This window comes from Gymnodinialimonas mytili, assembly GCF_037544085.1.
Lineage (GTDB): Bacteria > Pseudomonadota > Alphaproteobacteria > Rhodobacterales > Rhodobacteraceae > Gymnodinialimonas > Gymnodinialimonas mytili.
Map to the genome: position 1 here is coordinate 1 of NZ_JBBIFW010000006.1, position 56,755 is coordinate 56,755.

General features: G+C 58.6%; 54 protein-coding genes, 1 tRNA gene and 1 pseudogene (1 of these 56 cut by a window edge). 35 read left to right on the forward strand and 21 right to left on the reverse strand.

The genetic code is table 11. From position 1 onward, the window contains the following. Nucleotides 1–427 precede the first annotated feature (427 nt). Entirely contained in the window at nt 428–1,285 is an 858-nt protein-coding gene (locus V8J82_RS19815; protein WP_339977952.1) for an alpha/beta fold hydrolase, read from the reverse strand. A gap of 778 nt (nt 1,286–2,063) precedes the next feature. On the opposite strand from V8J82_RS19815, the gene V8J82_RS19820 reads away from it, so the two are divergent. Together V8J82_RS19820 and V8J82_RS19825 are read left to right on the forward strand one after the other, a co-directional pair. Next, nucleotides 2,064–2,369: a hypothetical protein gene (locus tag V8J82_RS19820; RefSeq protein ID WP_339977954.1), complete on the forward strand. Its 306-nt coding sequence runs from the start codon at nt 2,064–2,066 to the stop codon at nt 2,367–2,369. Next, nucleotides 2,366–2,578, forward strand: coding sequence for a hypothetical protein (locus tag V8J82_RS19825; protein ID WP_339977956.1), 213 nt, complete (start codon nt 2,366–2,368; stop codon nt 2,576–2,578). Before V8J82_RS19820 ends, V8J82_RS19825 begins: the two co-directional genes overlap by 4 nt. Before the next feature lie 502 nt (nt 2,579–3,080). Here the strand turns inward: V8J82_RS19825 and V8J82_RS19830 are convergent. From V8J82_RS19830 to V8J82_RS19850, 5 genes are all read right to left on the reverse strand, one after another. Beyond that, a complete protein-coding gene (locus tag V8J82_RS19830; RefSeq protein ID WP_339977958.1) occupies nt 3,081–4,898 on the reverse strand; it encodes an acyltransferase family protein in 1,818 nt (605 codons plus the stop codon). A gap of 124 nt (nt 4,899–5,022) precedes the next feature. Then, on the reverse strand, nt 5,023–7,128 hold the full coding sequence (locus tag V8J82_RS19835) for a prolyl oligopeptidase family serine peptidase (protein ID WP_339977960.1): 2,106 nt from the start codon (nt 7,126–7,128) through the stop codon (nt 5,023–5,025). A gap of 878 nt (nt 7,129–8,006) precedes the next feature. Beyond that, entirely contained in the window at nt 8,007–8,705 is a 699-nt protein-coding gene (locus tag V8J82_RS19840) for an HAD family hydrolase (protein WP_339977962.1), read from the reverse strand. 8 nt (nt 8,706–8,713) lie between these two features. Further along, the gene (locus V8J82_RS19845; protein WP_339977964.1) at nt 8,714–11,860 is read right to left on the reverse strand and encodes an efflux RND transporter permease subunit; all 3,147 of its coding nucleotides are present in this window, start codon (nt 11,858–11,860) and stop codon (nt 8,714–8,716) included. A 3-nt stretch (nt 11,861–11,863) separates the two neighbouring features. Continuing rightward, nucleotides 11,864–12,943, reverse strand: a complete 1,080-nt coding sequence (locus V8J82_RS19850; protein WP_339977966.1) for an efflux RND transporter periplasmic adaptor subunit — start codon at nt 12,941–12,943, stop codon at nt 11,864–11,866. A gap of 92 nt (nt 12,944–13,035) precedes the next feature. Here V8J82_RS19850 and V8J82_RS19855 point away from each other — a divergent pair, with 92 nt between their 5' ends. Next, on the forward strand, nt 13,036–13,659 hold the full coding sequence (locus tag V8J82_RS19855; RefSeq protein WP_339977968.1) for a TetR/AcrR family transcriptional regulator: 624 nt from the start codon (nt 13,036–13,038) through the stop codon (nt 13,657–13,659). 120 nt (nt 13,660–13,779) lie between these two features. Here the strand turns inward: V8J82_RS19855 and gcvA are convergent, their stop codons facing one another. Then, the gene (gene gcvA / locus V8J82_RS19860) at nt 13,780–14,706 is read right to left on the reverse strand and encodes a transcriptional regulator GcvA (protein WP_339977970.1); all 927 of its coding nucleotides are present in this window, start codon (nt 14,704–14,706) and stop codon (nt 13,780–13,782) included. A gap of 133 nt (nt 14,707–14,839) precedes the next feature. On the opposite strand from gcvA, the gene V8J82_RS19865 reads away from it, so the two are divergent. Further along, entirely contained in the window at nt 14,840–15,721 is an 882-nt protein-coding gene (locus V8J82_RS19865) for a DMT family transporter (RefSeq protein ID WP_339977972.1), read from the forward strand. A gap of 432 nt (nt 15,722–16,153) precedes the next feature. Here the strand turns inward: V8J82_RS19865 and V8J82_RS19870 are convergent, their stop codons facing one another. Then, the gene (locus tag V8J82_RS19870) at nt 16,154–16,438 is read right to left on the reverse strand and encodes a hypothetical protein (RefSeq protein ID WP_339977974.1); all 285 of its coding nucleotides are present in this window, start codon (nt 16,436–16,438) and stop codon (nt 16,154–16,156) included. 94 nt (nt 16,439–16,532) lie between these two features. Here V8J82_RS19870 and V8J82_RS19875 point away from each other — a divergent pair, with 94 nt between their 5' ends. From V8J82_RS19875 to V8J82_RS19915, 9 genes are all read left to right on the forward strand, one after another. Continuing rightward, nucleotides 16,533–17,237, forward strand: coding sequence for a FadR/GntR family transcriptional regulator (locus V8J82_RS19875; RefSeq protein WP_339977976.1), 705 nt, complete (start codon nt 16,533–16,535; stop codon nt 17,235–17,237). Beyond that, nucleotides 17,237–18,247, forward strand: a complete 1,011-nt coding sequence (locus tag V8J82_RS19880) for an ABC transporter ATP-binding protein (protein ID WP_339977978.1) — start codon at nt 17,237–17,239, stop codon at nt 18,245–18,247. The genes V8J82_RS19875 and V8J82_RS19880 overlap by 1 nt, the downstream gene beginning before the upstream one ends. Beyond that, on the forward strand, nt 18,244–19,332 hold the full coding sequence (locus V8J82_RS19885; protein WP_339977980.1) for an ABC transporter ATP-binding protein: 1,089 nt from the start codon (nt 18,244–18,246) through the stop codon (nt 19,330–19,332). The genes V8J82_RS19880 and V8J82_RS19885 overlap by 4 nt, the downstream gene beginning before the upstream one ends. A gap of 36 nt (nt 19,333–19,368) precedes the next feature. Then, entirely contained in the window at nt 19,369–20,880 is a 1,512-nt protein-coding gene (locus tag V8J82_RS19890) for an ABC transporter substrate-binding protein (protein ID WP_339977982.1), read from the forward strand. A gap of 81 nt (nt 20,881–20,961) precedes the next feature. Beyond that, nucleotides 20,962–21,906 carry an ABC transporter permease gene (locus tag V8J82_RS19895; protein WP_339977984.1) on the forward strand — a complete coding sequence of 315 codons (945 nt, stop codon included), beginning with the start codon at nt 20,962–20,964 and terminating at the stop codon, nt 21,904–21,906. Continuing rightward, nucleotides 21,903–22,778, forward strand: coding sequence for an ABC transporter permease (locus V8J82_RS19900; RefSeq protein WP_339977986.1), 876 nt, complete (start codon nt 21,903–21,905; stop codon nt 22,776–22,778). The genes V8J82_RS19895 and V8J82_RS19900 overlap by 4 nt, the downstream gene beginning before the upstream one ends. Nucleotides 22,779–22,807: 29 nt before the next feature. Beyond that, nucleotides 22,808–24,595 carry a gamma-glutamyltransferase family protein gene (locus V8J82_RS19905; protein WP_339977988.1) on the forward strand — a complete coding sequence of 596 codons (1,788 nt, stop codon included), beginning with the start codon at nt 22,808–22,810 and terminating at the stop codon, nt 24,593–24,595. A 3-nt stretch (nt 24,596–24,598) separates the two neighbouring features. Continuing rightward, nucleotides 24,599–25,354, forward strand: coding sequence for a DUF1028 domain-containing protein (locus V8J82_RS19910; protein WP_339977990.1), 756 nt, complete (start codon nt 24,599–24,601; stop codon nt 25,352–25,354). Nucleotides 25,355–25,850: 496 nt separating this feature from the next. Next, the gene (locus V8J82_RS19915; protein ID WP_339977992.1) at nt 25,851–27,110 is read left to right on the forward strand and encodes a glycosyltransferase; all 1,260 of its coding nucleotides are present in this window, start codon (nt 25,851–25,853) and stop codon (nt 27,108–27,110) included. Nucleotides 27,111–27,340: 230 nt separating this feature from the next. Here V8J82_RS19915 and V8J82_RS19920 read toward each other — a convergent pair whose 3' ends face one another. The 3 genes from V8J82_RS19920 to V8J82_RS19930 all read right to left on the reverse strand — a co-directional run bounded on the left by V8J82_RS19920 (nt 27,341) and on the right by V8J82_RS19930 (nt 28,892). After that, complete coding sequence (locus V8J82_RS19920) at nt 27,341–27,649, reverse strand: hypothetical protein (protein ID WP_339977994.1); 309 nt, start codon at nt 27,647–27,649, stop codon at nt 27,341–27,343. A gap of 60 nt (nt 27,650–27,709) precedes the next feature. After that, nucleotides 27,710–28,075, reverse strand: a complete 366-nt coding sequence (locus V8J82_RS19925; RefSeq protein ID WP_500796449.1) for a serine hydrolase — start codon at nt 28,073–28,075, stop codon at nt 27,710–27,712. Nucleotides 28,076–28,634: 559 nt separating this feature from the next. After that, the gene (locus V8J82_RS19930) at nt 28,635–28,892 is read right to left on the reverse strand and encodes a hypothetical protein (protein ID WP_339977998.1); all 258 of its coding nucleotides are present in this window, start codon (nt 28,890–28,892) and stop codon (nt 28,635–28,637) included. A gap of 840 nt (nt 28,893–29,732) precedes the next feature. Between V8J82_RS19930 and V8J82_RS19935 the strand changes: the two genes are divergently transcribed. From V8J82_RS19935 to V8J82_RS19945, 3 genes are read left to right on the forward strand one after another with little or no spacing between them, the layout of a single operon-like run. Next, a complete protein-coding gene (locus tag V8J82_RS19935; protein WP_339978000.1) occupies nt 29,733–30,086 on the forward strand; it encodes a MerR family transcriptional regulator in 354 nt (117 codons plus the stop codon). Next, nucleotides 30,083–30,682, forward strand: a complete 600-nt coding sequence (locus tag V8J82_RS19940) for a short chain dehydrogenase (protein WP_339978002.1) — start codon at nt 30,083–30,085, stop codon at nt 30,680–30,682. The genes V8J82_RS19935 and V8J82_RS19940 overlap by 4 nt, the downstream gene beginning before the upstream one ends. Further along, on the forward strand, nt 30,679–31,389 hold the full coding sequence (locus V8J82_RS19945) for a transporter substrate-binding domain-containing protein (RefSeq protein ID WP_339978004.1): 711 nt from the start codon (nt 30,679–30,681) through the stop codon (nt 31,387–31,389). The genes V8J82_RS19940 and V8J82_RS19945 overlap by 4 nt, the downstream gene beginning before the upstream one ends. Before the next feature lie 55 nt (nt 31,390–31,444). On the opposite strand, the gene V8J82_RS19950 is transcribed toward V8J82_RS19945, so the two are convergent. Both V8J82_RS19950 and V8J82_RS19955 read right to left on the reverse strand, forming a co-directional pair. Continuing rightward, nucleotides 31,445–31,894 carry a VOC family protein gene (locus V8J82_RS19950; protein ID WP_339978006.1) on the reverse strand — a complete coding sequence of 150 codons (450 nt, stop codon included), beginning with the start codon at nt 31,892–31,894 and terminating at the stop codon, nt 31,445–31,447. 12 nt (nt 31,895–31,906) lie between these two features. Then, nucleotides 31,907–32,329 carry a RidA family protein gene (locus V8J82_RS19955; RefSeq protein ID WP_339978008.1) on the reverse strand — a complete coding sequence of 141 codons (423 nt, stop codon included), beginning with the start codon at nt 32,327–32,329 and terminating at the stop codon, nt 31,907–31,909. Nucleotides 32,330–32,456: 127 nt separating this feature from the next. Between V8J82_RS19955 and V8J82_RS19960 the strand changes: the two genes are divergently transcribed. Next, nucleotides 32,457–33,032: a LysR family transcriptional regulator gene (locus V8J82_RS19960; RefSeq protein WP_339978010.1), complete on the forward strand. Its 576-nt coding sequence runs from the start codon at nt 32,457–32,459 to the stop codon at nt 33,030–33,032. A 1,160-nt stretch (nt 33,033–34,192) separates the two neighbouring features. Here V8J82_RS19960 and V8J82_RS19965 read toward each other — a convergent pair. After that, the gene (locus tag V8J82_RS19965; RefSeq protein WP_339978012.1) at nt 34,193–34,516 is read right to left on the reverse strand and encodes a hypothetical protein; all 324 of its coding nucleotides are present in this window, start codon (nt 34,514–34,516) and stop codon (nt 34,193–34,195) included. Between the two features lie 333 nt (nt 34,517–34,849). Between V8J82_RS19965 and V8J82_RS19970 the strand changes: the two genes are divergently transcribed. The 5 genes and pseudogenes from V8J82_RS19970 to V8J82_RS19985 all read left to right on the forward strand — a co-directional run bounded on the left by V8J82_RS19970 (nt 34,850) and on the right by V8J82_RS19985 (nt 40,884). Then, nucleotides 34,850–35,497 (forward strand): hypothetical protein, encoded by a 648-nt coding sequence (locus tag V8J82_RS19970; RefSeq protein ID WP_339978014.1) that lies wholly within the window; start codon nt 34,850–34,852, stop codon nt 35,495–35,497. Beyond that, nucleotides 35,494–35,988, forward strand: a pseudogene (locus V8J82_RS23725) (winged helix-turn-helix domain-containing protein); the annotation flags it as partial. The gene V8J82_RS19970 and the pseudogene V8J82_RS23725, both read left to right, overlap by 4 nt. A gap of 144 nt (nt 35,989–36,132) precedes the next feature. After that, on the forward strand, nt 36,133–37,656 hold the full coding sequence (locus V8J82_RS19975; protein ID WP_339978016.1) for a tetratricopeptide repeat protein: 1,524 nt from the start codon (nt 36,133–36,135) through the stop codon (nt 37,654–37,656). Between the two features lie 33 nt (nt 37,657–37,689). Beyond that, the gene (locus tag V8J82_RS19980) at nt 37,690–38,865 is read left to right on the forward strand and encodes a phosphatase PAP2 family protein (protein WP_339978018.1); all 1,176 of its coding nucleotides are present in this window, start codon (nt 37,690–37,692) and stop codon (nt 38,863–38,865) included. 12 nt (nt 38,866–38,877) lie between these two features. After that, entirely contained in the window at nt 38,878–40,884 is a 2,007-nt protein-coding gene (locus tag V8J82_RS19985; protein ID WP_339978020.1) for a S8 family serine peptidase, read from the forward strand. A 579-nt stretch (nt 40,885–41,463) separates the two neighbouring features. Here V8J82_RS19985 and V8J82_RS19990 read toward each other — a convergent pair. From V8J82_RS19990 to V8J82_RS20005, 4 genes are all read right to left on the reverse strand, one after another. Next, a tRNA-Arg gene (locus tag V8J82_RS19990) sits at nt 41,464–41,540 on the reverse strand. Between the two features lie 46 nt (nt 41,541–41,586). Then, nucleotides 41,587–42,972 carry a sensor histidine kinase gene (locus tag V8J82_RS19995; RefSeq protein WP_339978022.1) on the reverse strand — a complete coding sequence of 462 codons (1,386 nt, stop codon included), beginning with the start codon at nt 42,970–42,972 and terminating at the stop codon, nt 41,587–41,589. Between the two features lie 61 nt (nt 42,973–43,033). Then, on the reverse strand, nt 43,034–44,452 hold the full coding sequence (locus V8J82_RS20000) for a dihydrolipoyl dehydrogenase family protein (protein WP_339978025.1): 1,419 nt from the start codon (nt 44,450–44,452) through the stop codon (nt 43,034–43,036). A 49-nt stretch (nt 44,453–44,501) separates the two neighbouring features. After that, nucleotides 44,502–45,236, reverse strand: a complete 735-nt coding sequence (locus V8J82_RS20005) for a TVP38/TMEM64 family protein (RefSeq protein ID WP_339978028.1) — start codon at nt 45,234–45,236, stop codon at nt 44,502–44,504. A 170-nt stretch (nt 45,237–45,406) separates the two neighbouring features. Here V8J82_RS20005 and V8J82_RS20010 point away from each other — a divergent pair, with 170 nt between their 5' ends. From V8J82_RS20010 to yidD, 4 genes are all read left to right on the forward strand, one after another. Then, nucleotides 45,407–45,910 (forward strand): 2-thiouracil desulfurase family protein, encoded by a 504-nt coding sequence (locus V8J82_RS20010; RefSeq protein WP_339978030.1) that lies wholly within the window; start codon nt 45,407–45,409, stop codon nt 45,908–45,910. A gap of 118 nt (nt 45,911–46,028) precedes the next feature. Beyond that, nucleotides 46,029–46,166, forward strand: coding sequence for a 50S ribosomal protein L34 (gene rpmH, locus V8J82_RS20015; protein ID WP_025311815.1), 138 nt, complete (start codon nt 46,029–46,031; stop codon nt 46,164–46,166). 11 nt (nt 46,167–46,177) lie between these two features. Continuing rightward, nucleotides 46,178–46,579, forward strand: coding sequence for a ribonuclease P protein component (rnpA, locus tag V8J82_RS20020; RefSeq protein WP_339978044.1), 402 nt, complete (start codon nt 46,178–46,180; stop codon nt 46,577–46,579). After that, nucleotides 46,576–46,797, forward strand: a complete 222-nt coding sequence (gene yidD / locus V8J82_RS20025) for a membrane protein insertion efficiency factor YidD (protein WP_339978046.1) — start codon at nt 46,576–46,578, stop codon at nt 46,795–46,797. The genes rnpA and yidD overlap by 4 nt, the downstream gene beginning before the upstream one ends. Here yidD and V8J82_RS20030 read toward each other — a convergent pair. After that, the gene (locus tag V8J82_RS20030) at nt 46,794–47,729 is read right to left on the reverse strand and encodes an alpha/beta fold hydrolase (protein WP_339978048.1); all 936 of its coding nucleotides are present in this window, start codon (nt 47,727–47,729) and stop codon (nt 46,794–46,796) included. The genes yidD and V8J82_RS20030 overlap by 4 nt on opposite strands. Before the next feature lie 163 nt (nt 47,730–47,892). Between V8J82_RS20030 and ttcA the strand changes: the two genes are divergently transcribed. Further along, entirely contained in the window at nt 47,893–48,732 is an 840-nt protein-coding gene (ttcA, locus tag V8J82_RS20035) for a tRNA 2-thiocytidine(32) synthetase TtcA (RefSeq protein WP_339978050.1), read from the forward strand. On the opposite strand, the gene V8J82_RS20040 is transcribed toward ttcA, so the two are convergent. Continuing rightward, nucleotides 48,726–49,211 carry a CIA30 family protein gene (locus V8J82_RS20040; protein WP_339978052.1) on the reverse strand — a complete coding sequence of 162 codons (486 nt, stop codon included), beginning with the start codon at nt 49,209–49,211 and terminating at the stop codon, nt 48,726–48,728. The genes ttcA and V8J82_RS20040 overlap by 7 nt on opposite strands. Nucleotides 49,212–49,403: 192 nt before the next feature. Here V8J82_RS20040 and yidC point away from each other — a divergent pair, with 192 nt between their 5' ends. From yidC to V8J82_RS20080, 8 genes are all read left to right on the forward strand, one after another. Then, nucleotides 49,404–51,287, forward strand: a complete 1,884-nt coding sequence (gene yidC / locus V8J82_RS20045) for a membrane protein insertase YidC (RefSeq protein ID WP_339978054.1) — start codon at nt 49,404–49,406, stop codon at nt 51,285–51,287. Beyond that, nucleotides 51,284–52,021, forward strand: a complete 738-nt coding sequence (locus V8J82_RS20050; protein ID WP_339978056.1) for an MOSC domain-containing protein — start codon at nt 51,284–51,286, stop codon at nt 52,019–52,021. Before yidC ends, V8J82_RS20050 begins: the two co-directional genes overlap by 4 nt. Next, nucleotides 52,021–52,659 carry a CatB-related O-acetyltransferase gene (locus V8J82_RS20055; protein ID WP_339978059.1) on the forward strand — a complete coding sequence of 213 codons (639 nt, stop codon included), beginning with the start codon at nt 52,021–52,023 and terminating at the stop codon, nt 52,657–52,659. Before V8J82_RS20050 ends, V8J82_RS20055 begins: the two co-directional genes overlap by 1 nt. Continuing rightward, a complete protein-coding gene (gene yihA, locus V8J82_RS20060) occupies nt 52,656–53,303 on the forward strand; it encodes a ribosome biogenesis GTP-binding protein YihA/YsxC (protein ID WP_339978061.1) in 648 nt (215 codons plus the stop codon). Before V8J82_RS20055 ends, yihA begins: the two co-directional genes overlap by 4 nt. Nucleotides 53,304–53,309: 6 nt before the next feature. After that, nucleotides 53,310–54,086 carry an ATP-grasp domain-containing protein gene (locus V8J82_RS20065; RefSeq protein WP_339978063.1) on the forward strand — a complete coding sequence of 259 codons (777 nt, stop codon included), beginning with the start codon at nt 53,310–53,312 and terminating at the stop codon, nt 54,084–54,086. Between the two features lie 140 nt (nt 54,087–54,226). Next, nucleotides 54,227–55,084: an acetylglutamate kinase gene (gene argB / locus V8J82_RS20070; RefSeq protein WP_339978065.1), complete on the forward strand. Its 858-nt coding sequence runs from the start codon at nt 54,227–54,229 to the stop codon at nt 55,082–55,084. Between the two features lie 3 nt (nt 55,085–55,087). Then, nucleotides 55,088–55,735: a ferredoxin gene (locus tag V8J82_RS20075; RefSeq protein WP_339978067.1), complete on the forward strand. Its 648-nt coding sequence runs from the start codon at nt 55,088–55,090 to the stop codon at nt 55,733–55,735. Further along, on the forward strand, nt 55,732–56,235 hold the full coding sequence (locus V8J82_RS20080) for a SixA phosphatase family protein (protein WP_339978069.1): 504 nt from the start codon (nt 55,732–55,734) through the stop codon (nt 56,233–56,235). Before V8J82_RS20075 ends, V8J82_RS20080 begins: the two co-directional genes overlap by 4 nt. Here V8J82_RS20080 and V8J82_RS20085 read toward each other — a convergent pair. After that, a protein-coding gene (locus V8J82_RS20085) for a DUF6985 domain-containing protein (protein WP_339978071.1) crosses the window boundary here: on the reverse strand, nt 56,232–56,755 show its 3' portion. It continues 487 nt past the right edge of the window; the window shows 524 of its 1,011 coding nt (coding positions 488–1,011); its start codon lies off the right edge, out of view; its stop codon occupies nt 56,232–56,234. The genes V8J82_RS20080 and V8J82_RS20085 overlap by 4 nt on opposite strands.

A 56,755-nucleotide genomic window follows, 5' to 3' on the forward strand; every position in this document is an offset into this window, starting at 1 on the left:
CAGATCCCATCAGGGCCAGCGGCCAGAGCCGCGCAAACAGGCCGGACACAAGACCGCTTCTGAATAGGTACACGCAATCCCATTTAAGTCTTGCTCTGCGGGCGCCATCCAAACAAGTCATTCGCGGCGCTCGCAAGATCGATGGAGCAGGACCTTTCGGACCTTCCCGACGGAAGCGCCAATGCCAACTTTGCATTGGCAAGAACGCTCCGCGCCTCGACGCCCGTAAGGGAGCTATTGATCAACCCAGGCAGCCATGTCGCACCATGATGGCGAGCCCGCGCTCCATGACTTTGCAGGAAGGATCTAGGTCGTCCGAAGCCTGCTTCTTCTGAATGGCATTGCCCACATTACTGTCTTCCGCCTGCTTTCGAAGATCGCTGGGTTTCGATCCGAGCGGACGCATGACCCTCAGTCGCGTGGCAGCTTATTGGCTGGCGGCACTTTTCAAAAAGCGATGTGCCAGCTTGTTAAACTCGTCGGGACGCTCCCGCATCGGCCAGTGTCCGGCGTCCATAATCTGAACGCGCGCGTTCGGCATAGAGCTTGCGGCGCGCTCCACAGAAGAAAGTGGGACGAGTGAGTCTTCTCGCCCATGAATGAATAGGGTTGGTTGGCGTATGTCTCGCATTTGGGTCGACAGATCCGTTCGGAGGCCCGTCGCGGTCATCTCACCTCGCTGAAAATTCGTAAACGCTTCTCCTGCTCCTGCGTTCGCGAGCACGCCAGCTACTTCGGAAAGAACTTCATCCGTAATCTGATTGGGATCAGCGAAGATAGAGGCAAGCGCGCGACGAAGCATCTTGGGACTACGGCGCATGAAACCGTAGGAAATGGCATTGAGTGGGAGCTTCGTCAGCAAAAACGACAAAAGATGATATGGCGCTTTCGACGCCACGCCGTAGGTTCCCACAGGTACAAGGGCCTTGACCCGATCCGGATGGTGGATCGCACACCACAACGAAGCCCCCGCGCCCATGGACACACCAATTATCGACGCGCTTTCAATCTTCATATGGTCTAGAAATTCGATTAGCCATGCGCCAATGTCATCAATCTTATAGGGTCTTCCGAATGGCGCGGTCTCACCATAGCCAGGCCAGTTCGGGGCAACGATACGATAATCCGAAACCAATTCAGGTATAAGGCGACGCCACGAGAGGCTTGCGCAGTCAAGGCCACCGCCATGAAGCAAAAGAACGACCTCGCCGCTTGCTGACCCGGCTTCCAAAAAGCTCGCTTCGCCGGAGGGCAGATCAATCAGTTTTGTCTTGGGAAATTGCATGGCTCTCACAGCAAAATCTGACGCTTGAGGCCAGAAGTCAAAGCTAAAGCTAGGACGTCTATGGCAGCTCAGCGGATAATGCTCTTACTCAACTCGATCTAAAGAACATGTGTTGGCTGTTCTTAGTCTCAACAAGATCGGTTTCGCCAATAGTGATGCTATGGGTAAGCGATGAAAGTCTCGAACCTGACGGCATCAAAGCTTTTAGTGCCGGAATGGGGGGCACAAGGTTGTTTTTGGCCAGCCTCACTTACAGCAACGGACAGTCACCGCCCGGGACTAAGTTGAATAACCAATAGGTCGAGGCCGCTAGCGGGACAAGGATCCCCGCGGACACAGCAGCTACGGATGCAGTAAAAGCGCTATGGTGCCGGTTCTCCTTACTTCCGGCACCGGCTCTCAAGATCTAGGTCTGCAGCGCGATTATTATGCGCACGAGAGCGCCCTCTTAGCGATTGGCGTTGGGCTCATCGAGGAACTGACGACCCTCCTTTAGCGTGTGCAACGGCTGCTCGAAGTCCAACAGCATTGTCGCAGTTGGCAGCACGGAGCGCCGCGCCGACCATCAGGCCTCATTTTGGAAAGACCTATTTGATGAAGCTTATTTGGAGATTATTATGCCTTGGACGAAGATTGGTGGCCCCGCCCATGATGTTGTTTTCTACGGCGAATGGCTTGCAGCCCTGGCACCTGACAGACAGGCGGTTTTTCTTCGAAACCCAGGCACGGGCACTTGGAGCCAGATTGGCGACCCCGCCGGCAGTATTATCGGCGGTGGGTGGGATCTCTACGCGACATCGCCAGTGGTTGTAAGCTTTATGCGTCCGCTCCTGGCAATACGGCGATCTGGGAATGGTCTCGGGTCACGCAGAGTTGGACTGAAATCGGAGGCGCAGGTGCCATTTGGGTCGGCGTCGGTGGCACCGTCTACGGTTTGACCCCCGATCGACAGGCCGTTTTCCGTTATGACGGCACGCCAGGCGTCTGGACCAAAGTGGGAGGACCGGCGCATCGCCTGATCGGTGGAGGCTCGCGACTGCCCCAGGTGACGGTGATCTTTGGCAATATAGCGGCTCTGGAATGAACTGGGATAAAGTTGGCACGCCCGGCAGCGTTTTTACTGCCTCTGGGCGCACTGTCGTCGGCATGACAACCAACAAGGCCGAGGTGTTCCAGTTCGACGACGCCAACACCCAGAGCGCACGTTTGCGGCAGCAGATCTATGGCGTCTACGCATGGGGCGGCGGACAGGGAGTATGGGCGAAGGACTTGCACCAGATTTGCAGACGTTAGGTACTAAGATCGATGGGCATGGCAGGGCTGGATCGCGTGGCGCGTTTCATAGCTGTCCATTGTTCTACTCCGGAATCATTCTTCAACTGCCTTTCGCGCGGCTTTATACGGCCGATGGAACGCTCAGGAAGAATTTTCCATGGGCGCCTGATCAATCTTAGTTCAAAAGCAGACATATCAGGCATAAGCTGAATTCTGCAATCGTCCCAATGCTGGCATGAAAATTGCTATAATGCGGAGTCTCTATTCCTCAAACTGTGATTTAGTTGATATCTGATTTGGCTGGAGTAGCGAATCATGGCTGCGAGGCGGGCAAGAATAGTATCTAAATACCATCTCCACGGACCGGGATGGGCAGCTACCGTCAGAAATGACAGTCCACTTGCGATTTAAAAAGCTTAGCCTGCTATTTTAGAAGCTTTGCATCGCTTTATTGGCTCATCTCCTACGTTGGAACAAGCTCCGTCTCAATTTGAAAGAAGAATTGGTTCCCAGGCTGTCATCACAATTCTTCCGAAATGGCTCGTGCAGACAGGCGGGCACCACTCAGTGACATGTGATCGTCATCGAAATACAGTGCTTCGCTATTTCTGACAGCGTAGCACGCATCTTCGTCACAGAATACATCAGCCAGATCCACCACCGAAATATCTGGGTGAATATTCTCGAGTTCAGAATACACATGATCGTTGATGGACCGCCACTCTTCTCGCGGGCTTGCCAAGACATCTGAACGTTCATTGAGGATCGCATGATATACGAAAGAGGACACATCAGCGGGCAGAAGCGGCGCCTGAAGAACAAGTATCACGTGTTTTCCTTGGCTGTTTAGGTGATTGGCAAGACTTACCAAAGATTGTGCGCCGTCTGATCCACTCAGATCGGTTCGATAGGTAAGAATAACATGCTGAATATCTTCTTGCTCAAGGATATAAGAAAGTCGATCATCATAGAATTCGTTGCAATATGGCTCGGTTGTGCGCCCATAGCTTACCGGACAGCCACTGACTGTGAAGTGTTGGATCGAGCGTCCAGAAGGTTCAAGGTACTGAGCCAGACCATAGGCCAATTCGACACCATGACTATTTCCATAAATGGCTATTTCGGGGCTATTCCCAAAATAGACACACGATTCCTCTGCAGAAAAATCACTCAATGGTTCAGAATGACATTCATCGCGCATCGGGCTAGCGGCTGCGGTGTCAATAATCTCCAGCTGCATCGGATCGAAACGATCGGGCAAACCGTTACTCAAAGCGCCCACAAGGCCGATGGATATCAGGAGACTGCCTGCAACTCCGCTTGCCCAGAAGATGTTTCGGCGCTGAGAAAATACAGAGACCCGTTTCTTCCTAAAAGGTTGTTCAACATACTTCCAAGTTGCCCATGCGAGTAAAAGTGACGCGATGGATAGCCCGATCATCAGGATGTGGCTGGGCTCGCCGATACTCCGCAACCGTGCAAAGGCGAAGAGTGGTTGGTGCCATAGATATGCGCTATAGGAAATAAGGCCGATCATCACAAAAATTTTGCACGACAGAAATCTTGCAACCAGTGTGCCTTGCGTTCCGAAGTGAATTACGAGTGCGGCGCCAATTACAGGCACAAGGGTGTAGAGGCTTGGAAACGGATAAGTTGCATCAAAGACAAGTATAGAAAAGACAATGAGGGCCAAGCCAATGACGCTTAGAATATTGTCGCAGATACGTCGAGGTTCTTTGCCTAGAAGGGCGATTGTCGCACCTGCTAGAAGTTCCCAAAAGCGCGTATGCGACAAGAAGAATTCTCCGCCAGTCGAGACCCGCCAACTAAACTCCGCGAGGGCAAGGCTTAGGACAGAAATTCCAATCAGAGTTGGCAGTATATATGAGGCTTTGAACCTTGCTAGAAAAATGAGAAGAAGTGGGAAGAAGATATAAAATTGCTCTTCAACAGCAAGGCTCCATGTGTGAAGTAACGGCTTTAGTTCAGATGCTGTCGAAAAATACCCACTTTCACTCCAGAATAGGAAGTTAGAGAAAAACAGGACTGTTGAGACAACGCTAAGAGCGAAGTCTTCAAGCTGTTCTGGCAGCATCCATAGATATGCAAATGGAATACATGCAGCCAGCACGAAGAAGAGAGCTGGAAAAATGCGCCGAGCACGCCTTTCGTAGAACTTAGCGATTGAGAAATTACCGCTGTTGATTTCATTGATGATGATCGACGTAATTAGATAGCCGCTAATGACAAAGAAGACATCAACGCCAACAAATCCGCCTTGAAAGAACTCGATTCCGCTATGGAATAGAATAACCGGCAGGACGGCGATTGCGCGCAATCCATCGATCTCTCTGCGATATTGAAGCCCAAGTGTAGAAATTTTCGATATCCTTCATTTGAGCCTTGTATCCAGGCGCCGGTTGAAGTTTAGTCAAAATTGGTATAGTCGCTAGAAGGCTTTGCTATTCAACTTTTTGACTGGCACAAGTCTCTCTGTGAGCGTTTGGAATTTGAGCGGTCTTGGATAAATGAGACGCATCGCTTTGGTTGCCTTCCTCAAGTAAGTATCGGCGAAAGAAGGCCGCCTTTATGGCCTGATCTTCTGCTCGCGCCTCCGCCACGGTGCTGCCCTGATGGCCGCCGGTATTGGGCGTACGCAGGAGCACTTCTTGGCCGTTCTGTTGTAGCTGCCAGGCGAACCGGCGCGCATGTGCAGGGTCGACGCGATCATCGCCGGCGGGTGCGTCGATCAGGATCGGCGAATAGCGTGTGATATTGGCTGGCTTTACATTCTCCACCGGAGAATAGGCGCGCAGCACTTCTGCATCTTCCGGCTTGTCTGGGTCGCCGTATTCCTCGATCCACGCCGCGCCTGATTTATAGAGATGAAAGCGCAGCATGTCGGTGACCGGTACATCGGCATTGATTGCGCCAAAGGTCTCGAAGTACCGCGTCAAAAGGACAGAGGCGAGAAGACCACCGTTGGATCCGCCGACAAATCCAACGGATCTGGGCTTCGAGATGCCCCGATTGACGAGGTCGCATGCAATCCCGTGGGCATCTTGAAAGCATTTTTCGCGATTATGGGCCATGGCTGCTCGGTGCCATTTGGGGCCAAACTCATCCCCGCCTCGGATATGCCCGATCGCGAGACCGATGCCTTGCTCCAACAAACTCGGGCCGAGCGAAAACTGGTAGCCAGCCTCATAGGTCACCCCGAAACCGCCATAGGCAAGCAGAACCACCGGCACCGGACCATTCGCCGCGTCTGGCGGCAGGGCCAGATGGTACGGGATTGCGGTGCCATCGTCAGACCGCGCCTGCAGCAATCTGGTCGTCATTCCGGTGGCGTCGAAGGTAGGCGGCAGATGGGCCTCGACCTGCGACTGGCCGTTGCGCTCGACCAGATCAATTCGAGCAAGGGTCGATGGTTGGATCATCCCCTCGCATTGAAACATCAGCGTTGCATCTTGTGACAGATCAGGATGAGCGTTGTAAAAATATGCAAAGACTGAAGAGACCCCATCGGGCAGGAGCTGCTCTTGGAGGTCTATAATGTCACTGGTCAGGTCGAGCACCTTGAGCCAAGGCTGCAGATCTTCGTGGCCTATAACAATGAGATGCGACGCAGACATGAAAAACCGCGTGACTGCGCCACGCTCGGTTGGCGTGTAGAGGCGATGGATCTCCCGCTCTCCGTGCCGTCGCAAAAGTAGACTGCCTGCCGGATGTTCTGCATCTTCCTGCGGGCACCAAGCCAAAGCCGATGCGCTGATTTCGACATCAGCGGCGCGCGGTAGATCGAGGGTCTCGATTTGCCCGTCTCGCTCGAGGGTGTAGGTTGATGTGCGGATTGTGTGCAGGACTTGGTATATGCGAAGGCGTGCGTCGACTGGGCCAACGGCTTGGACGTTTGCAACAACATCCTGATCTGTGCCTTCGTGGATGATGCGCGCATCCTCTAGCAATGTACCGCGAGGCCAGAGCCGGATCGTGCGGGGCCAATGCGATGCGGTGCGATGGGCGTCGCTTGTTGCCGCACAGATCAAAAGCCTATCGGTCGTATCCCAGGCCAAACTGTGTCGACATGTCGGCGTCTGAAATCCATCCACCACACGCGATTTGGTCTCCAAATCGAATTCAAACGACATCAGTCGGTCCGATCCGCCATCCGACAGGCCAATCATCACACGATCTGGGTTGGGCCCATCCCACAGGGCATGCCAATGCCAGTCACCGTTTGTCTCGGCGCAATACGCGTCCAGATCGAAAACAAGCTCCCACTCTGCATCGGGATGGGGCTGTTGGTCATAAGGCAAACGGCGCCACACGCCTTTGGGTTGAGTTGCCGATCTGTGAAAATCATAGATATAGTCGCCACGCCGCCGACAGTGGAAGAGCTTGTCTTCCCGTTCGAAAACCTTGCGCAAATGCTTGGCCTGAGCGGTAAATTCCGCGTCTTTCAGGAGCGCATCGACTTTCTGATTTCCTTCCTCAACGAGAGCCTTCGAAGCGGGGTGATCGGGGTTGTCCAAAGAGGCAGGAATAGCAGAGCTAGGGGATGTCATACTAAGTTCAGTCGTCCAAAGTGAGTGATGTATGGCAACTCGCACAAGTCTGAACGAAGCGCTTATGATGCTAAATGGCCCGTCTTGAGCGCCAGCATAATCGGCTGAACTCAGCCGGTTCACCGCATACGATCAGCGACTAACGCCTGTGGCGATCTCGAAGCGTACCAAGCAGAGCAAGCGCCGAGCATGTTCTGTCCTTGGCATTGATCGGTCGAGCCTGCGTCTGTTGAAGCATGTCCGTTGCAAAATCAGCGGACGCGTTTGTGTTTGATCTAAGGATTGACCTGCTTCAAGATCGTGCTTTCGGGCGGCTCGCAGCCGTAGTTCCAATCCAATGCTCAATTGCACGCGTGAAGGAGTTTTGTTCCGAGAAACCCATCAGCAAAGCGACTTTCGCCAATGAGCACCGCTAACGAATGTTGCACGTTGCGCCGATGTCCGCTTTTGCGCACTTTGCGAAACTGCAGCGCTCGATCTGCCGTGACGTCGACGCATCCACCTGGGCGTTGGCGTTGCTTTCAAGCATCCTGCCAACCGACCGGAAGGCCGAAAGGCTGGGCAGCTATGGCACCTATGTCATGTATGGCCGAAGAACTGAAGGAACAGGTTCTGAAAGTTGGCCATCTGCCGGTACATCAACGGCTCTTACAATCCGCAGCTGCGACCTTAAGCATTGGACTGGAAAGCCCACTCGCATTCGAACGGAAAGTGGCCCAAAAGAGCCATCTAGGCGGCTCATACAACGCAAAGGGTCCAAAGTTCTAACTGAGCTTTTTGAAAGAGATGTTGTGCTCAGCTTTTGCAGCTTTGAAGTAGAGAAACCGACGCTATGGAGCCCGCAAATCCAGCTTTCACATTGATTTTCGAAAATGCGGTCACTCTGCTGCGATTGATCTCTTGAGTTTCGATGCGTGGTAGCGATCCAGCGTAGAGCGAAAGTCCTCACCTAGATCGAAATCCGCATTCCGGAGTTGCTCTGCACCTGAATATCTGCTCCGGAAACCCGCCGTCGCGATCCCGGCCGATTGCGCTGCAAGCAACCCGTGTTGCGTTGCCTCGATCGCAATCGCATCTGACGCCAAGGCTCCCAGTTGAGCGAGTGCTTCGATGTAAAGCGTAGGCGAAGGTTTCGGGGCGGCGGCAGTTTCCTGGCTGGTCACGACATCAAACACACTTGAGGCACGATGCGGAAAAACTGCTGCCAAAACACGCAAGACGGTTTGTCTCGCGGCCCCCGATACCAATGCGACCTTGGGCCGAACGCGGCGTTTCGCGAGCTGCTCCAGTGCTGCGGCCGTCCAGCGATGGGGTTCCAAAGGTGTCTCATCGATTAGGTCTCGGAAATGACACTCCAAGACTTCGTAGAACCCCGTGGCATGCTGACAGATCAGTTCATCCGCGGCCTCCGTCGGACCCGAAAATCGTCCTGATTGACTCAACAATTCCTCGTAGTCGGGCTCTTTCCAATGAACACCGACCCCAAACGTGCGGAATGCCATGTTGAAGGCGCGGCGCTCCAGATCGACGAGATTGGCGAGCGTGCTCAAGGATCCGAACAAGATAGCTTTGACCATTCTTTTTACTACGCTGCGATTTTCTCGGGTGGCGCCTGGTCGGAGGTTGACCCGCGCTTGCCAAAAAGGCGCACCAGCATGCCCGGTTTGGCAGCCCCCATGCGGTTGCGCTTTTCTTCACGGCGCTCTTTGCGCAGATATGTGTGATACAGGGCAGGAACGCCAATAAGGGTCAGGATGGATGCAAACCCCAGGCCAGCCATGATCGATACGGCCATTGATGCAAAGAATGCATCACCAAGCAGCGGGACCATCCCCAGGATCGTTGTCGCCGCAGCCAGGACCACCGGTCTTAGACGACTGACCGACGCCGTTACGATCGCCTCGGATTGTGGCAAACCCTCTTCATCCTTCTGGGCGTCGATTTCTTCGACAAGGACAATGGCATTCTTGATCAGCATGCCTGAAAGGCTAAGCAGTCCCAAAAGCGCTGTGAAACTGAACGGTAAGTTGGTGAACAACAGGCCGAGACCAACACCCGTCACTGCCATTGGCACCACAGTCCAGATCACAGCTGTTTGGCGCAATTTACCGAACAGCAGGATCGTGATCAGCAGCATGGTCCCGAACGCGAGCGGCATCTGCCGTCCGAGGCTTGCCTGGGCCGTGCTCGCACTCTCAAACTCGCCACCCCACTCCATGCGGTAGCCTGCAGGCAGTTCCATCGCTTCAATGGCGCCGCGTATCTCGGCAAAGGCTTCTGGCGGTAGGACGTCCGGAACGGCAAAAGCCTGAACGCTGATCGTCGGGGTGCGATCGCGGCGTTGGATAAGCGTGTCGCGTGTCACAACCTCGAACCCGTCCACGACCTGGCTCACTGTGGTGAAACGCTCTGTGGTTGGGGCATAAAGCGGCTGATCGAGAAGGAAATCGGACCCGATCTGCTCATTGCGAGGGGTTCGGATCAGAATTGGAACCTGCCGATCAAACTCGCGGAAGGTACCGACGCGCAGACCATCCGTCGCGAGCGCGATGGCTTGCGAGACATCTGTGCGGCTGATGCCAAGTGCCTGCGCACGATCCGTTGCGAAGATGGGTTGCGTTGTCAGCTGCGGCTCGCGCCAATCTGTTCGCTCGACCACGAGAAGATCCGTCTCAGTCTCAAAAATGGCCTGCGTTTCTTCGGCCAATTGCCTCAACACAGCCGGGTCCGGGCCAGAAAGACGAACCTCGACATCCGCGCCGACTGGCGGCCCATAGATGATCTGCTGCACACGGGTTTCGGCCCAGGGTACGGCCCGTGCCGCATAGTCGGTCAAATCATCGCGCAGCTCGGGTATCTGATCGGCACCTGTCACGCGAATGATCAATTGACCGTAGGATGGAGAGGGATCTTCCGGCGTGTAGGTCAGCAGATAGCGCGTCATGCTGGCGCCCACGGTTGTGGTCACAGCCTCAACCGAAGGATGGTCCAGAAGCCAATTCTCTAGGAGTTCTAAATCGTTGCTGGCACTCTCAATCGATGTGCCCTGCGCCGCATGGTAGTTGAGGTAAACCAAGGGTGTCGTCGCGGGCGGGAAGAACTGCTGCTTGACCATACCCATGGAGCCAATGCCAGCCACAGTGGCCCCGACCAAAGCGATGATGACAAGCCAACGCACACACAACGCGCCGCGCACAACGGCTCCATAGCCACGGAAAAACAGCGTATCGTAGGGGTCTTTGGCTGCAGCATTCGTTTCGGTGCGGAAAAAGTAGCTTGCCAGCAGCGGCGTTACCGTCACGGCCAAAATCCAGGACAAAAGCAGTGAAATTCCGATCACGGCAAAAAGCGAAAACAGAAACTCGCCCGAGCTGTCGGGGCTCAGCCCGATGCCCGCAAAGGCCATGATGCCGATTATCGTCGCACCAAGCAGGGGAACCTGCGTGCGTCGCGCAACCTCGGCGGCCGCATCAACAGCCTTCTTGCCACGCCGCATTTGGACCTGCATTCCTTCGGCCACCACGATCGCATTATCGACCAGCATGCCCATCGCGATGATCAGCGCACCAAGACTGATCCGTTCCACTTTGATGTCGAAGATGTTCATGAAGAAGAACGTGAAGCTGACGGTCAGTAGAAGCGAACCACCCACGACAATCGCGGCACGCCATCCCATGAACAGAGCGAGGACGCCGATCACTACGCCGACCGACATGGCAAGGCTGAGCAGAAAGTCCTGGTTGGCGGCGTCGACGACCCGGTGCTGCTCGTAGATCGGCTCTAAAATGACACCGGCGGGCAGCAGAGGTGCAATCTCATTCAAGCGCTGTTCTACTCGTTCGCCCACCGTGACGATGTTCTCGGACGTTAGGCCCGCCACGCCGATGGTGAATGCCTCAACCCCGTTGTGTCTGATGATCTGGCGCGGTGCATCGATGCGGCTTCGATAGACGTCCGCAACGTCAGTCAGGTTCAGGACTTCACCCTGAAAACCAAAGGTAAGCGCGCTGATTTCGCTGACGCTGTCGTCGGGCTCGGGCGCGGACACAAGGACATCGCTGCGCCCGTCATCTGCGGTGCCGGTCGGCATCACCTGATCAGCGGCCGAAACGGCGCCGATGACCACATCCGGCGGTATGCCAAGGGCTGTGAGAATCCCGTTTGAGGGCTCGACGAAAATCGCCTCTTCCGGAAGCCCCAGCACTTGGGAATTGGCAACCCCGTCAACCGTCAGCAGCTCACGACGCAAGAAGCTGGCCACATCCCATATAGTGGCGTCATCGTAGCCCGGCATCGACACTGCATAGAGCAAGCCGTAGACGTCGCCGAAGCTGTCATTGACAGTGGGCGGTAGCGCGGCTGCAGGAAGATCGCCAACGGCGTCCGCGACACGGTCGCGCAGATCATCCCACACCTGAGGCAATTCGGTCCCGTCATAGGTATCTTGGATCGTGACCTCGATAACCGACAGGCCCGGCGTATTGGAGGAGGTGACAAAATCCACTTCGTCCATTTGTTGGATTTCGGCTTCGAGCACTTCTGAGACTTCGATGGCAACCTCCGCTGCCGTCGCACCCGGATATGGGGTAATGATCAAGGCTGACTTGAGCGTGAAAACTGGGTCTTCCAACTTGCCAACGCTGAGATATCCAATCGCTCCGCCAAACAGGCAAAACAGGATCAGCAGCCAGGTATAAAGCGGCTTTTGAATAGAAAAACGCGCGATCTGCATCGATCAGGACCCTTCAATTGTAAGGCCTTCGAAACGCTCAATGCGCTGGCCATCGTCGATCAGATGCGCCCCCACCGAAATGATCTCGGCGGCCGGGCTCAGGCCGAACACCGTGAATGAGGTTCCATTGGCGGAGGACACGTCGACGGCCACGTGATCCGCGGTGATGTCGTCGCCTGATTCATGAACAACGGCGACCGTGTGGCTACCATCGGGTTGCGTGACGATTGCTGTGGCGGGGATCTGGATACCGGATTGCGGGCGTGCGATTTGCGCAAAGACTGTGATCGTGCGTCCGGGCAATAGAAGGGCGTCGACCTCGGCCACCAAAGCAAGCGAAACCGCGTAGCTTTGGCCAATTCCGGAGGCTTCGGCGCGGAACTCTCGAAAGCTCAGGGGTATCTCTGCGCCAGAGCCACCGATTTGCCCCGTGAAGGCCACTTCTGAAGGATCGCCGATTGCTGCAAGCAAACGTTCAGGAAGATCAAACTCCACCCGTATTTCCGTCATATCGTGAAGCCTCAAAACAGGCTGTCCAGGTTCAATCGTGGTAAAGGTGGTGCCCAAGCGATCCGCAACTAGCGCATCAAACGGCGCCTGGATCTGGGCATCGGCAAGCGCCTCGCGCGCCTCGCGCAAAGCAACGTCTGCAAGATCGCGTGCAGTTTCCGCATTCTCGGCCTGGACCGCCGATGCCGCGTTGCGCTCAGCAAGCGTTAACGCGCGGCCTAGCTCGCGCTCTGCCTGTGCAAGGGTAAGCTCAGCACGCTCCACCGCCCGTTCGAACGGGGCCAGGTCCAAACGCCCCAAGGGCGTTCCCTCCGATATCGTTGTGCCCTCGCGCGCCTCTAAAAAGTTCAAGTACCCGCCAACCTCAAAAGAGATATCGACTGTCTCCAAGGCAGCGATCTGACCAAAGAATTGACGGGTCACGACCTCGTTCTCCGCCGGTAGCACCATGGTTTGAACAAAGACTGGATGCTCTGACGGGACAGGTTGTTCGACATCTTGAGAAAGCGCCGCAGTGGCGGGCATGACCAAAAGGGTCGCAAGGATATTCAGGCTAGATCGGGCTTGAGCCATGGCGCTATGCTCCTATGTGTCAACTAGCCGTTCGGTTGGCAACCGACCGTTCGGTAGGTGAATTAGATGCGTTTGCGTAAAGGTCAACAACTTTGGAACAAGATATTTCCGCATTGGATCGGCGGACACAGATTATCGAGACTACGACCGAGTTGTTCTTGGATAAGGGCTTTTCCGGCACATCTATGAGTGCCATTGCCACGGCATGTGGCATCACGAAAGCCAGCCTCTATCATCATTTTAAGGGCAAGGATCAGCTATTCAGCGCATGCGTTGCATACGGCTACACAGCGGCTTTGGAAGCTATGGAGGAGATCGTTGCCGACGACGGCATCAGCCCAAAAGAGAAACTCTCGAAAGCTGTAAAGATACTTTACGACATCACTGTAGAGTCGAATGCTGGGCGCATGTCACCCTTGATCGCTGAGGTGTCAAGCAAGTTTCCGACCGTGGCACGGGCGTTTCACACCGAGTATATCGAGCCCCAGCGAGCGCTTCTGTGGCAGATTGTCGAAGAAGGCGTCAGGAAGGGTCACTTTCAGCCGCTTGACCAAAACCAATTTTTCCACGTCGCTTTCGGGCCGATGGTCATGCTTTCACTCGCGCGCGAAATGTTCGCCACCTTTGACGATCTGGACGAGCATTTTCCCGTGAGTGAGCTCCGAGACGGGCACTTCAAAGTGTTGGGGCAAATGCTGCAAATGCAAATCGACTGAACTCCGCACGGGATCAGAGGCATCCAGAACGCGATCGCCTGCTGCCGGCGGCCCATACCTCCTAAAACTGGCAGTGCTGCGAATGGCTGCTTTGCCGGCCTAAGCAGGGTCGGGATTGACCTAGTGTCTTTCGGATCCAAGGTCTCCGACAAGCTTTGCTTCCGCCAATACCCAGTTGGAAAAGCAAGTAATCTTAGGGTCATCCTGCCAGTTCAACGGGGATAGTAAGAAGTAGGCGAACACTAGGGGAGTGCTGAGGTCAGCGCTGAAAGGGCAAACGAGGCGGCCGGATGCAAGATGATCCGCCGCCATACGATCTCCGATAAGCGCAATTCCTTCACCTTCGAGCGCCGCACGCACCGCCATTTCCTCCTTTGTGAAACGCGGCCCCTTGAAGGGGTCAACATCCGTTGCACCGGCAGCCAAGAGCCAGGTGCGCCAACTGCCTTCCGCCTCTTTCCACTCCACATGCAAAAGCGTGTGGTGTGCCAAGTCTGCCGGTGATTGCAGGGGTAATCCGCGCGCCAGAAGACCTGGGCTGCACACCGGCGTTGCTCTCATCGCAAATAGTCGCTGGCTCTGCACGTTGGTGTATCCGCCGGGGCCGTAGCGGATTGCCACATCCGCCTCTCCGTTCGCTACGTCCACCAGCCTGTCGGTCCCGTCGATCCGCACCTCGATCTTCGGGTGTTGTCTTCGAAACCTGTCCAGACGCGGCACCAGCCAAAGGGAACCAAACCCGGGACTGACGCTGACAGTCAGCAGATTTTCGTCGTCGCGCAGCTGCAGTCTGGCCGCGCCATCTGCCAGACGATCAAAGCCCTCTGTAAGCAGTGGAAGTGCGGCTTCGCCTGCTTCGGTCAGGCGCAGTGCCCTGGTAAGGCGGTGGAAGAGTGGCGCGCCAACCCGGTCCTCCAGCGCTTTGATCTGATGGCTGACTGCGCCCGGTGTAACGCCAAGCTCGGCTGCGGCCTGCGCGAAACTCAGATGTCGCGCGGCGGCTTCGAAGGCGCGCAGCGCGCGGAGGGGTGGGAGAGAACGATGCATGATATAGATTACAAAAACTCATGCCAAATGTGAAATCAATTCCTTTGTCGTTTGTTGATATGTTCAGTATCCGTGGTGTAATTCAATTGGGGTCAGACGCTCTCACCCTTTAAATGGTGAGGAAAACTCCTGTATGATACCCGCTCCAAAGAGACGATCAGACTATGCGGTTGGTGTCATTCTATTGATCGCTTCGGCCATCGCCTTCAGCTCAACTGGTGTCTTCACCAAGGGCGTAGAGGCAACGGCGTGGGCTGTGATCTTCTGGCGGGGCGTCTTTGCCGCCGTCGCCACGACAGCATATGCGGCCTCGCGCGGCGCGTTGCGAAAAGAGTTTCTTGGGATGGGCTGGTCGGGGCTGGCCGTTGGCGCCTTCGGGGCGGCAGGCACGGCTGCATTGATTCCGGCCTTCAAAATGACGGACATCGCCAACGTGGCCCTGATCTATGCGTCTGCGCCATTCCTCGCCGCACTGCTTGCATGGCTGACGATTGGGGAGCGGATCTCGAAGCGTACTGCCTTGGGTGCGACAGGCGCGCTCACTGGCGTCGCAACAATTGTGGTCGGGTCCATCGGCAGCGTGAACCTGACAGGTGATGGGTTGGCCATCGTCATGACATTGGTGATGGCAACGATCATGGTCATCTATCGAGCAAGGCCAGAGACGCCAAGTGCCGGGCCATCCGTGCTGCAATCGCTGTTTCTTTTTCCGCTTGCGCTCGTATTTGGCGACCCCTTCGAAACTGCGCCAGTCGAGATCACGATCTTAGCCGCTCTTGGTATCATGCACGCGCTTGCGTCCGTCACATTGGCCGAAGGCGCGAAGCGCGTACCGTCCGGGCAAACAGCACTGATTGGCGCGCTGGAAACACCACTGGCTCCGACCGTCGCTTTCCTAGTCCTGACAGAGATACCAACCATGCCAACGCTTATTGGTGGCGCTGTTGTCCTGACGGCTGTTCTAATCTCATTGTCGGAAAAATCCACCCCCACGATTGATAGGTGCTCGAAGTGAAGCGACTCGGCTTCTTCCTTACGATAAGGATCAAGGTGCCAGACATCGCAACAAAACAACCGACGTTTGACCAGGGGGTTTTCTTTGTCTGCTCGGCCCATTTATCTGATGTGCGCTTGGAGGGGGCGGATGAAGATCAGGATGATCTCGGTATTTGCCTAGGCTGGCCCAGCCTTCATCGTCGCTCTTTTCTGCTCATTTTTCGTCATTGGGTTCCTACCTCTGATTCCCGCATCATCGGGCGTAGAGGCCGTGGTCGCCAAATTCGACATCCGTCGGACCGCGATCCGTGCAGGCCATCATGTGGTTTTACGCCCCAATATTCCTTTGGTTTGCTTGAATTTCGGTGCAAATCCATCGGATTGATAGGTATCATGCGCGCGCGTTGAGCTACAGCCAACTGCTTTTGGGTTTGCGAGCAATGTCGTGTTCTTATTCATGGCATTCGTCCGGACAATTGCGGTCTTTCGAGCGGAACGTCTGGTCGAACTTGTGACCATATTCGATGACATCGTCTGGTTGATCATAGTGCTTCCGGTGTCCACCGGAAGGGAATGATGGATGCCAAGACCAAGCCATAAAGACAAAAACATCCAATCCGGATTGGCCGTCTTTCACCAACACGGCAACCACGGAAGTGGCGTTCAAACCGTTCGGGCCTTTGGGTTCGGGCGGCTTGCCTGTGCTGTCATCGATCCGTCGTGCCGCTTTGAGCATGAGTGTGGGCGAATCGCTTGACTATCGGATCGAGTGAACCATTGTTATTTTGGTTCGAACCAATTCTTATTTGGTTCAAAGTTCGGGGGAACCGGTGGCCAATTCTGTTCAGGTGCAAGATAATGCGTCGGTCGCGCGGGCCGAGATCCGGGAAATGATCCGGCAGGGCGAGATTGCCGAGGACGGCAAATTGCCGACCGAGCGCGAGCTTTGCGCGCGGCTCGAGGTGAGCCGCCGTGCGGTGCGGCGGGCGCTGGACGCTCTGGAGGCCGAGGGGCTGATCTGGCGTCGGCAAGGCAAGGGCACCTTCGCGGGCGAACCGCCCGATCCCAAAGGCCGGCTTGCTGCCGCCATTGCGCCCGATACGGATCCGATGAGTGTGATGGAGGCGCGCCTGGCAATTGAGCCGGAGCTTGCCGCGCTCTGCGCGCGCCGTGCGACGCTGGAAGATGTGGCACGAATGCGCGACTTGGCCGACCGGACCGGGAGCGCGGTGGATTCCGACGCCGCCGAACTCTGGGATGGATCGCTGCACCGGCTGATTGCGCGGATCGCGGGCAACGCTCTTTTGTACACAGCCTTCTCGCTGATCAACGAAGTGCGCAGCACGCCTCGCTGGCAAGAGGAACGCCACTTGGCCCGGTCCCCCGGGCTGATCGCGGAATATGACGATCAGCACCACCGGATCATCGACGCAATTGATGCCCGCGACGAAAATGGCGCCCGGGTCGCGATGCGCACGCATCTGACCGCGCTGAAGCGCAATTTGGAACTTGCCCGCGACCGGGGCAATATCTGATGACCGCACATCATCCCCCGCTTCTGGATGTGCAAAACCTGTCGATCCGGCTGGGGAAACTGGATCAGAATATCGTCGACGACGTGTCCTTCACGCTAGAGGCCGGGCAAACCCTGTGCCTTGTGGGCGAGTCCGGCTGCGGCAAAAGCCTGACCGCACTGGCCCTGATGGGGCTGTTGCAATCACCACCCTTGGCCATCGCGGCGGGCACCGCGCGATTTGACGGCGCGGATTTGCTGTCGATGGCAAAGGCGCCGCTACGCGACATCTGCGGTGGGCGCATGGCGATGATCTTTCAGGAGCCGATGACCTCGCTCAATCCCGGGTTGCGGATCGGCGAGCAGATCGCGGAATCGGTGCGTCAGCACAAAGGAGCAAGCCGCGCCGCGGCCCGGGCCCGGGCGCTGGAGATGCTGCGTAAGGTACGCATCCCGGCGCCGGAAAAGCGGCTGGACGAATATCCGCACCAGCTCTCGGGCGGCATGCGGCAACGCGCGATGATCGCAATGGCACTGGCCAATGACCCCGCGCTTCTGATTGCCGATGAACCGACCACCGCGCTGGACGTGACCATTCAGGCGCAAATCCTCGATCTGATGCGTGAGCTTCAGGCCGAGACGGGCGCGGCAATGATCATGATCACGCATGATCTGGGCGTGGTGGCCGAGATGGCCGATCAGGTGGCGGTTATGTATGGCGGGCGGATCGTCGAGGCTGGCACCGTGGAGTGCATCTTCACCGATCCACAGCATCCTTACACCATAGGATTGATGAGCGCGATGCCCTCGCTTGGCAACCGCAGCGACCGGCTGGTTACGGTGCCGGGGGTGGTGCCGCAGCCCGGCGCGATGCCGCCCGGCTGCCGTTTTGCCAGCCGTTGCCCGTTCCACACGCCGATCTGCGACAGCGTCCCGCCGCTTCGCCCCTGCGGCGACGGGCATAAGGTGGCTTGCGCCCATGCCCCGCTGGACCAACTGAACCCGGCGGAGTTGCGGGAGACGGGGACATGAGCGCCATCCTTTCCGCCCGCGACCTGCGCAAGGATTTCGTTACCTCCCGCCCGCTCTTTGGCGCACCAACGGTGGTGCGTGCGGTCGATGGGGTCTCGCTTGATATCGAACAGGGTGAAACCTTCGCCATTGTTGGCGAAAGCGGTTGCGGCAAGTCCACCCTGGCCCGGCTGCTCTTGCGACTGATCGAACCGAGCGGCGGCGAAGTCTGGTATAACGGTGAGGATCTGGCGCATGTGGACGAAGGCCGGATGCGTGCGCTGCGTCGGGATCTTCAGTTCATCTTCCAGGATCCGTTTTCGTCCCTGAACCCGCAGATGAGCGTCGGTGCGCTGATTGAGGAGCCCTTGCGCGTACACGGTATCGGCACGCCGAACGAACGCCGCACGCGAATTGCCGAATTGTTGACCCGGGTCGGCCTGACCGCGGCCCATGCCGACCGGTATCCGCATGAGTTTTCTGGCGGACAGCGGCAGCGGATTGGGATTGCCCGGGCGCTTGCCACCGGGCCGACCGTGCTGATCGGCGATGAACCGGTCAGCGCGCTCGATGTGTCGATCCAGGCGCAGGTGGTGAACCTGCTGGAAGATCTGAAAGATGAGTTTGGACTGACCCTCATCGTCATTGCGCATGACCTGGCGGTGATCCGGCATATGGCCGACCGGGTCGCGGTGATGTATCTGGGCGAGGTGGTCGAAACCGCGCCTGCAGGTGATCTCTACCAACAGCCCCGTCATCCCTACACCGAGACGCTTCTGGCGGCGATCCCGGTCGCCAGCCATGGTGCGCGCAAGGCACGGCCCGTGGTGGAGGGCGATCCGCCAAACCCAATTTCGCCGCCGCCGGGCTGCCGGTTCCATCCCCGCTGCGCCTATGCCACCGACCTGTGCCGTCGCGACCGACCCATGCTCAAACCGCTGGCCGATGGTCGTCAGATCGCCTGCCACCACGCCGAAACCCTGCAGCTCGCGGGCCTGACCAGCACCGAGCCCGCCCGCAGCGCCGGGGCCGCCGCGCGGTTCGCGCTTTACGCCGATGAGCTGGCCGCCAGAGCGGTGACCCCGATCCCGAATAACGACTCGTAACCGAGCGCTCACACCCAACAGACGGAGATTGTCAAAATGACGAAATCGAAACATATGGCCCTCGCCCTGGCTTTCGGGCTGGCCGCGACCGTGGTTCAGGCGCAGGATATGCGCATCGGATTGCAGGAAGACCCCGACGTGCTTGACCCCGATCAATCGCGCACCTTCGTGGGCCGGATCGTCTATGCCTCGATGTGCGACAAGCTGGTCGACATCACGCCGGACCTTGAGATCATCCCGCAACTGGCCACCGGATGGGAGTGGTCCGAGGACGGGCTGACGCTGACCATGACCTTGCGCGAAGGCGTGACCTTCCACGATGGCACGGCTTTCAACGCCGAGGCCGTCGCCGCCAATATCGACCGCAGCCAGAACCTGCCGGAAAGCCGCCGCAAATCCGAACTGAGCTCGATCACGGGGGTCGAGGTTATCGATGACTACACCATCGCCTTCACGCTTGGTGCCCCGGATGCCACGCTTCTGGCACAATTTGCCGACCGGTCCGGCATGATGCTTTCGCCCACTGCGTTCGAGGAAGCTGGGATCGATTTCGGGCTGAACCCGGTTTGTTCCGGCCCGTTCAGCTTTGTCGAGCGGATCCAGCAGGACCGGATCGTGCTGGAGGCCTATGACGGCTACTGGAACGCCGAGGCGATCAATGTCGACAGCGTGACCTTCCTGCCGATCCCCGATACCACCGTGCGGCTGGCCAACCTGCGCGCCGGTGATCTGGACATGCTGGAGCGTCTGGCCGCGACCGATGTGGCCTCGGTTCAGGGCGATGACGACCTGACCTTGGAACAGGCGGTTTCGCTCGGTTATCAGGGCATCACGATCAATGTCGCCAATGGCGTCGGCGCCGATAACCCGCTCGGTCAGGATGCGCGCATCCGGCAGGCCCTTTCGCTGGCCATCGACCGAAATGTGATCAACCAGGTGGTGTTCGAGGGCGCCTTTGCCCCCGGCAACCAGCCCTTCCCGCCGACCTCGCCTTGGTACAATGACGCCTATCCCGTACCCGAGCGCGACATCGAGGCCGCCCGCGCGCTTTTGGCCGAGGCAGGGTTCGCAGATGGTATCGACATCACGGTACAGGTGGCCAACAACCCGGTCCAACAGCAAATGATGCAGGTGGTCCAGGCGATGGTTTCGGAAGCCGGGATCAACATCGAACTGCAATCCAAGGAGTTCGCCACACTGCTCGCCGATCAATCTGCAGGTGAGTATCAGGCAAGCCAGGTGGGCTGGTCCGGTCGGGTCGATCCCGATGGCAATATCCATCAGTTCATGACCACCGAAGGTGGCATCAACGACAGCGGCTACTCCAACCCCGAGATCGACCGCCTGCTTGACGAGGCGCGGACGTCGACTGACCCGGAGGTGCGCGCCGCCAGCTACAACGCCGCACGGGACATCCTGATCGAGGAGCTGCCGATCGTCTATCTCTACCATGTTACGTGGATCTGGGCGCTGGATGATGCGATCGAAGGGTTCGTGCCTTATCCCGACGGCATGATCCGCCTTGAAGGTGTGACGATCACCGAATGATCGTTTGAGCTCAAAACCGGACCGCGCGAGTGCCATATTCGCGCGGCCTTTCCCGCCGCCTCTTACCCCTCGGAGAGCCCCATGCTGGCCTTCATCGGACGCCGTATCCTGATTGCGATACCGACGATCATTCTGATCTCGATTTTTGTCTTCACCCTTCAGCACCTGCTGCCGGGCGATCCGATGCTTGTTTTGGCGGGGGAAGAGCGGGATCCGGAGGTTCTTGAATTCCTGCGCGAGAAATACCGCCTGAACGATCCAATTCCGATCCAATACCTGGCCTGGGTCAGCAATGCATTGCAGGGCGATCTGGGCACCTCGTTCCGGACCAATCAGCCGGTGCTGGAATTGATTGCAGAAAAGCTGCCCGTGACTCTGCAACTGGCCACCATGGCGCTGATCATCGCGATGGTCATCGGCATTCCCGCGGGGGTTCTGTCAGCCTATAAGAAAGGCACCTGGATCGACTGGGTCGCCAATGTGGTGGCGCTTTCAGGTCTGTCGGTGCCGAATTTTTGGCTTGGGATCATGATGATCCTTCTGGTCTCGGTGCAGCTTGGCTGGCTCCCGGCGTCCGGCTATCAGCCGTTTTCCGAGGACCCGCTGCAATCGATCAAAACCATGCTGATGCCCGCCTTCGTGCTTGGCACGGCGATTGCAGCCACGCTGATGCGGCACACCCGTTCGGCTATGCTGAGCGTTCTAAAGTCGGACTATATCCGCACCGCGCGTGCCAAGGGCCTGGCCGAGCGGGTCGTGCTGGTGAAACACGCGCTCCGCAACGCGCTGGTGCCGATTGTCACGGTCACGACCCTGATCTTCGGGGAGCTTCTGGCCGGCGCCGTTCTGACCGAGCAGATCTTCACCATCCCCGGCTTCGGCAAGCTGGTGGTCGATGCGGTGTTCAACCGCGACTACGCTGTGGTGCAGGGGATCGTGCTTTGCACCGGGATCGCGTTCATCTTCATGAACCTGCTGGCTGATGTGGCCTACCGCGTCCTCAACCCACGGATGGGCGACACATGAGCACCACAGCCGATCCCCAGGCCGACGTGGCACTGCCGAAAAAGCAAAGCCGCTTTTGGAAGAAGATGCGCGCCAATCCGGCAGCGCTTCTGGGTGGTGCCTTGGTTCTGTTCTTTGTCACGGTGGCGGTGCTAGCACCACTGCTGCCGATCATCGACCCGACCGCAACCGATTGGGGCGCGGTACGGCAGGCGCCCTCGGCGACGCATCCCTTTGGTACCGATGAAATTGGGCGTGATGTGCTGTCGCGCATGGTCTGGGGGGCGCAGGCGTCGCTTCTGGCAGGCGTCGTTTCGGTTGTCATTGCGGTCTGCCTGGGCGTGCCGCTGGGAGTGATGGCGGGCTATATGGGCGGCTGGACCGATGCCGCGATCAGCCGTGTAACCGAAGCGCTTCTGGCGGCGCCGTTTCTGATCCTGGCCATCGCACTGGCGGCCTTCCTCGGACCGTCACTGACCAATGCGATGATCGCCATCGGTGTGTCGGCGATGCCGATCTTCATCCGCCTGTCGCGGGCGCAGACCATGGTGGTAATGACCGAAGACTATGTCGAAAGCGCCCGGGCCGTGGGGTTGAAACCACTGGCGCTGGTCTGGCGCTATATCCTGCCAAACATCTTCCCACCGATTCTGGTGCAGGCGACGCTGACCATCGCCACCGCGATCATCGCCGAGGCCTCGCTCAGCTTTCTGGGCCTGGGGCAGCAGCCGCCGACCCCCTCCTGGGGCTCGATGCTGAACGTGGCGAAGAACTTCCTCGAACAGGCGCCTTGGATGGCGCTCTACCCCGGCGCAGGCATCTTCCTGGTGGTGCTTGGCTTCAATCTGCTGGGCGACGGCTTGCGCGATGCGCTCGACCCACGGGACACCTGACTGAATGACAAGAAGAAACGGATAGTTCGATGACCTTCACCACGAGACCCGAGATCACCGGCACCTTTGGTGTTACGACCTCGACCCACTGGATCGCCAGCGCTGTGGGCATGAAAATCCTGGAAGACGACGGCAACGCGTTCGACGCTGCCGCCGCAATGGGATTTACGCTGCATGTGGTGGAGCCGCATCTGAATGGGCCGCTCGGGGATATGCCTCTGATGATCCGGCCGACGGGAGAAGCGGCGCCGACAATGATCTGTGGTCAGGGCCCCGCGCCCGCCGCCGCGACCATTGCGCATTACAAGAGCGAGGGGCTGACGCTGATCCCCGGCTCCGGCCTTTTGGCAACCGTGGTGCCGGGCGCGTTCGCGGCCTGGATGCTGATGTTGCGCGATCACGGGCGGCTGCCGCTGCGCGCGGTCCTGGAACCGGCGATTTACTATGCCCGCAGCGGCCACCCGGTGCTGCCCCGCGTGGCCCATACCATCGCCGGTCTGGCCGAGTTCTTCCGCGACGAATGGCCGACAAGTCACGCCACCTGGCTGCCCGGCGGCACCGCGCCGCCCCCCGGTGCGCTGTTCCGCAATCCAGCGCTGGCCGACACCTGGGAGCGGCTTTTGACCGAGGCCGAAGCGGTCGAGGGACGTGCGGCGCAGATCGATGCCGCCCACCGCGCCTTTTATGAAGGCTTCATCGCCGGAGCCATCGATGGCTACCTGCGCAAGGCCTGTGTGATGGACGCCGCAGGCGAACGCCGCAAGGGCGTGCTGACCGGGCAGGACATGGCCGGGTGGAGCGCCAGCTACGAAGCGCCGCTGAGCGTCGAGTATCACGGCTGGACGGTCTGGAAGGGCGGGCCCTGGACCCAGGGGCCAACGATGCTGCAATCGCTCAATGTGCTCGCGGGGCTCGATCTTCAGTCGATGGATCTGAACGGCGCTGACTTCGTGCACACCGTCACCGAAGTGATGAAGCTGAGCTTCGCAGATCGGGAGGCCTATTACGGCGATCCGCTGCACAGCGACATCCCGATGCGGTCCTTGCTGTCGGACGAGTATGCCGCCGGTCGCCGGGCGCAGATCGGGCCGCAGGCTAGCCATGAGCAGCGCCCCGGTCCCGTCCCCGGGCACGAGGCCTGGGCCGAGGCAGCCATTGCCCGGGCCGGGCTGGATCTGGCTACTGGACCCGGTATCGGCGCGGGCGAGCCGACCATGGCGCATTTGACCGAACGGCGCGGCGACACCGTGCATATCGACGTGATCGATCAATGGGGCAACATGGTCTCGGCCACCCCCTCGGGCGGCTGGCTGCAATCCTCGCCGGTCGTGCCGGGGCTTGGCATGCCGCTCAATTCCCGGGCGCAGATGTTCTGGCTCGACGAAGGCCTGCCCACCTCGCTGGCCCCGGGCCGCCGCCCGCGCACGACGCTGTCGCCCTCAATGGCCGCGACCGACGGCATGGACCTCGCCTTCGGCACACCCGGCGGCGATCAGCAGGATCAATGGCAGTTGATTTACCTACTGCGGCTCGTCCATGGCGGGCTGAACCTGCAGGAGGGGATCGACGCGCCGCTATTTCACACCGGGCACTTCCAATCCTCTTTCTATCCGCGTGCCACCCGGCCCGGGCATTTGATGCTGGAGCCAGCCTTCGGCGAAGCCGTGATCGATGACCTGCGCGCGCGCGGCCATCAGATCGAAGAAACTGAGCCCTGGAGTGTGGGCCGCCTGACCGCAGCGGCACGCTCTGCCGACGGGACATTGAAAGCCGCCGCAACACCGCGCCTGATGCAGGCCTATGCCGTTGGAAGATGACCCATGACCTATTCAATCACCGCCCGCTGCCCCGAGACCGGCCATTACGGTGTTGCCGTAGCCAGCCGCTTTTTCGCCGTGGGCGCGTTGGTGCCGCATCTGCGTGGCGGAAAATGCGCGGTCGCCACCCAGGCCTTCGTTAGCCCGATCTGGGGTATGGAGGCGGTCGAACGGGCGGCCAAAGGGGAAGCGGGAGCCGATATTCTATCTGATCTCGTGGCGCGCGATGGTGGGCAGCATATCCGGCAGATCCACATTATCGACGCCAACGGTCACGTCGCTGCCCATACCGGTACCGATTGTGTGGACTGGTGCGGCCATGTTGCGGGCGAGGGCGTCTCGGTTGCTGGCAACATGCTTGCGGGCGCGGCGGTGATCGAGGACACGCTCGCCGCCTTTCAGGCGCATCCGCAGCTGCCCCTGGCCGAACGTCTGATGACGGCGATGGAGGCCGGGGCGGCGGCGGGCGGCGATAAACGCGGCACCCAATCGGCGGCTCTGGTGATCCACCGGAGCGAGGATTACCCTTGGCTGTCGCTGCGTGCCGATGACCACCCCGACCCCCTGGACGAAATCCGGCGTCTTTACGACGTGGCCTATGAACGCTTCGCCCATGTCGCCAACGCCCTGCCAACACGGGAGAACTTCTCGGGCACGACCGAGCGGGGGGCGATCGATGCCGCGATCAAGGCGGCGGATGAAAAGCGGCGCGCCGAAGGGCGGCCAAGCCGGTCCTTCGCGACCGAGCTGGAGACGTGACCGAACGCGCCGCCTCTGGGTTTTATCCAAAGCGGCGGTCAAAGAGACCGGACATTGGCGATGCTCCCCGGCATGTCCCATCCTTTTGGGCTATCCATTGCCTGAAGCCTTGGCGACATCTCCTCATCCGCGGTTCCGGTGTCCAGATCACCGTCGTAGCGTCAGGCTGTCCTTTGGTCATAACCAGGTCCGCATCGCTCATCCGGGCGATCAAGATTTATACCTCTACCACCCCACCGAAGGCCAGCATTCAGGTCCCATTCCTTCAGGTCTTCAGTCATACATGAGCGGCCTAGACTGAGGCGGGATCGTTTCTTGGTGTGGGCCAGAACAATCATGTCGGTTTGCAGTGTCTTAGTCCCGTAATCCTGTGCCAGTATTTGACAGCCACAGCAGGTATGAGGGATTGCTCGGAAGCGGTGTTCAAGTCGGGGTTACACTCCCCACATGACATCTAGGCGAGCGTGCTGATCGCGATCGAACGAAGATGGAACAAATGGCCGGCATTCTGATTTTGACACTTGGAAGTCGGGGGGATGTGCAGCCCTATGTCGCCCTGGCCAGCGCGCTGGCCCGTCGCGGCCATGTCGTGACCTTGTCGGCCGGACAGGGATTTTCGGATCTCGTTACGGACCAAGTTAACTATGTGCCCATGTCAATCGACATAGAAAACTTGCTGCACGACCCGGAGATGCAAGCTGCGATGCACGGGCTCAGTTCCAAGATCAAGGCGTTCCGAACCAGTCGCGCCATGATGCAGCAGCAGCTGGACGAAATGTGGGACATAACCCAACAGATACGCCCCGACGCGATCATTTATCATCCCAAAGCCTTCCTCGCGCCATATCTCGCCCGTGCGCTTGGCATCGTGGCGATCCCGAGCTTCCTGCAACCCGCGTTCCAACCTTCGCGGGAGTTTCCGAACCCGCTGCTGGAATTTCGAGAAATCGGGCCACGCAGCAATCGCCTTTTTGGTGCGGCGATGCTCCGCCTGATGCGCTTCGGTCATGGTGCCCTGTTGAAAGGCTGGTTTCCTCGGCACGCGGATGTCTCGCGGGCCCCTGTGCTCGACGTTCTGTCGGGGTATCACCCGGGTAAGCACACACCGCCGCGGCTCTATGCGCACAGCGCTTGTTTGGTGCCCAAACCTGCGGATTGGGGCGCGCAGGATCATGTGACGGGCGACTGGCATGAACCTGCTCCGCAAACTTGGTCACCACCTGGGCACTTGGAGGCTTTTCTCGATGCCGGACCGCCGCCGGTTTATGTCGGCTTTGGTAGCATGCCCGCGCCGAATAGCGCACAGATCACCGACACCGTCTTAGCGGCGCTGAAAAGGACCGGTCAGCGCGCTGTGCTGTCGGTTGGCTGGGGCGGGCTTCAGGCGCGAGATAACACAGACACCACCCATTTCCTGCAACAGGCGCCACATGATTGGCTATTCCCACGCTGCCGCGCGGTTGTTCATCATGGAGGCGCGGGAACAACCCACGGAGGCCTGCGTCACGGCCGCCCAAGCCTTGTTTGCCCGCATTTCGGCGATCAGTCTTTTTGGGGGCGGCGTGTGGCGGCAATCGGAGCGGGACCAGACCCCATGCCAGTGCGGTCGTTGACGATCGGATCAATGACTCAGGCTCTGCAAAAGCTCGAAGACGACAGTTTTGCCGAGGCCGCTGGCGCCGTGGCCCGATGCATGGCGCGAGAGGCCGGCCCCGCGACCGCGGCCGCATTGGTAGAATGCGCATTAAAGGCGTAGCTACCCATGCAATGGGTCATATCTCTTGTCACATGAAATCACACTCTGACCGGACTAACCTAAGCAGTCCTTAGCTGCTTGGACATAACTCGGTGATGCTGCAGCGCGGCCCTTCATAGCAGAATTTGGCGGCGCGTGCAGAATATAGATTATATGAATTGGCAGAACGAAGCCGTCGTGTGTCACTCCGCAAATTGACTAGCCATCTATCACCACTGTGGCGACCACGCTCACCATGTAGCGAGTGCACGTCGGATCGGCTCCGCATACATTTCATTTCTGAACTCGTTAAGTTGCGCATCCTCATCGTTATCTAGATTTCCAGTCACATCTCTAAGCTGGCCAACATACCAGCCAATCAAGAACTTGCGCAGTTGGATCGTGCCAGCCTGCCGGAATGGCAGAGTGACCTCCAAAAAATCACTAGCGCCAATCTCGTCGTTGCGAGGACCGCCTCCGCCACCTTTGCCGCGCTGCACGACATGCTCCATAAAGGAAGAGACCTGCGCCAGCTTCGCCGGACCGGCCTCCTGCTCCACGATCGGCCGCAAAAAGGCTGTAGTAAGAGGCCCGGTCGTACGTCCTGTGATCGGGCTCGTTTAGGACAAGCCCGACGCGTCGAGCTGGATCATGTTGTCGCGAAAGGCGAACGCCGCGACCGGGCCTAGGAAATTACCGCTCTCAACCTCTTCGAACAGACGGGCAATGTCGAGAAGGGTCGAGATATTGTCCGCCCAGGGCGCTTGAGGGCACCCAGGTTGCGGACATCCGAAATACATCTCGGTTTGCCGCAGCCCCAAGTTCTGCGCCTCTGCGGTAATGTTGGCAGGGCCGTAGCGGTCAAGCACGGCGTCAAGTGTCCGGTTATGAGACTCCCACATCATCGTCAGCAGGGCGTCTTCCAGTGGCACCAATCCGGTCTGGGTGCCCGGCGCGCCCGCAACAATGCAGCTTTGGTCGGTCATTTGGGCTGGGGTGCCTGTCGTGAGCTGTACCCAGGTGACATTGGTACCGGATAGATTATCCTGCCCCTGATCGACACACCGAAGCGCGTGAGCGTAGGGCACAGCTTGAGTGTACTGAGCGGCTGGAAACAGGCATCAGAGTTGTGTTCGGCTATAATGTCGCCGCCCATTTCTTTCACAAGAAAGCCCCGCATGACCCGATTGCCAAAGGCAGACGGATCGAACCGTAACAGGGCTGGAGTGATACTTGCCCACGCGCGGCAGGACTTGCTAAGCTTATGCCAGTCGCACGCTCTTCGGTGACATATCGGTGTATTTGATAAAAGGTAGGTCTGTGAGCGAGCCATCTCATAGTAGCATGTGCAACAAGCGTATTGCCCCACTTGGCGTGTCCGTCAGATCTAAAACTACTGGCAGACCGTTGGCCTCACCCGCCATCGCGGTACCGAATAAGGCAATCGTTGCTGGATCACCCAAGCTGCTATGTACCTTTGTCACAAGTGCATCTTGACGTACCGCCGTTAAGCTGGTGTCGCCCACACGCTGTACGTGCTGCCAATCATTGCTTGAGACTGACGAAACAGCTTTCTGACCCAGGTCGGTCTGTAGCTTTAGTTTGCGCAGTTTGTTCCGGCGCCCGCAACCAAGTGCCGAGCTGCAAAACTAAGATGTTCCAGGTCAAAAAAATGAACCCCAGATCTGACCAGAAGTGATCAATAGCGTCACGCATCTGCACATCGTCGACATGTGTTGCCTTATCACCTGCGAGGATACCCACAGCCGATGCGGGTGACTTGGCACTCACGGCGTCAACCATACACGCACCACGATGGTCTAATTCGACCCACAAATCGATCTGTGTCGGAGGAGTCGCCCAACTGTCTTCGAAGGGCATTTTAACCTACGCATGATAGCCCGCCAACATAAGGAAGACACGTTCCGCGTAACGATTGCAACCGCTTCTATCCAAAACGACATCCCAGCTGCAACATCTAGGGTAAATTTGTATAGCTCTGAATCTCCAATTCTAATTCCGAAAATCTGTCTCAGATCGAACAGACTTGCCTCTTAAAAAGTACCTTTTGCTGCACCAGAGATGTTCTCATCGACTTCACCTCAAAATTTATAGCGCTTTGGGAAGATGACTTGAACACCAATGTTCGTCCTAATCCATTTCTTGCAGTTTTTTTTCGATGCGAGATAAGTATCAAATATCAGAGAAGCACTTCTAGAATTTTGAAGATCCTCAATGCTTACAGCGATTTTCCCGATTGGCCAAAATCTCCAATTTGGGCAGTCCAAGAATAGGAATATTATGTCTCCATGCAGCTCGCTCAAAATGATAAAGCCTGAGACGAGGAGGATACTTGCAATATTTTAGTCATTCATAAGTTCACTCGCTTTTATCGCTGTCGCCTTTCGCTAGTATCGTTTCGAGATAACAATCTTAACATCTGTCAAGACGCATACGTTCACTGTGCGATCTGGGCCAACAAAGCTCGCTTGCCCACGGATACTCGTACGGTTACTGCAAGATAACGGAGGTTCACGCAGGCTGCAGCATTGGTCACCCTTGGGCCGGGCGTTTTGTCGAATTTTTTCTTGACCTCGAGTTACTCAAGGCCGGTATCTGCCGGACTAGAGGAGGTCATTTGTCATGCGCATCTCTGAGGCGGCGGCCCGGTCGGGGCTCAAGGTGGATACGATCCGATACTACGAGGCCGAAGGGCTTGTCCCGAATATAGTGCGCGGTTCGGACGGACAGCGGCGGTTTTCGCCGGAGAATATCGACTGGCTGACACTGCTTTATTGGCTTCGCGAAACCGGTATGCCGATGAAGGTGATGCAACGGTTTGCGGCGCTTTATGCGCAAGGGGATGCGACCATCCCGGAGCGAAAGGATATCTTGCTCGATCACTCCCGGCTTTTGGCCAAACGCCGTGATGATCTTGATCGGTGTGACGAAATTCTCGCCAGAAAGCTCGAAATCTATGAGGAACATCTGCGATGAAGATCATTCTTGTTGGTGCCTCTGGCGACGTCGGGCAGGCCGCCTTTGCCGAGCTTTCGAAGCGCCATGAGGTCGTGCGCGTTGGCCGAACGACAGGGGACGTGCGCGCCGACATCTCTGACCCATGCGCAATCGAGGCCATGTACGAAAAGGTCGGAGCCTTTGATGCTCTCGTCTCAGCCGCCGGCCATGTTCATTTCGCCCCGCTTGCAGAGCAGACGGACGCATCGCTGAAGATGGGGTTTGAGAGCAAAGTGATGGGACAAGTTAACCTTGTCCTGGAGGGGATGAAACGGCTCGCGGATAAAGGCTCTTTCACATTGACCAGTGGTGTGCTGGACCGCGACCCGGTTGTTGCGGGCACTGGCGCGGCATTGGCAAATGGTGCGCTGGCCGGTTTCGTGAAAGGCGCGGCGATCGAGATGCCCCCGGGAGTGCGGATCAACGTGGTGAGCCCAGGGCTGCTTGATGTGTCCGAACGCCGCTACGGCGCTTTATTTCCGGGTCATGAGCGGGTGTCGTCGGAGCGTGTCGGACGAGCCTTCGCCAAATGCGTTGAGGGGGCAATCAACGGTCAAGTGGTGATTGTGGAGTGAAGGTCGCATATCTCATTGAGCCGCCGTTCAACTACGTTGATGAAGCGGGAGACGTGACCGGATACGATGTCGAATTGGCACGGTACGTCCTTGGTGAACTGGGTATCGATGACTTTGAGTTTGTTGAAACCGAGTTCGCCCAGCTTTTGCCCGGCCTTGGGCGCAATGACTGGCAAATGACGACAGGTCTTTTTGCGTCTCCCGACCGGCAGCGCGTTGCTTTGTTCAGTAGACCGATCTGGGCGTTGCCTGATGGTTTGCTTGTCCGGACAGCGGATGCAGACAGCATAGCCGGGTACCGCAGCCTTGCCATAGCTGGGCATCTGAAACTGGCGGTCATTCGGGACCAGGTACAGCATGTGACCGCCCTTGAACTCGGCGTGACGCCCGGCCAGTTCCGCGTGTTCGAGGCTTACGCAGACGCGGCGCAGGCGGTGCAGGACGGGACGGTCAGCGCCTTTGCCAGTGTCGTTCGCGCGCATCAAGGCTTCCTCCAGGCAAACGATGCTGCGGGCGGCCTCACCGTCGTTGACGTCCCGCTGCGAGAAAGGGCTCCGGCCTTCGGATGCTTCGCGTTTGCACGCGGTGCCGCTGATCTCAGAGGCCGCGTTGATCACATTCTGAACAAGTTCATCGGCGGTTTTGAGCATCGACGATTGATGAAATCGTTCGGCTTTGGCGACACCGACGTTGATCGTATCCTTTGACCTCACGGACGGAGGGATCACCTGCCGATCGTCACCACCGTCGCAAGAACCGCCACTAGTCGACAACCTGATGAACCCCGGAAGGTTCTGCCATTGTCTCGCTTGGGTGAATGTCGGCGAACACTTCGATGACGTTATTCTCCGGGTCTCTAAAGAACAGCGTCCTGTGGGGCCAATCCTGGTTTGTCGGGGGTTCAATGACGTCAACCCCGCCTTCGACTAGCCTATCGTAGGCGAGATCAACGTCGGCTGGCGGAACACGAAAACTGATCTGGATGGAGGCGGACAGAGATGGAACGCTTGGTCCGTCGTAGCCGCGGCCGCGTGTCCTTAGCCCAAGAAACAGGGTGCCGACCCGAAAGAAGACCATCCGTTCCGGAAAATCCTCATCGACTTGGAACTCGAAAAGACCTTGGTAGAACGCTTTCATCTTCGCGAGGTCATCGCAAACAAGGATCACGTAGTCCAAGCTTCGAATGGCTTTGAAGCCTTCATGTTTGTTCATGGCTTTCCACCCTTAGTATTTTGGCTCGTGAAAGCGATCCTCGGGGATCACGGCAATGGGGGCGACTTCCACCAAAAGGTCTGGTGTGATCAGCCCGGCGGCCTGGATGAGAATGCTGACGGGGCCGTGCGCCAGTTGGAGGCGTTCGGCCCTGACTTTCTGGATTGCAGGCATGTCCGCCGGATCAAGGTAGAAGACGGTCAAGGACACAACGTCCTCCAAGCGCCCGCCGACTGCCTTCAGGATGCTTTCGACATTTTCGAAGCATTGCCGTGCCTGCGTTTCACAGTCGCCTTTGCCGATAACGTTCCCATCTTTGTCCCAAGCGACTTGCCCCGTCATGTGGAGGACGCGGCCCTCTGGTTCGACCACGCCATGATGGAAGGGTCGGCCAAGCTGCGGCCATCCGGTCGGGGGATTGTATCTGATCGTCATAAGATCCTCTTTCTGTTTGTTGTGAGGATTTGCATGGATGGGCCTGCCTTATTCAAACGATAGAAATTGAGCGCGAGGCTTAGAAAATCTCGGTCTACTGTGCCGGTCGTGCGTGCTAGGAGACCCCATGACCTATCGATTTCCGTCCCTGAACGGCCTCAAAGCGTTTGAAGCGGCCGCGCGACACTTGAGCTTTAAGGCGGCAGCAGCCGAGCTTGGGGTGACGGCCGGTGCCGTCAGCCAGCAGGTCAAGCGGTTGGAGATATCCCTCGGAATCTCGCTCTTTCGGCGGCTACCACAGGGATTGTTGCTGACACGAGAGGGCGCGGCTTACCTCCCAGATGTGTCACGCGCTTTCGACGTTCTGACTGACGCAACCGAAGCGGTTGCCCCCGCGCTCAACGGTCGCAAGTTAAGCATAGGCGTAGATCCCCTTGTCGCTGACCGTCTGCCAAACGGATGGCCCCGGCATTCAAAGGAGCTTGAGCCCTATGTCCGGGAGACGCGAGCGACGGATGACGTCGAACTGATCTGGGCTAACGAACTTGATGCACTGCTGCTTGCCACCAAGACACGACATGGAGCTCTGGCAGAGCGCCCCGTTTGCCTGAGTGGCACCAAGGCGCCTCTATATTTTTTAACCCGGCCCGGCCTGGCCGAGTGCCGTCAATCGCGCGCCATACTTGAAGCTCTGGAATCGTAGGACCCAAGTAAACTGCGACAGTATGCAGGGCTGGCAGCAAATTTTTGCGGTCGTGAATGTCCGCAATGCGGAATACGACTGCAGCATTGTCTCACTAGGGTGAGAGTTCGCTATTGGCCGAGTGTTAACTTGGCCCTAAACCGCCATATCAGCCATCCTCTCGCGCCATTGCTTCGAAATGTGCTACCGGGCAATCGATGGTGCCATCTTACAGGCCGTGATCAAACGCGGTGACCCCTATCACCCCTTTTAGAAGAGATCGTGTCCAGGCGGAAAGCTCTCTCTTTAATGGCTCTCGATGCAGCCAACTGACCTTGTAGATAATGGTCAGGTCTTCTGCTTGGAATTTTGGGTAAGCTTAAGAGCGCATTTGAACCGTCGAATGCCCCATGACCTGCTCAACTAAACCGCCAGATTTTCCCGATACAGGACGTTGTTCAAACTGATAAATTCCGGCAGAGCGCACATGCGTAACAAGCCCAGCAGCGCATCAAAGCGCAACACGCACTACATTTGCTTTGCAAGCTTTTTCTCAACTATGCATTGCTCTGCAGTCGCTCTAACTTTCCGCTATCCCGAATACCGCAGTGGGACAATATGAGTTTGAACGATAGTTTAAAGGAAGATCGAGACCTGAACAAAGATTACTCATAAACGCGGGCTCATGGAGAGCAGGTCACGATCAGGTCAAGAGCCCGATTTCTTGGTTAGGCGTTGCCACGGGTCAACCGTTTCGAAACCACCTGTGCTGTCGATGATAGCTCTCCCGGAGGCCTCTGTCGGGTTACGAGCTATTCGTAGCTTTTACATATTTCAGGGATGCGTCATTAGGTGGTTTCAAAATTATCAACTAATTATTCTACACACCACAAAATCTGCATCCTGTACTAATACATTATCATCAGCGTCTTTGCTCCATCCTCCTAATAAATTTTTCCCACCCCAACACCACAGCCGCCAATTAAACCTGGAGATCATATCTTTAGAGCATGCATAAAGATAATTCGAGCTTTCGTTAATACCTCCGACATTGATCTATGATCAATGTCGGAGCTCTGTCGCATCAATAAATTCTGTAGAATGTGTTGGCCCTGCCACTCACGACAACAGGACTACTTGAAATTTCCGCGATCAGCATTTTCCGAAGGACTTCGAAAAAATTACTTTGCAAGCAACGCTGATTGACACGTTGACGCCGGTGGGAATGCCCCAGGTCGTACAAATATGAAGGCAAGCCTCGGCAGCAGTTCCATCGGGATGCTGCTGGGGATGGGAAAACAATATCTCCCGAATCCTAGGGGCAAATTTAAGCAGATCTTGCCATTTTTCACAGTCGCCGAAATGCACCCTGCCGCCATGAACAGATGGCCATCTTCGACAATATTTTCAGTCGTCGTATCCCGCTCTTGGCTATAGTGGGATCGCGACGCGTCCAATGCTTCTGCAATCGCGTCTTTATCAAACTCATGCACGTCATCGGCCATACCAAACTCCTCCAGGTCCCAATTGCCGTATGCTGGGTGAGACCTTTCCGTTTTACGCTGTCGGGAGCAGATCATCCCGACTGGCATCCCGAGTTTTGCTCAACTTCGGGATGTTGTCCTGAAATCGGCGCGAAACCTTTCTGAAATCGGGAAAATGTGACGAATGAGAGGTTTGGATGAAGGTTTCGTAAATTTTTCAGACCGATTTCAGTACTCGGACCTCTTTTCTGATTTCCAATGACGCCGAGGACAAAAGGTGAGCTTGCATCGTCAGGGACCTCGGTGGGGGCGTCGTTCTCCGCACTCACATGGGCCATATGTGGTTGGGCAAGAATGAAATTGTCAGTTCAATCTCTCACACAGGTAGAAGTGTTCCCGTATTATGCCGACGTTCCGTTAGAGGTGGCGCCGTGCCTGACATCTGGCGAAGCCGAGTATATCCGGGGCACCCTAAACGACATGGCGTATGAGGGGCTCAAGATCTTATCAAGCGCTCCACAGGCACATTTTCTGACAGGCGCAACCTATGTCGCTTTAGGTCGGGATGAACGGGGCGCACAAATACAGACACACTGGATGTATTGCACGCAGACCACACCGGTCCCGACGCTTGCTGTCGCGCGTAATCACAGCACACCGGGGGTTTTTGCGCCCGCTCCGCATATCGATCAGTCACTATTGTTATCATTGGAGCCACTGGAAGAAATCATAGGCGTGTCGTCCTATCTTCCGTCTAATTTAGACGCGGTGGAATTTAGATTGGGCCTATCCGGCGATCTGATCTCAACCGCCTTTGGTGCGCCGCATGCGATGGGCATTCGGGTGAATGATCCGTTTTTGCCGCCGCACTTTTTGACTGGAGCCCGCCACTTGACGATCACGGCCCGATCATCGCGCACCAAGCAGTCTATCGGATTGCACCAGTTGGTCTGCGTGCAAGCCAGCGATCCGGCTGTCTTTCTCAGCGAGGCCCACCCATGATTTCCGTCGCGCCGCGCACATCATTGCAGCAACCAGACAGGCAAAGCCTAAAGCAATTGCAGGGTGCGACTGGCGTTTCCTGTGCTGAGCGCTCGCATAGATTGCAAAGCGTTCGCTTTTTTGTTGAATCGCGCCGCGCTTTGCTCGACCCTATCCTGAAGGACGCCAACGCCGACAGGGGAGATCAGATCTACGTGTCGGGCAAGCTCAACACACATAGCCTGATTGTGTTGGGGTCTCTAAGCTATGATCCCAAGTGCGATCAGTTGTTGCGTGCGGATGGGACGCAGGTTGTATTGCGCGCACAATCTGCGAGCGTCTTGCGATACTTGGCGCAAAGCCCCGGCATTCTGGTGACCCGGGATTCATTGATCGAGATGGTCTGGGATGGCGTGTCAGTCACCGACGACAGCCTAACCCAATGCATCGCTGATATCCGCCGAGCCATCGGTGATAAACACCGGAAAATCCTTCAGACAGTTCCAAAACGCGGGTTCATTTTGCACGGGGTTTTGTCGGGAGCACCCCCGTCTGACGTTGTGGCTGGACACACAAGTGTGACGGTTTTTGAGCCCACCCACACCGAAATCATCGCGTCAACATTCCGCGCGGGATACGATCCTATCGCCACAAGATTGGCCACCCATGAACAACTCGGCGCGGTCCAGACGTGCGCGTTCGCAGATCTGCCTTCCGCTGTGAGAGCCAGCCTTCAGAACGCACAACATACAGGGGCATCAACCGTGCTGTCGGCAGGCCACGAGGACCCGGCGCAATCATTGGCTCTGTTGCGCGCCGCGGGGCCCGGTGACGTGCTGAGCACACTCGAGATCCGCGATATGGCTCAAGCACACCCTAACATCGCGTTCGAAGATCTTGGACATGTCGATAGCGGGCAAACACTGCGCGCGTTCCGCCTGCTGCCCGAAGCGCCGAATGAAGCGTTGCTCCAAGCTTACCAAGACCAACCGCTTCTGCCCACGATCGCCGTTCTGCCGCTGCAAAACATCGATCGAAGCGGAACGGATTTGCTTGGAACAGTCTTTGCAGATCGGGTCACAGCCGTTTTGAGCGGCTCGGAAGAGATCAACGTGACCTCGCGCCTGTCGGCGGCTTCATTCACCTATGGCAGTGCAGATCTTCGAGACGCCGGTCGCTTGCTTAGGGCCGAATTTATCCTGTCGGGGATGTATGTGAGGCGCGATGATAGGCTGCAACTGAACCTTGAATTCACCGAAGTGGCGAGCCGGCGCGTGCTTTGGGCGCTGCGGTTGGACGTGTCGCAGGACGATCTACTTGCTGACTTTGAAGCTGCCTATGAAATCGTCGCGAAAATCCGCCGCGCCGTTTTGATCAACGAGATCCGCCGCACCAATACCCGGCCCCTGGCAAGCCTGCAGAATTATTCGCTGATGTTCGCCGCTGTGGGGCTGATGCACCGTCTGTCGCCAAACGATTTTAAGAAGGCGCGGGATTTGATTGATGCGCTATCTGAGCGCGTCCCACGCCACCCGACGCCGCTGGCGTGGCGCGCACGGTGGCACCTGCTGCGGGTGGTGCAAGGCTGGTCACAAACGCCGGACGAAGATGCTAGGGCGGCGCTCGACTGCACCGGCCGCGCCCTGGATCTTGACCCGGAAAACGTTCTGGCGCTCGCTTGCGAGGGGCATGTTCTGACCAATTTGTTGCACCGTTTGGATGATGCCGAAGACCGCTACGATTTGGCGCTGGATATCAACCCAAGTGACGTCAATGCACGGTCCTTGCGCGGCATGCTGTTGGCCTTCCAGGATCGTGGCGAAGACGGTGTTCGCGACACAGAGCGCGCACTGCATCTGGCGCCGCTGGACCCACATCGTTTTTTTTACTTGGTGATGGCGGCAGGTGCTTGGCTGACACCGGATAACTATCAGCGTTCCGAAGATCTCGCGATGGAGTCGCTACGATTGAATCGAACGCACACGTCCACATTGCGCGTGCTGGCCGTTGCACAGCAGAAGCAGGGAAAGACTGGGCAAGCAAAAGAAACAGTCTCACAACTGTTGCGTCTGCAACCTGAGCTGCGCGTCAGCCACTGGCTGAAATCCTCACCAAGTGCTGGATATAATACTGGAAAGAAGTTTGCCGAAGCACTGCGCGATGCGGGTGTTCCCGATTGATACATCTCAACACGAAGGTGGAGGAGGGTTAGAATGACCGCTGAATTCTTTGGAAGTCCTCAAGGCTCTTATGGGTCTTATGGATCCTACGGCTCCTATGGGTCGTACGGATCTTATGGATCTTACGGGTCCTATGCCGCCTTTGGCCTTCCCGAAAGCCCGGTCGCTGCAGAAGCTTTTGTGACCACCCGTGACGGGATCGTTGGCGCGCCGTTGGCGCATCTGGGCGATACGCAACCGGGGGTGCCCAATGATGTGCAAAACCTTCAACGCCTATCGCGTGAGGTCCGCGCGGCGCTGTTTTCTTTTGCCCTGGGCACGCAAGTTACGCTGAGCTTTAAACAAGGCAAGACCGGCAAGGCCATCCTGTGGCGTCGGGATTGCGTCAAAGGCCATGTGCCAGGCGGGAAATACCGGAAACTGGCACAGATCAAGGCGCCCGAGATGGACGTCTTCAAGGAACAGATGGGATTTCTGACCGGCTATGCCGATATTCGACAGGATCGTGGTGCGGAAATCATTTCTCAGATCGCTGCGCCTGTGCCTTTCTATCAAAATATCAGCTTCATCGACCCGGGGCGAACACCCTATACGCTGGAATTGCTCGCCACTGGCCTGCGCTTCGCGAATTTCTGTGAACAGCAGATGAAATACGCACTGGCCGTCAAACGTCCGATCGAGTTGTCGCCCCAGGTTCAGCCAATGATCCTGACCCCAACCCACGGATCATTGCCAAGCGGCCACGCCACCGAGGCCTTTGTGATGGCCCGGCTAATCTGGAAGCTGATGCTGCATTCAGGGACGCCGCAATATGAAGCAGGCGGGCATTGGGGCGAAATGCTGATGCGGCTTGCAGCGCGCATCGCCATCAACCGGACCGTTGCTGGCGTCCACTTTCCCGTCGACAGTGCCGCGGGCGCGATGCTGGGGCTGACCTTGGCGGACTTCATTTACGAGCGGTCCACGGGCAACGGTTGGACCAGCGCAAAGTTTAACGGCCACAATTATGCTGGCGAAAGCGACTTTGAGTGGCACAAGCTCTATACCGCTGCAGACGACGCGCAAGAACCGTCCTCGGAAGGGCCGAATGGTGTCTGGGCCACCAGCGCACCGCGCAAATCGCCCTGCGCAGCGGACCCGACCCTGGCCTGGCTCTGGGATAAGGCCCAGGCTGAATGGGTTGATTTCGACGCCCCTGCAGGTCCTTGAGGAGGCCGCACCATGGCATATCGTTGGAGATCTTCAAGCACCGGTGACCGTGCCCCGATTGACGCGCTAACCTACACAAGGTTGGCGCAGGCAACACGGTTTCAGGGCACCGAATGGTGGTCTGTGATGCTGGAACTTACAGATATCAGCATCGCCGAATTCGAGGCCCGCGTGACCGAGGATTTTCCCGGCGATCTGCGTGTGCCTTCGGCCTATGATGCGGCAGATCGCGAACCGCGCGAAGATCGGCGCTTTGTCAGCGTGTTCGCACGTCAGATCGTCATCAATGCACTGAACAGCACCGAAAACAAATATGGCGTAGCCAATGTTCATCTGGGCATGGTGACGCCCGATGCGTGGCTTGCACCCGACGCCACCGCGCCAGACCTATCGCCAATCGAGGTGCCGAAGGGCAGCGTCGTGATGGGCATGATAGATGACGGAATCGGTATCGCGCATGAATTGTTCCGGGTCGGCTCCGAGACAACCCGCGTCGCCTTTTGTGCGGTGCTTCCAACCGAGCCCGACCCAAATATCGCAGACAGTACCCAGGGGCGATCTCTCTATGCCTCGGAGATTGATCTATATCTTCATCTGTTCACCCAGTCCGGACTGCTGGACGAAGACCGGTTTTACAGCCGAACGGGTCAAATTGCTTATGCCGGGGGGAAGTTCTCGCCCCTATCGCTGCGGCGGTCGCATGGCACCCATGTGATGGGGCTATCGGCGGGTTTTGAACCCGAGCTGAACGACACGACGCGCCCGATCATATGTGCCGTTCTGCCGCCGCGTGTGGTTGAGGATACATCCGGAATCAGCCTGTTGCCTGCCCTTTGCCTAGCGCTGCATCTGCTCAGCAAACAGGCGTCCCGGTTTCAATATCAGGGCGCCCCGGTGCCCATGGTGATGAATTTCTCCTTCGGCAATTTCTCCGGGCCCCATGACGGCACCAGCGAGGTGTCGCGCCTGTTCGAGTGGTTTTTGACTTGCGATTCCGATCAGATACGCTGGATGACATTGCCCGCAGGCAACGGAAATCTGGCCCGCGCCCATGCCGAGGTACAGTTCGATGGGTCCTGCGAAGATGGCGTTACGCTGGATCTGCGGGTCTTGCCCGATGACCGCACGGCAAGTCACGTCGAGATATGGATGCCGTTTTCCGAGTGCGATCCACCGCCGGACTACGTCTCGGTCACCGTGACACCGCCCTTTGGTCCCGAAAGTCTGACAATCGATGCCAAGGTCGGACAGCAACAAGCGCTCCACGATCACGACGGCAATGTTGTGGCGACGCTGCTCTACACATTCGAACCGGCGCCAACGGCACGGGGCCTGATTACATTGGCAATCGAACCGACAGCCAGCTTGGATCCGACCCATCCCCTGGCGCCCTCCGGGCGCTGGACACTCTGCGTCAAACCTAAAGACATAGCGCCCGATGACACGATCCAGGTCTGGATCAGACGCGATGAAACCTTGCCCGGCTACCGACCGGGCGGGCGCCAATCTTTTTTCGACAATGGAGATTACGTGCGCTTTGGCCCGTTCGGCGCCCCATTGCCCGTGGATCCGCCGGACACGCCCAGCCCGATCCGGCGTGCCGGAACGTTCAGCGGTTTTGCCTGTGGCGCCTCGCCCATCGTGATTGCCGCCTACACGAGGCAAAACCAGCAACTATCCTATTATTCCGCGGCAGGTCCCCTGACCATAACGCCGATGACGCCGGTTCCCTATCGGGACGGACCGGACGCCGCGGCAGAGGGTGACCAATCCCTGGTGCGATGGGGCGTGCTATCGGCGGGATCGCGCAGTGGATCCTATGTCCGGCTGAACGGAACCAGCGTCGCAGCGCCCAGGGTGGCCCGCGACGCCTCAAATGCGATCACCGATTGGACTGGAACTGCACGGGAATGGATCGCCCAAGCTGTGCTGGACCAACCCTTCGACCTGCCACCGGGCACCAAGCCCGAAAGAATGGGGCATGGCGGGATCAGTATTCCAATCCGATGGTCCCCATAGGCATCCAGCACAGCCGTACGAAACGCATCATCTACGAAAACTGCGCCGAGATCGGCGACCACCGCGTTCAGAGCGCCGTGATGATGCCAAGTTGGTTTGCAACCAGCGGCCCGTGCCAAGTCAGTCTTGCCGCGTGTGATATCTTGAAGGAGCGCGATATCATCATTGCTCGCCGGTATTTGAGACAGCCTCATTCCGACGATACTTCATGTTGCGCAGTCGATGGCGAGGTAAAACCGACGCCGACCCTGGTCTATCAGTGCAAGTTGGTCGGCAAGCATTGTCTTCGTTGAGGGGCAGCCTCCCCCCTCGGACAAGACAAATAAACAAGGCCGTGTCCTCGGCTTCGCCTGCGGGCCGCACCAACCTTGTCGATTTGTCCTTTCTCACCCCCCTCCGCGTTCGCCACATGGCAGATTTGCAGGAGCAGGCGGCTTCGCCGTCTAACCTCCAAATCGCCCCCCGATTTTCCGGTTGGGAAACGGGATCAAACGCAACAACCCTGACGGGTTAGGGATGGGGATTGGGTCAGTTCATGACGCAAAGGTCAAAGTCATCTGACGTTCGACAAAGGAGTAGTGGCGCGCTGGGGAGGATTCGAACCCCCGACCCCTTGATTCGTAGTCAAGTACTCTATCCAACTGAGCTACCAGCGCGTGAGGCGTTCGTTTAGCGCCGCCTTTCGGGCAGCGCAAGGGGCAATCAAGCGGCGAGGCCCGCTGGCAGGAACATTGCGAAGGTTGTGCCCTCGGTATCGGTCTTCACCAGTTCAAGTTTGCCGCCATGCCCTCGAATGATCTCAGAACAGATGGCCAGGCCCAGCCCGGTGCCGCCTTCCTTCTGCGACGAGGAAAACGGCTTAAACAGGTTGTCCAAGATCTTCTGCGGAAGACCCGGGCCTGAGTCGCAAACTTCGATGCGCCATCCATCGTCTTCGACGCGCCCGCGCACGGTAACCTCCCCCGGCTCGCCCGTGGCGGCAATCGCCTGCCGTGCGTTGCGTACTAGGTTCGACAAGACCCGATGCAATTGCTCCGGGTCCGCGCGGATCACCAGATCATCGGCAATCTCGGCAATGTAGCTCACATCGCCATCGCCTTGCGCCAAATTGTCGTTGTCCAGCACGTCATCGACAAGATCGTTGAGCGCCACCCGATCCAGCTTCGGCGCAGGCTCTTCAGCACGTCCGAAAGCCAGCGTTGCCTCTGTCAAATTGATCGCGCGGCTCAGCGAGTTGATAAGCTTGGGCGCCACGCGCTGTACCGTCGGGTCGTTCACGGTCTCCAATCTATCGGCCACCAATGTTGCGACAGACAGCATGTTGCGCAGATCGTGGCTGATCTTGGCCACTGCTTCGCCCAACTGCGCCAGACGCTCCCGCTGCCGCAGTAAACCGGTGATATCGGATTGCAGCGATTGCAATGCCTCTTCCGCATTGCGCAACTCGCGCACGCTTCCGCGCGGGACGATCTTGCGCGACAAATCATCGGGCGCCTCGGCATATGCAATCATCGAGGATACGACACGCTTGATCGGGTTCACCATCAGAATGCGCACCGCAACAAACAACAGCACCGCGGTGAAAATCGAAATGGCCGCCGACAAAAGCAGGATACGCACACCATAATCGAGCATCGCCGCCCGAAGTGGTTGCGTTTCCATGGTGACTTCGATCAGCAGACCCGCATCGCGGACCGGTTCACCGATCACCCGGATCGTCTGAGGCTCTGGCGTCAAAAGACGCATCAACGCGTCGCGCATCAACGTGAATGCTGGTGCGTCACGTAGATCATACGAGCCCGAGATAGCGGGCATTCCTTCGGTCGACAGGATCAGCTGGCGCACGGCATCCCGCCGCAAAACCACGTTCAGAACCTCGGCATTTTCCAGAAGCTCCGTTTCGAGATCATCCTCGATCATCCCATCGGTGGCCAGCAGCGCAAGCGAAGCGATCTGGGCGCGCTCCAACCGGGCCAGCAAATAGTCTTCGCGAAATCGCGCGATGGACGGGAAGAAGATGAACACCTCTGCCAACATGACGAAGATGATCGTCAGGATCAAAAAACGTCCTGAAAGTGTGTTCGCCACGGATGGCCTCTCCCTCATGCCCGAAATAAGGGCGTTTGCGCGATCCTAGCGCCCCATTCGGTTAGGGGCGACCGAATTTCTGCACCAAGCCCACAACCTTTTTGACCATCGGGCTCTCGAACAGTTTCGGTGTGAAATAGGCGCTGGCGGCGCGTTTGTTAATCTCCCCCAAGGTCGGATAGGGGGCAATCATGCTAGCAACCGCGCTCATCTTCAGTTTGTTGGCGATGGCCAAGGACCAGATTTGGATCAGTTCGCCAGCCTGAGGACCCACAATGGTGGCGCCCACAGGGCGGCCTTTGACCACCATGACCTTGGCAAATCCCTTGGTTTGACCGGTCGCGATGCCACGATCATTGCCGCCAAACTCTGCACGGGCCACGAAAACGGCGTCACCATGGGCCTCTTCGGCTTGGGCTTCGGTCAGGCCGACCTGCGCCAGTTCGGGCGCGGTATAGGTGGCCCAGGGGATGTGATCGGTGCGCGCCTTCGCGGGCAGTCCGAACAGCATCGGGCGAATGATCACCCCGGCATGATATCCTGCCACATGTGTGAATTGCGCGCCTCCAGCGGCGTCTCCCACCGCGTAAACCCGCTTGTTGGTCGATCTCAGCCCGGCATCGACGGTTACACCGCCGCGCTCGAAATCGACCCCGGCTTTTTCAAGATCCAACTTGTCGACATTCACCTGCCGCCCAACGGCGATCAAAAGATGACTGCCGCTATAGCTGGGGCCGCCTTCGGTTTCGACGTGGATTGCGCCATTGGCTTCACTGACCTTGCTGGCCTTTGCGCCTTCGATAATCTCGATACCTTCGCCGCGCAGGGTTTCCAGCACCACGGCAGCGGCCTCGGGATCGTCCTTGCCCAGCGCCTTTGCGCCTTCAAGAACGGTGACTTTGCTGCCCAGCCGTCGATGCGCCTGCGCCATTTCAAGCCCGATGGGCCCGCCGCCGATGATGATCAGATGATCGGGCCGCTCCCGCAGATCGAAAATCGTTTCATTTGTGTGATGCGGCACCGCGTCGAGCCCCGGGATCGGCGGCACGAAGGGGCGCGAGCCGGTGGCGATCACAAAGCGACGCGCCTTGATGATATGATCACCCGCCTGAACCTCACTCTCTGAGATAAAGCGGCCAAATTCCCGGATCACGCGCACGCCCAGCCCCTCGAACCGCTCTTGGCTGTCATGGGGTTCGATGGCGGCAATCGTGGCCTGCACATGGTCCTTCGCGGCGGCGAAGTCCGGCGCCGGATCTTGCCCCGCCACACCAAACGCGCCCTGCGATGTGCCATGGGCCTTGTGACCTGCCGCCAGCAACGCCTTGGACGGCACACAACCATAATTCAGGCAATCACCGCCCATCTTGTGGCCTTCCAGCAAGACAACGTCCGCGCCCATCTGCACAGCGCCCGAGGCAACGGACAAACCGCCCGATCCTGCGCCGATCACACAAACATCTGTTTCGATCCGGGTCATGGTGGCGGGCCTTTCAGGGGTAATAGACGTATCGATGCGGGACATGATCTCAGAGCTGCTTTTTGCCACGGATGGCTTTCAAAAGGATTGGCAGAGCGGCCAGGGCACAGAGGCCAAGGATCGGCAGCAGCACTTGAGGCTCGAAGATGATGCCGAGATTGGGTGTCTCGCCGCGGGCGAAGACCTCTCCCAGACCTGCGCCGACGGAGGTGTAGACAATCGCGCCCGGCATGATGCCGAAGAAGGTCGAAATCACATAACGGCGCAGCGGAACCTCAAGGAAAGCCGGGATCAGATTGGCCATGAAAAACGGAACGGCGGGCACGAGGCGCAGCAAAAACAAAGCCGACCATTGATTTTCGTCAATCGCATCTTTGACGCGTTTCACCATCCCTTCGGAGGCCTCCAGCCGGGCCCCAAGGCCCGCGCCAAAACTGGTCTGCGCCGCGAGGAAGATGGCGGTCGCGCCAAGCGTCGCGCCGGTGATGTTGAACAAGGCCCCAGGGAATGTTGCAAACAGGAACCCGCCGGTCAGCGTCGCGATTGTCGCTCCCGGCAGGCTGAACGCCACGATCAGAGCATAGGCAACCACGAACACCACTGCCATCAGAACGTAGTTGGCATCCCGGAACGCGATCAAAGCCTCACGATTGTCGGCAAGCGCCTGAAAGCTCAGATAATCCCGAAAGAAGTAATACGCCAATCCCGCACCCACAACGATCGCGGCCAGCGGAAGGTATCGGGCAATCGGAGATTTCTGCGTCGGTGTCACGCTGTCGGTCATTGCAATTGGTATCCTTGTCCAGAGGTAAACCCTACATGCGAAATCGAGCGCTCTGGCGATATCCCCCCTCACGGGCGCTTGATGACCCGTGACAGAAAGCTGGTAAATCGTGACGGAACTCGACCAATCGCGTAACAATCGACCTATGGGTGTTTCAGGAAAGGTCCAGCTTGGAGAGAATCTTTGTCAGTTCCTGCCTGTTGGGCGCCCTGGTCCGATACGACGGCGGCGCAAAGACACTCGATTCGCATTTGCTGGAAAAGTGGCGGGCCGAAGGGCGTCTGGTTCCCCTATGTCCCGAGGTCACGGCAGGTTTGCCGACCCCGCGCCCAGCGGCTGAGTTGGAACCTGGCGCAAGGGCCGATGAAGTCCTGACCGGACAAGGCAGGATCTACGACAAAGACGGGCACGACATGACGGCGGCGTTTGTGCGTGGCGCGGATCTGGCATTGCAGACAGCGCAAAAGGCCCAATGCCGCTTTGCTTTATTGACCGATGGCAGCCCCTCTTGCGGATCGAGCTATGTCTATCGGGGCCATTTCGATGGAACACGGCAACCGGGGGAAGGCGTTGTGGCTGCGCGATTGCGGCGCGCGGGTGTTGCCGTTTTCGGACAGGATCAGATCGGCGATCTGGCGCGCGCCTTGGACATCGCCGAAAATACCCCGGTTTAACAACCGGGATTTGTTGACACCGGCCCCGCCATTGCCTATTGCGCGGGCTTCATCGAGTTTCACAGCCGTCTGAGAGGCGCATCCGCGCCCTCCGGCCCTAACCAACGGAGCGAGACCTATGTCCAAACGCACGTTCCAGCCGTCGAACCTGGTGCGCAAGCGCCGCCACGGTTTCCGCGCACGCATGGCCACCAAAGCTGGCCGTAAGATCCTGAACGCCCGCCGCGCACGCGGTCGGAAGTCGCTCAGCGCCTGATACATCAGGTTATGGCACCGGATACGCCTTCGCCCGACACGACTCGGGCGGAGGCTTTTTCTGTTTCAACACCCCCTTTAAGCGTTCTGCAAAAGCGCGCGGATTTCCTGCGCGCCGCCAAGGCCAAACGTGTCCCCGCCCCGGCCTTCCTGTTGCAAGCCCGCAAGCGCGCGCCCGGTGAGCAGGCAGAGGGGATCCGCGTCGGCTTCACCTGCTCGAAGAAGGTTGGCAATGCCGTCGCGCGCAATCGCGCAAAGCGGCGCCTGAGGGAAATCGCACGCCTCACCTTGCCCAGCGAAGGCCAGGATGGGTGGGACTACGTGTTGATTGGGCGCAAAGACGACACCGCCACACGTGATTTCGCCGCGATGCGCGCCGATCTGTCCCGCGCCCTGGCGAAGGCCCACCAATGACGCCGCTTGCCTACATCATCTCGTTGCCGGTCCGGGCCTACCGTTTGGTGTTCAGCCCGTGGGTGGGCTTTAATTGCCGCTATCACCCCACTTGCTCGGCCTATGCGATGGAAGCGTTGCAGAAACATGGCGGGATCAAAGGCACCTATCTGGCTGTCCGGCGCATCGCGCGCTGCCACCCTTGGGGCGGGTCGGGCATCGATAACGTCCCGGACTAGGGCAACAGCGCCTGGTCCGGCTCCGCCCCCACAAGAACACCGCGCGTCGATCCCATATTCTGTTCGGGAACACCGGCCAGCGTCTTTGCCGCATCCTTCATGAAACGCGTATCGTCGAAATACCAGCGATGCGAAAACACCTGCTCGTCAGATGCGGCAGGCGGCTTGACGATCGTTTGGGCGTAGCGCGTGCCACAGCCCGTATCGACCATGCCTGCCTCGATGGCCTGCGGCATGCCATCAAAGCCCAGACGGTCGCGCCCGCCGCTCACGATGTTTTCCCCCAGCTTCAGAACCTTGTCCTGATTGCTGAAATAGTTGGTGAAGCGCGCCGACCGTGCCGCCAATACCCGCGCGTGACCGGTGCCTTTCGTCAACTCGACCGCATCGACATCCGCGGACGCGAACAACACCTGATCCACGGACCACGGCGCACCATGCCCATCGCCAACCTGCGAAAAGCCGCGCACCGTCACCAGACCGCCCATCGAATGCGCCAGAACATGTATCTTTGGCCTTGGCCGGGCGTTCATGAACGGGACCAAACCATCGACCACAAGAAAGGGCGCAATCGCCTTGGCGGTGTTGCGGTCGGTCAGATACCCCGAAATCCGCCCCTGACTGGGCCAATCATAGGCAATGACGGCACCGGAAAACCCCTGCGCCGATAAACCCGCCCGGATCTTTTCCATTCGGCGGAGCATCTCGATCTGAGAGGTATTAAACCCGTGCACAAAGCAGAGGATCGGCCCCCCGGCAGCTTGTGCCAGCACCCGGGCAACCCAATCCGATTGGTCCAGGATCTGACCCGAGGCCACAATGTCGGAAATCCGATCAAGCTGCACATATCGCGTCAAACGCGCACGACCGGATGAAAACCTGTTGCTGGATGCGTTGTAAGCGCGGCGACTGAAAAAGAATATGTCGGGCATCGACTTTCCCCAAAGCTAAAAAAGAAAGCCATATGATGCGCGAAAACCGGTTATTCTCCAAAGCCACGCACCGCTTGATCATTCGATTTCACGGATTTTTAACGGATATGGCGCGCTTTCGCGGTGCTTGACGCCTGCCACCGCGCGCACGTAAGCCGACGCCATGCTTGATGACACCGATGACATCCACCCGCTGTTCCACGGCGCGCCCTCAACGACCGAGTTCAAGAAGCTGCGCAAGCGCCTGGTGCGCGACACGCGCGAGGCGATTGACCGCTATGGGATGGTCACGAAAGGCGACCGCTGGCTGGTCTGCCTGTCGGGCGGCAAGGACAGCTACACCCTGCTCGCCATCCTGACCGAGCTGCAATGGCGCGGGTTGCTGCCTGTGGATATCCTGGCCTGCAATCTGGATCAGGGCCAACCGGGTTTCCCGGCAACCGTTCTGCCCACCTTTCTGGAGAAGATGGGCGTCCCGCACCGGATCGAATACCAGGACACCTATTCCATCGTCATCGACAAGGTGCCCCAGGGCCGGACCTATTGCGCGCTGTGCTCGCGGCTGCGGCGCGGCAACCTCTACCGGATCGCGCGCGAGGAAGGCTGCAGCGCCGTGGTGCTCGGCCACCACCGCGACGATATTCTGGAAACGTTTTTTCTGAACCTCTTCCATGGCGGCAAACTCGCCACGATGCCGCCCAAGCTGGTGAATGATGAAGGCGACCTGATGGTGCTGCGCCCGCTGGCCCATGTGGCCGAAGCCGATTGTGAGCGGTTTGCCCACGCGATGAGTTATCCGATCATCCCATGCGACCTCTGTGGCAGCCAGGACGGCCTGCAACGCCAGCAGATCAAAGGCATGCTCGATGAGTGGGAGGCCCGCAGCCCCGGCCGCCGCGGCAAGATGTTCTCAGCATTGATGAGCGCACGCCCTTCGCATCTGCTGGACCCTTCTCTGTTCGACTTCGCAGGGCTCTCCCCCAAGAACCGTGCCGATCAGTAAAGCGACACCCGGCTGAGCCAGATATCGGCCTCGTAATCGTCGCCATAGGCAACAAGACCAATCCCGCGCGCCAAGGCCGGATCAAAATCGGCAGGCATGCCCGGATGGGACGGCGTGAATTGGCTGAATGGCATGTCGATATCACGCCATGCCTCCTCGGCCCGAAACGCAAAGCGATAGGAAAACCAGACGCGCGCCAACCCATGCGTGCGCAGAAAGATGTAGTAGGTTTCGCCGTTTCCGCGCACGCGGATCGACAGACCGCTGGCCGTCGCAGGCCAGCCACCGTCAAAGCGCCGACGGACTTGAATAAACCCGCCGTTGTTTTCAGTGCTCACCTCTCCGCTCAGGTGGACCGCCGGGCCGTCATCCGTCTCGGCAAAGCGAATTTGCCCCTCGGACACACCGCCCATGACACCATCGGCGACATAGGTCCAACGGGCCGCGGGATTATCCTCAAAGCTTTCGAATTCAATCATCGTGATCCTCCTCGCGGCGCGCCGCGCCATGCAAACCTGTCGCGCGCCGGATAACAACCCGTTGCCTGCGCGGAACTCCCCCCTTGACCTTTCTCCCCTCAATCTGTTGAACCCCGGGGACTCGGCCCCACCTAGGAAGGGCCTTGCAAGACAGGCATTTCGGGCCGGTTCAACAGAGGGGTTTTCACCGACATGGACGATCAGAACAGAAACCTGATCCTGGCCACAGGCTTAAGCTTTGTAGTCATCCTTGTGTGGTTCATCCTGTTCCCACCGCCCGAGATCGAAGATCCCAACGCGTTGCCGCCCGAAACGGCCGAAACCGGCACGGCGCCTGTGACCGACACCGACATCGCGCTGACACCGCCGATCACTGCCGAGGGCACGCCCGCCGCCGCCGAAACCGAAGCCCAGACCGAGGTTGGCTTGGCCGAAGCCGCCCGCGTTCCGATCGAAAGCGACGTTGTCGAAGGTTCGATCTCTCTGCTGGGCGGTCGGATCGACGACCTGTCGCTGCGCAACTACACCACCGAGATCGACAGCGACGAGATTGTGCGCCTGCTCTCGCCGGTGGGCACCGACGACCCGTATTACGCGCTCTATGGTTGGACCCCCTCGGGGAGCATCTCCTATGACGAGGTGCCGACCTCCAACACCCCTTGGGAGATCGAAACCGGTGACACGCTGACCCCCGACAGCCCCGTGACCCTGGTATGGGACAACGACAATGGTTTGATCTTCCGCCGCACCATCGAACTCGATGAAAACTACATGTTCCAGGTCACCCAATCGGTCGAGAATACCGGCGAAGGTGATGTGAACCTGGCCCCCTACGGCATCGTTGCGCGGCACGGTCTACCTTCGGACCTACAGAATTTCTTCATCCTGCACGAAGGTGTCGTGCGTAAGGTGGACGGGGACCTGTCTGAGATCAGCTACGACAACATAACCGAACTCGATGTTGTGACCCGCGAAGGGGTCCCCGCCGAGGTCGTCGATGTCGAAGCCAATGGCTGGATCGGCTTCACCGATAAATACTGGATGACCACGCTGATCCCGGGCAATGACCAGCCCTTCGTCTCGGTCACCAAATACGTCCCCAACGCCGATATCTATCAGACCGAAGCCCGCCTGCCCTACATGGTCGTGGCCGCTGGCGAGACGGTCGAGGTGACCACGAACCTCTTTGCAGGTGCAAAAGAGGCCGAGGTGATCCGCGACTATGAGAACCGCGAGCCCGGTTGGCTGGGCGCGGTCTTTGGCGCCGAACATGATCCCGAGGCATTGCAGGTCGAACGCTTCATCGATTCCATCGATTGGGGGTGGTTCTACTTCCTCACCAAGCCGATCTTCTGGATGCTGCATTGGCTGAATGCCGCCATCGGCAATATGGGCTGGGCGATCATCGGCCTGACCTTCATCATCAAAGCAATCCTCTTCCCGCTGGCCTACAAATCCTATGTCTCGATGGCGAAGATGAAAGAGCTTCAGCCCGAGATGGAGAAGCTGAAGGAAAGCGCTGGGGACGACCGCGAAAAGATGCAGCGCGGCATGATGGAGCTGTATAAGAAGAACAAGGTGAACCCGGCAGGTGGGTGTCTGCCGATCCTGTTGCAAATCCCGATCTTCTTCTCGCTCTACAAGGTGATTTTCGTCACGCTGGAACTGCGCCATGCGCCGTTCTTCGGCTGGCTGAATGACCTGTCAGCCCCTGACAGCTCCTCGATCATCAACCTGTTTGGCCTGTTGCCGAACGCGGCGCCCGACCCGGAATCGATCATGGCATTGATCTTCATCGGCATTCTGCCGATCATTCTGGGCATCTCGATGTGGCTACAGCAAAAGCTGAACCCGGCGCCCACCGACCCGACACAGGCCGCGATCTTCGCTTGGCTGCCCTGGGTCTTCATGTTCATGTTGGGCGGGTTTGCCAGCGGCCTCTTGGTCTACTGGATTGCGAACAACACGCTGACCTTTACGCAGCAATACCTGATCATGCGCAGCCAGGGTTTTAAGCCCGATGTCTTCGGAAATATCCGCAAAAGCTTCCAGCGCAAGCCAAAAGACAGCGCATGACCTGGTCGCTGGATCAGATTTGGCGCTATCCGATCAAGGGGATCGGGGCGGAGCGGCTGCGCGCGGTCGATCTGACGCCCGATCTGCCGCTGCCTTTGGATCGCGCCTGGGCCATGCTGGAGGAAGGCGGCGATGCCTCTGACGGCTGGAGGTCCTGCCGGAACTTTTTGCGCGGGGCCAAGGGTCCGTCATTGATGGCTGTCAGTGCCCATGTCGACGGCGACCTGATCCATCTGAGCCATCCCGACCGCCCAGACCTGAGCGTCGATCCGACCGGCGATGCGCAGACCCTGATCGATTGGCTGGCGCCGATCTATCCAGCAGAGCGTCGCCCGGCAGCGACCTTGGTGAAGTCCCCACCCCAGGGCATGTCGGATGCGCCCTTCGCGTCAATCTCAGTGTTGAACCTATCGTCGTTACGCGCGCTCTCGCAGAAAATCGGCCAAGACCTCGACCCACGCCGGTTCCGCGGCAATCTCTGGATCGACGGAATGGCACCCTGGGAAGAGTTCGACCTCGTCGGCAAAATCCTCTCCATCGGCGACACGCGGCTGGAGGTGATGGAAATCATCACCCGCTGCCGGGCAACAGAAGCCAACCCCGAGACTGGCAAGCGCGACGCCGACACCCTGCGTGCCCTATCTGAGGGATGGGGGCACACGGATTTCGGCGTCTATGCCATGGCCCGTATCAGCGGATCCATCCGCACGGGCGACATAGTCACCGTGGCATGATGGGACCTGATCCCGATCAACTGCATCCCCTTGGCTTTACCGACCAGGTCGCCTTTCTGGCGCCGATTGCCAAGGGCCGGGATCGCGTCGAGGTCGGGCGCTTCACCTATTACGACGACCCGGCCGGGCCCGAGCATTTCTTCGACCGCAATGTCCTCTACCATTTCGAGTTTTCGCCGTCGAAGCTGATCATCGGCCCGTTCTGTGCACTGGCCACAGGGACCACGATCATCATGGATGGGGCCAACCACGCCATGTCGGGCCATTCGACCTTTCCCTTCGACATCTTCTCGGACGATTGGAAACAGGGGGTTTCCTCGGCAGACGTGAATGCCGAAGGGCGCGGCGATACCGTGATCGGGCCCGATGTCTGGATCGGCAATGGCGCGGTCCTGATGCCGGGTGTGAATATCGGCGCCGGTGCGATCATTGGCGCGCGCGCTGTCGTCAGCGGCGATGTCGCCCCCTACACCATCGCCGCAGGCAATCCCGCCCGTCCGGTGCGCCAACGCTTCGACGATGCGACCGTGGCCGCGCTGCTCGACATTGCCTGGTGGGACTGGCCGGTTGAGAAAATCACCCGTAATCTAAATGCGATCCGGGGTGCCGACCTCGCAGCCCTGAGAGACGCGCAATGACCCTGCCCTTCCCCCTCGCCGACGCGCCCGACGACGCCACGACCGAACGCGGGCGCAAGCTCTTCGCCACCGGAGCCGAGTTCCTCAAGGGCGTCGTCGCGATGGATGGCCTGCCCCCCGGCGACCGGATCGAGGTCTGCTTTGCCGGGCGGTCGAATGTCGGGAAATCCACCCTGATCAACGCGATTACCGGGCGCAAAGCGCTGGCCCGCGCCTCGAACACGCCAGGTCGCACGCAAGAGATCAACTTCTTCACGCTCGCCGACAGCCATTACCTGGTGGACCTGCCGGGCTATGGCTATGCCGAGGCGCCGGTGGCCGTCGTGGCCAAATGGCAGGCGCTCCTGAAAGCCTATCTGCAAGGCCGCGCCAATCTACGCCGCGCCTTTGTCCTGATTGATGGGCGGCACGGCGTGAAATCTGTCGATCAAGAAATCATGTCGCTTCTGGACGTGGCCGCCGTGCCCTTCCAAGCGGTGCTGACCAAAGCCGATAAGGTGAAGGGCAAAGACCGTGAGACGGCGTTGAAACGCACGCGGGAGGCGCTGGCAAAGCATCCCGCCGCCTTCCCTGAGATCATCGAGACCTCATCGGACAAAGGGATCGGCATCGCCACGCTGCGCGCCACCATCGCGACGCTATAGACACCGATGCAATGGATCCTTAAGAAATTCGACGACACCGAAAAACTGGCGCCCGCGCTGGACCGGTTGGGCCTGACCTATAGCTGGCACAAGGTTGTCCCGTTTGTGGGCTTTATCATGCCGGCACCCGAGATCCGCGACCCCAAATCGGTGGTCTTCTTCGGCTCCTACACGCTGTGGCGCTACGCCGAGGCCCACAATCTCGAACCCGGCGTCTTTCGCATCGCGCCCTTTCTGCGCGAGGCGCCGTGGCAAGATTACCTTCTGAACGGGCCCGGCGCGCGGATCCTGACGCTCTGCGATGTTCCAGCCCAATTGGTCGATGACGGGTCCCAATGGTTCATCCGCCCGGTCGAAGACAGCAAAGAGGTGGCCGGCCTGGTCCGCTCAACCGGTGAGATCATCGACTTGGTGCAAAAGGTCCTCGCGCTGGACGTCGCCGATATCCCCAATGGCGCATTGCGCCACGACACCGAATTGATGCTGACCCGGCCCGCGCACATCCTGAAGGAATGGCGCGTTTGGGTGGTCGATGGCCAAGTCGTGACCTGGTCGCTCTACAAAGAGGGCGCGCGCGTCACCTACCGCCCCGAGATCGACGAAGATGCCCGCGCCTTCGCGCAGCATATGGTCGATCTGAACCCCGGCTACGCCCGCGCCTATGTCATCGATATCTGTCGCACACCCGATGGCCTGCACCTTCTGGAAACCAACTGCATCAACGCCGCCGGGTTCTATGCAGCCGATCTGGTGAAACTCGCCGCTGCCATCGAGGCGCTCTAGCCGTTAATCAAAGCGACCCGCGCCCCCTTCCAATGGCTCAAAATACCCCGGGGGCTTGGGGGCTGGCCCCCAATCTGGCGCTTCACACGCGCGCGACCTTTGCCTATTGAGGACTCCATTGCTGGAAACGCCCAAACGACATGAAAAAACAAATGACCCGCGACTATATCGCTACGGCCCGCACCCTGTCAGAGGCGCTTCCGTATCTGCAACGCTTCAATAACGCGATCATCGTGGTGAAATTCGGCGGCAACGCCATGGGCGACGATGCGGAAATGGCCAGCTTCGCCCGCGATATGGTCTTGCTGCGCCAGGTGGGCGTGAACCCGGTCGTGGTCCATGGCGGCGGCCCGATGATCAATCAGATGCTCGCCAAGCTCGATATCGACAGCGCGTTCAAGAACGGCAAGCGGGTCACAGATGCGGCCACGGTCGAGGTGGTCGAAATGGTGCTCTCCGGCCGCGTCAACAAACGCATCGTGCAGGCCATCAATGCCGAAGGCGGGCGCGCCGTGGGGCTTTCCGGCAAAGACGCCAATATGATCGTCTGCGATCCCGCCGATCCCGATCTGGGTTTTGTGGGTGAACCTAAATCTGTCGATCCAGCGGTTCTGCACAACCTGTTCCAGCATGACATGATCCCGGTCGTGGCCCCCCTCGGCCTGGGCAAAGACGGCGAGACCTTCAACATCAATGGCGACACCGCCGCGGGGGCCATCGCCGCCGCGTTGCAAGCCGACCGCCTGCTGCTGCTGACCGATGTGGCGGGGGTGAAGAATGCAGACGGCGATGTGGTCACCGAACTGACCACCGCCGAGATTGAGGCGATGACAGCCGATGGCACCATCGCGGGCGGGATGATCCCCAAAACCGAAACCGCGATGACCGCCGTGCGCGCGGGCGTCCGCGCTTGCACCATCGTCGACGGTCGCGTGCCCAACGCCGTCTTGCTGGAGCTCTTTACCGAGCACGGCGCAGGCTCGATGATCCGGACCTAACCCATGGATTACGACACCCTCATCGACGCCGCAGCCGATTGTCAGCTTAGCGTCGTGGGGGCGTTTCATCCCGGCCCCGATGACATGGCACCGGACGGCACCGGCACCCTTGTGATACTCGCCCCGCGCGAGCCCGGCTTTTGGCGCCACCTGCAAACCCAACCCGAAGCACAGGATGGCGCGCCCGATATGGTCGACCGCTGGTCGGCCCGCACCATCGGCGCCCTGGCCATCCAATTGCGCGCCGAGCCTCTGTTTCCCTTCGGGGGGCCGCCCTGGCATCCCTTTATCACCTGGGCCAAGCGCACCGGATCGATCCATGCCAGCCCGGTCTCTCTTCTAGTGCATGATCGCCAGGGCCTGATGGTGTCTTTCCGGGGCGCGCTGGCGCTACGCGAACGGATCGACCTGCCACCGCCGCCTCTCACCCCCTGCCTGCTCTGTGCCGCGCCTTGCGAAACCGCGTGCCCCGTCGATGCCCTGTCAGAGGACGGCTACGACACAAGCGCCTGCCACAGCTTTCTGGACACGCAAGATGGCGCGGATTGCATGGAGAACGGGTGCAAGGCCCGCCGCGCCTGCCCCGTCAGCCAGCGCTTTGATCGCGACCCTGCCCAATCGGCCTACCATATGCGACACTTCCACCGATGACGCTGACCTTTATCCTGATCCGCCATTGCAAATCCGACTGGCAAGCCGGGGTCGAGGATCACGCGCGGCCGCTCAACGCCCGCGGGCGCCGCTCAGCCCCAAGGATCGGCGTCTTTCTCAGCGACCTTGGTCTGATACCCGGCGAAATCCTCTGTTCCGATGCGATGCGCACGCGCGAAACATGGGCCGGGATTGCGGATCACATGCCGCCCACCCCCCCACCAACCCTCACGCGGTCGCTTTACCTGGCGGAGCCGTCGCAGATGCTGGCCGCGCTACATGGAGCGTCACAGCCCGTCGTCGCCATGGTCGCGCATAATCCCGGCAGCGCCAGCCTGGCCTGGTCTCTCGCCGACGCGCCGCCCGACCATCCGCAATTCGATCAATACCCGACCGGCGCAACCACCGTGTTCACCTTTGCAGAAAGCAACTGGTCTGAGATCGGCAAAGGCAAAGTGGCCCATTTCGCCGTGCCACGGGATTTGCCGGACCCGGTCTAGGGCGCGCGGCCATCTTCCAGGCGCACGCTGTGATCGCCCACGGCGCTCAGCACCGCGCCATCCCGCCAAGTCATTCCCAGACCATGCTCGGTCTCCCAATCGCAATGGCTGATCAGCGTGAGATAAATCGGCCCTTCCGCCACGCGCTGCTCAGCCGGCGGGTCATCTGGATACCCGTCGCGGCGGATCCGAAGAAGATACGGCTGCACGTGGCCCCAGATCCTGTCCGGCTCGGTCACCGCAAGGGCCGCTTCGAACAGATCGTCGCGAGACGCTCCGATCAAAGGCGGCCCATCGGGATCACGGTAGGCTGCGCCCGCGAAGTCACGCATGTTTTGTATCACCGCGCCGCTCGCTCCGGTCAAATGTCCGTCGAGATCGTTCACGAACCGATCCAAAACCGCATCGATGTCGGCCGCATCTTCGGCACCCAGGCCTTCGATTTGGACCGCAAGCGGGTTGGCTGACAGGCGCGGGACAGACAGGCTGCTATCCGCCTCGCCCCAATTGTCCGGTTCAA

Excerpts from the sequence above, each read along its gene's own strand:
- V8J82_RS19985 (WP_339978020.1), top strand. The coding sequence starts at position 38,878 with ATGGCATATCGTTGGAGATCTTCAAGCACCGGTGACCGTGCCCCGATT.
- V8J82_RS19865 (WP_339977972.1), top strand. The coding sequence starts at position 14,840 with ATGATACCCGCTCCAAAGAGACGATCAGACTATGCGGTTGGTGTCATT.
- V8J82_RS19925 (WP_500796449.1), bottom strand. The coding sequence starts at position 28,075 with ATGACCGACCAAAGCTGCATTGTTGCGGGCGCGCCGGGCACCCAGACC.
- V8J82_RS19980 (WP_339978018.1), top strand. The coding sequence starts at position 37,690 with ATGACCGCTGAATTCTTTGGAAGTCCTCAAGGCTCTTATGGGTCTTAT.
- V8J82_RS20000 (WP_339978025.1), bottom strand. The coding sequence starts at position 44,452 with ATGACCCGGATCGAAACAGATGTTTGTGTGATCGGCGCAGGATCGGGC.
- V8J82_RS20075 (WP_339978067.1), top strand. The coding sequence starts at position 55,088 with ATGGATTACGACACCCTCATCGACGCCGCAGCCGATTGTCAGCTTAGC.
- V8J82_RS19885 (WP_339977980.1), top strand. The coding sequence starts at position 18,244 with ATGAGCGCCATCCTTTCCGCCCGCGACCTGCGCAAGGATTTCGTTACC.
- rpmH (WP_025311815.1), top strand. The coding sequence starts at position 46,029 with ATGTCCAAACGCACGTTCCAGCCGTCGAACCTGGTGCGCAAGCGCCGC.
- V8J82_RS19910 (WP_339977990.1), top strand. The coding sequence starts at position 24,599 with ATGACCTATTCAATCACCGCCCGCTGCCCCGAGACCGGCCATTACGGT.
- V8J82_RS19930 (WP_339977998.1), bottom strand. The coding sequence starts at position 28,892 with ATGGTTGACGCCGTGAGTGCCAAGTCACCCGCATCGGCTGTGGGTATC.
- V8J82_RS20065 (WP_339978063.1), top strand. The coding sequence starts at position 53,310 with ATGCAATGGATCCTTAAGAAATTCGACGACACCGAAAAACTGGCGCCC.
- V8J82_RS19895 (WP_339977984.1), top strand. The coding sequence starts at position 20,962 with ATGCTGGCCTTCATCGGACGCCGTATCCTGATTGCGATACCGACGATC.
- V8J82_RS20055 (WP_339978059.1), top strand. The coding sequence starts at position 52,021 with ATGGGACCTGATCCCGATCAACTGCATCCCCTTGGCTTTACCGACCAG.
- gcvA (WP_339977970.1), bottom strand. The coding sequence starts at position 14,706 with ATGCATCGTTCTCTCCCACCCCTCCGCGCGCTGCGCGCCTTCGAAGCC.
- argB (WP_339978065.1), top strand. The coding sequence starts at position 54,227 with ATGAAAAAACAAATGACCCGCGACTATATCGCTACGGCCCGCACCCTG.
- V8J82_RS20030 (WP_339978048.1), bottom strand. The coding sequence starts at position 47,729 with ATGCCCGACATATTCTTTTTCAGTCGCCGCGCTTACAACGCATCCAGC.
- V8J82_RS19940 (WP_339978002.1), top strand. The coding sequence starts at position 30,083 with ATGAAGATCATTCTTGTTGGTGCCTCTGGCGACGTCGGGCAGGCCGCC.
- yihA (WP_339978061.1), top strand. The coding sequence starts at position 52,656 with ATGACCCTGCCCTTCCCCCTCGCCGACGCGCCCGACGACGCCACGACC.
- V8J82_RS19965 (WP_339978012.1), bottom strand. The coding sequence starts at position 34,516 with ATGGCCGATGACGTGCATGAGTTTGATAAAGACGCGATTGCAGAAGCA.
- V8J82_RS19835 (WP_339977960.1), bottom strand. The coding sequence starts at position 7,128 with ATGACATCCCCTAGCTCTGCTATTCCTGCCTCTTTGGACAACCCCGAT.
- V8J82_RS19870 (WP_339977974.1), bottom strand. The coding sequence starts at position 16,438 with ATGCTCAAAGCGGCACGACGGATCGATGACAGCACAGGCAAGCCGCCC.
- V8J82_RS19905 (WP_339977988.1), top strand. The coding sequence starts at position 22,808 with ATGACCTTCACCACGAGACCCGAGATCACCGGCACCTTTGGTGTTACG.
- V8J82_RS19900 (WP_339977986.1), top strand. The coding sequence starts at position 21,903 with ATGAGCACCACAGCCGATCCCCAGGCCGACGTGGCACTGCCGAAAAAG.
- V8J82_RS19845 (WP_339977964.1), bottom strand. The coding sequence starts at position 11,860 with ATGCAGATCGCGCGTTTTTCTATTCAAAAGCCGCTTTATACCTGGCTG.
- V8J82_RS19950 (WP_339978006.1), bottom strand. The coding sequence starts at position 31,894 with ATGAACAAACATGAAGGCTTCAAAGCCATTCGAAGCTTGGACTACGTG.
- V8J82_RS19915 (WP_339977992.1), top strand. The coding sequence starts at position 25,851 with ATGGCCGGCATTCTGATTTTGACACTTGGAAGTCGGGGGGATGTGCAG.
- V8J82_RS19955 (WP_339978008.1), bottom strand. The coding sequence starts at position 32,329 with ATGACGATCAGATACAATCCCCCGACCGGATGGCCGCAGCTTGGCCGA.
- V8J82_RS19960 (WP_339978010.1), top strand. The coding sequence starts at position 32,457 with ATGACCTATCGATTTCCGTCCCTGAACGGCCTCAAAGCGTTTGAAGCG.
- V8J82_RS20040 (WP_339978052.1), bottom strand. The coding sequence starts at position 49,211 with ATGATTGAATTCGAAAGCTTTGAGGATAATCCCGCGGCCCGTTGGACC.
- V8J82_RS20080 (WP_339978069.1), top strand. The coding sequence starts at position 55,732 with ATGACGCTGACCTTTATCCTGATCCGCCATTGCAAATCCGACTGGCAA.
- V8J82_RS20005 (WP_339978028.1), bottom strand. The coding sequence starts at position 45,236 with ATGACCGACAGCGTGACACCGACGCAGAAATCTCCGATTGCCCGATAC.
- V8J82_RS19815 (WP_339977952.1), bottom strand. The coding sequence starts at position 1,285 with ATGCAATTTCCCAAGACAAAACTGATTGATCTGCCCTCCGGCGAAGCG.
- V8J82_RS19825 (WP_339977956.1), top strand. The coding sequence starts at position 2,366 with ATGAACTGGGATAAAGTTGGCACGCCCGGCAGCGTTTTTACTGCCTCT.
- V8J82_RS19970 (WP_339978014.1), top strand. The coding sequence starts at position 34,850 with ATGAAATTGTCAGTTCAATCTCTCACACAGGTAGAAGTGTTCCCGTAT.
- V8J82_RS19850 (WP_339977966.1), bottom strand. The coding sequence starts at position 12,943 with ATGGCTCAAGCCCGATCTAGCCTGAATATCCTTGCGACCCTTTTGGTC.
- ttcA (WP_339978050.1), top strand. The coding sequence starts at position 47,893 with ATGCTTGATGACACCGATGACATCCACCCGCTGTTCCACGGCGCGCCC.
- yidD (WP_339978046.1), top strand. The coding sequence starts at position 46,576 with ATGACGCCGCTTGCCTACATCATCTCGTTGCCGGTCCGGGCCTACCGT.
- V8J82_RS20050 (WP_339978056.1), top strand. The coding sequence starts at position 51,284 with ATGACCTGGTCGCTGGATCAGATTTGGCGCTATCCGATCAAGGGGATC.
- V8J82_RS19880 (WP_339977978.1), top strand. The coding sequence starts at position 17,237 with ATGACCGCACATCATCCCCCGCTTCTGGATGTGCAAAACCTGTCGATC.
- V8J82_RS19890 (WP_339977982.1), top strand. The coding sequence starts at position 19,369 with ATGACGAAATCGAAACATATGGCCCTCGCCCTGGCTTTCGGGCTGGCC.
- rnpA (WP_339978044.1), top strand. The coding sequence starts at position 46,178 with ATGGCACCGGATACGCCTTCGCCCGACACGACTCGGGCGGAGGCTTTT.
- V8J82_RS19935 (WP_339978000.1), top strand. The coding sequence starts at position 29,733 with ATGCGCATCTCTGAGGCGGCGGCCCGGTCGGGGCTCAAGGTGGATACG.
- yidC (WP_339978054.1), top strand. The coding sequence starts at position 49,404 with ATGGACGATCAGAACAGAAACCTGATCCTGGCCACAGGCTTAAGCTTT.
- V8J82_RS19840 (WP_339977962.1), bottom strand. The coding sequence starts at position 8,705 with ATGGTCAAAGCTATCTTGTTCGGATCCTTGAGCACGCTCGCCAATCTC.